Consider the following 55232-nt stretch of genomic DNA (forward strand, 5'->3'; position numbering starts at 1 on the left):
CGCTGGAGCTGAAGGACACCGGCGCGGTCGCGGGCATCTGCGGCATCTGGAATCCCGAAGGCTGGCCGGAACCGGAAATCGGCTGGGCGCTCTTTGCCGGGCACGAAGGCAAGGGGCTCGCGGTGGAGGCCGCGCTCCGCGCCCGCCGCTGGGCCTACGAGGACCTCGGCCTTCCGGCCCTGACCTCCAACATCGTTCCGGGCAATGCCCGTTCCGCTGCCCTGGCAGAACGCCTGGGCGCCGTGCTCGAACGCACATACGACAACGTCTACATGGGCCAGGAAGAACTCTGGCGCCATCCCGCACCTAAGGATGTCCTGCCATGATGGCCTCGTATTCCCTCAGCACCAACCGTCTCGTCCTCCGCACCCCGCGCGAGGAGGATTTCGAACATTGCGCCGCCTTCATGTCCTCCGAACGGTCGAAGTTCACCGGCGGCCCGACCGCCGACCGCTTCGACATCTGGCGCGGGTTCCTCGGCTCCATCGGTCACTGGGGCCTGCGCGGCTACGGCTTCTTCACCGTGCTGCACGACGACCAGCCGGTGGGCCGCGTCGGGCTGGTCAACCACATCATGTGGGACGAGCCGGAGCTGGGCTGGCACCTCTTCGAAGGGCACGAGGGCAAGGGCTTTGCCACCGAAGCCGCCGAGGCCGTGCGCCTCTGGGCCGCGGAAACCCACGGGCTGAACCACCTGATCTCCTACATCCACCCGGAAAACGCCGCGTCGCGCCGCGTGGCCGAGCGGATGGGCGCCACCCACGAACGCGACACCACGCTTCTGGGGCAGAACGCGCAGGTCTGGCGGCACAGGAAGATCGTGCCATGACACCCCGTGATCTCAACGCGAAGGCACCGTGCGAAAAGCACCGCCCCGGACCGGCCGCGCGCGCCGCGGCCCGGATGGGCGGCCGCGTGCCGGTCCTGGACACCAAAAGGCTGCAACTGCGCGGCCCGCGTGTCTACGACTTCGACGCCTACGCCGAGATCATGACCTCCGACCGCGCCATCTTCATGGACGGGCCCTACACCCGCGAAGAGGCCTGGGGCGATTTCACCAACTACGTCGCCTGCTGGATGCTGCACGGCCACGGTCTGTGGACCATCGACGCCGCAACCCAGCCGACCGCGGGCTTCGTGCTGCTGGGCTACGAATGGGAAGACCCGGAGCCGGAGCTGGGCATCTTCCTGACCGCCGCCGCCGAGGGTCAGGGTTTTGCGCTCGAGGCGCTCGAAGCGGCCCGCGACCATGCCTTCAACGACCTGAAGTGGGACAGCGTCGCCTCTTTCGTCGCCTCCGACAACGACCGGGCCAACCGCCTGATGAAGCGCTCCGGCGCCCGCCGCGATCCGGTGGTCGAGGCGCAGATCAGCGAAACCGACCTGCACGTCTGGCGCCACCAGAAGGAGGCCGTGTGATGCCCGGCCAGACCATTCCCGTGCTGGAGACGAAGCGCCTGCGCCTCTGCGCGCCCGAAGCGCAGGACTACCCGGACTTCAAGGCGACCTTCGCCTCCTACCGCTCGCGCTTCATGGGCGGGCCGCTCAACGCGTACGAGGCATGGATGCTTTACGCCGCCGAGATCGGCCACTGGGAAATCCGCGGCTACGGCATGTGGATGATCCACCTGAAGGACACCGGCGAAACCGTCGGCATGGCCGGCGGCTGGTTCCCCGCGAAATGGCCCGAGCGCGAGATCGCCTGGATCATCTGGCCCGACCGCTCCGGCAAGGGTTTTGCGCTGGAGGCGACCGACCGCGTCCGCCGCCACTTCTACCACGACCTTGGGTGGGAGACCGCCGTCTCCTACATCGACCCCAAGAACCTCGATTCCATCCGCCTTGCCGAACGGCTGGGCTGCTGGAAGGACCGCGAGGCCGCCACCATCGACGGCTCCGACGCGGTCTACCGCCACCCGACCCTGGACCAGCTCAAGGGCCAGACCGGACACGGCATCGCGATGGAAATCGCGCACTACCAGGACCCGCTCTTCAAACCGAAAGGCTTCGCCATTGACTGACGTTCAGGACGATACACAGCGCGCAGCGATGCTGCTGAAAGGCCACCGCGAGTCGATCGACCGGCTCGACGCGATCCTCGTCTACACGCTGGCCGAGCGGTTCAAGCACACCCAGGCCGTGGGCGTCCTCAAGGCGCAGCACGACCTTCCGCCCTCCGACCCCGCGCGCGAGGAAAAGCAGATCGCGCGGCTCGAAGACCTCGCAGTCCAGGCCGACCTCGACCCGGATTTCGCCAAGAAATTCCTGAATTTCATCATTCAGGAGGTGATCCGTCACCACAAGGAACACCAGAACTGAGGCCACAAGACACGGCCTTCAATCGCCATTCAGATCAAGGAGAAACAAAATGGCAGTCAAGATTCGTCTCGCCCGCGGCGGTTCCAAGAAGCGTCCCTTCTACCGCATCGTCGCCGCCGACTCGCGCATGCCGCGCGACGGCCGCTTCATCGAGAAGCTGGGCACCTACAACCCGCTCCTGCCGAAGGATTCGGAAGAGCGCGTGAAAATGGACCTGGAGCGCATCCAGTACTGGATGTCCCACGGCGCCCAGCCGACCGACCGCGTGTCGCGCTTCCTCGAAGCCGCAGGCGTGATCGAGAAGAAAGAGCGCGCCAACCTCAAGAAGGGCGAGCCGGGCAAGAAAGCCCAGGATCGCGCCGAAGAGCGTGCCGCCAAGGCAGCCGCCGCCGAAGAAGCGACCGCCGAGGAATAATCGGCCCGCATCTGCGGCACGGTCCCCGGACCTTGTCAGAAGCCCCCGCCCCACCGGCGGGGGCTTTTTCATGTCCGGGTTCATGTGCGGGGCACACCGGACCCCGCGGCCCGAAGCGCCTCAGCGCCGGATCGACCAGGTCAGCGCAACCTCGTGGCCCGAAGCCTCCAGCATCCCGCGCTTCGACGTCCAGCCCGCCGGGCAGATCACCATCCCGGCCCGCGCGCCCCGCGCCGCCAATGCCGCCTCGGCGGCCTGCAACAGGCGCAGCGCCTCGCCCGCGACACCCTCCGCGCCGATCGCCGCGAATGCCTCGTGGAAATAGTCGTCGATCATGCCGATGCCCTTCGGATCGTGCGCGGCGGGCAGGTGCAGCGGGGTGGCGGGATGCGCGATGGCATAGCCCGACACCCGGCCCCCGGCCTCCGTCACCAGCATGTCGCGGTCCGTCAGCGTCAGGCTCTTGCGCATCCACGATTCGAACCGCGCATCCGCCTCCGGGTGCGGCTCCCAGAACGGATCGACGGCGTAGAGGCATTCCCGGTTCACCGCGCTCTGCGCCACAAGGCCGGGAATGTCCTCTGCCCCGGCCAGCCGCACGGCACCCTCCGCCGCATCCATCCGCGCGCCGTAATACAGCGTCAGCGGCTCGTAGCCCGCCCCTTCCAGCGCCGCAGTCCAGGCACAGGGCAGCACGAACGAGGCCAGCAGCACCCTGGCCCCCGCCTCCCGCAGGTCGGCCTCCGCCGCTTCCAGCAGCGCCTCCGCCGTGCCCTCCGGGGCGTCCGGCGCCACGGCGCAATCCTCCATCAGAAGGCCGGGCATCCCGTCCTCCCCGGCATAGATCGGCGGCACCGGCAGCAGGATGGAATGCGCGACACCCGTGATGCGCCCCTCTTCCTCTGCCACGGTCCAGCCATGCCGGATCGGCGTCCCGCCCTGTGTCGCACCCTCGATGAAGCTGGCGACGGCCGTTCCCGCATCGGGCTTCAGCGCCCACAGCGCGGGGTCACAGGCCTGCCGCGCAGCCGCATCCTGCAACAGCAGCCCGGTGACGGACCCCACATCTTCGGGCGAAAACGGACGAACGACGGTCATGACGGGCACTCCTGCATTGAAACGCCACAAGCTAAGCCCGTTTTCCGCGCCTCTGCCAGCGGATGGACCGCCCCCGGCGGCTTCCCGCACACCCTGTGTCCGTCCCCTCTGGCCCCCGCCCGCGCGCCGTGGCACATGCTGCGCCATGTTCGGACTGATCCGCCTCCCCATCCTGTTGCTCATCGCCTTCGTTGCGGGCATCTTCTACGAACGCGCGCAGCAGGAAGAGTCCTGCGCGGCGATGGGCGGCAACTGGATGCGTGCGGGGCTTTGCGCCCTGCCATGAGGACGACGGACATGGACCAGACGATCTGCGTCGGCGCCATCGCGGGTGCCTTCGGTGTGCAGGGCGAGGCGCGCCTGAAAAGCTTCACCGCCGATCCCCGCGCCATCGAGGACTACGCCCCCCTCACCACCGAGGACGGGCGCAGCTTCGACCTTCAGATCACGCGCGAGATCGCCAACGGCTTTGCCGCCCGGCTCACCGGCGTCCGCACCAAGGAAGAGGCCGACGCGCTCAAGGGTGTCCGCCTCTACGCCCCGCGCGACCGGCTGCCCTCGCTCCCCGACGACGAATTCTACCACACCGACCTGATCGGCCTGTCGGTCTTCGACACCGGCGGGGTGGAACTGGGCAAGGTGAAGGCCGTCCTGAACCACGGCGCCACCGACCTGCTGGAGCTGCACACCGCAGGCAAGAGCGGCACGGTCCTGCTGCCGTTTACCCGCGCCTGCGTGCCCACCGTCGACCTGACGGCCGGCCGAATTGTCGCCGATCCGCCCGAGGGATTGCTCGACTGAGCGATTCTCCGGGCTGCGGTGACGGGGCCGAAATAAGGCAGCCGCCTTGCTTTCGCCACATTTTCTGTTTCAGTCCCGCACACAAAAGCTGCTAAAATGAGTGATCGCGCTACGTTCAGCGTCAATCAACTTAATTTACACCCTGCGTCACCCACTTCTTGCCACAGTTGTCGTCCATTTTTGGCCTCAATGGGGACGTATTTGATGGATCGTCGTTTTGATTAGCCAGAAGTTCAGAATGATCTTCTCCGGACTTGCCGCCGCGCCCGTATTGACGGTCGCACTGGCGTCGCTCCATGGGGACATGCGCGCCTTCCTGAGCGGGTCGGTGGCCATGACCGGCGTCGCCTCCGTCGCCGCGACGATCCGCTGGCGTCCATTGCGCCCCGGTCGCCGCAATTTCATCTCCCTCGGCAATCCCGGCCCGCTGCGCAGCACGCCGCGCGACCTGCCCTCTCCCAACCGCCAGCGCGAGGTCCTTGCCCGCGCGCTCTCGCCCGCAGAGGACGGCCCCGTCGACGACCGCCCCGTCTCCCGCGAAGAGGCGGTCTCGTGGATCCTGCACCGCTCGCTCTCCGCCTGGCACAGCGGCCACACGGACTCCGCGCTCACCGACCTGCCCGCGCCGCGCCTGCTGACGCTGTACCTGCTGGCGCGCCTGCTGACCTCCTCCCCGGGCGAGGCCGGCGAGATCGCGCAGCACTTCCGCCGTCCCGACGCGGTCCTCTCCATGCGAGACGAGGTCGACAACCTTGCCCGCATCCGCGCCGAGTGGGACCGCGACCAGCGCATCTGGATGGCGACCCACTGGCTCTGGACCCGCCAGGCGCAGGACACCCCGTCCGCCTCCCTCGCCGAGGCGCTGGAACAGCTTGGACCGCCCGACATCGACCTCTGGCACCGGGTGGTGACCGAACACGACCCGGACAATCCCGACCAGGCCACCGCCGCCTTCTGGTGCCTCAGGCAGCCCGCCTGCGACCGCGCCACCGTCGCCGCCTACCTCGCCCGCATCGTCCTCGACGGGCGGCTGGTCGCGGCCGCGCGCAGGGGCGACACGCAGGTCCTGACCGAAGTCCGCGGCACCATCGACCGCTGGAACGCCGGCGTCTACAAGACCGGCGACCTCGGCATCGACCCGCCGCAGACAGTGACCGACGCGGCCCCAAGGCTCCCCGACACCCTGCGCGACCTCGAACAGGCCACGGGCGACCGCTGGCCCGCGCCCGCCGGGGCCTTCACCCGCCGCGACGGCCGCCCGCCCCGGCCGCGCCCCGCATGGGACCTCGCGACCGGACAGCTCACCAGCGAACCGCAACGCGAAGACTACCTCGACGCCCCCGCCGCGCTCCTTCCGGTGCAAAACCCGTTCTGAGCGCTTGCCGCCCGCCGGTGGAACGGGATAAAGCCCGGCCATGTCCGACGCTCCCCGTTCCCATGGCCGCAAGACCATCCGCCCCAGCCTGAAGCCGCGCGACCTCATGACCGAGGCGCCCGCCCTGGCCCGCGCATGGCACGCGCAGGTCATCACGCTCTTCCCCGAGGCCTTCCCCGGCATCCTCGGGCTGTCGCTGACCGGCAAGGCGCTGCAGCAGGAACTCTGGCAGCTCCAGACCGTCCCGCTCCGCGCCTTCGGCGAGGGCAAGCACCGCAACGTCGACGACACGCCCGCGGGCGGCGGCGCCGGCATGGTGCTGCGTCCCGACGTGATGGGCGCCGCCATCGAACACGCCCGCAGCCAGCAGCACCCCGGCGCGCCGCTGATCTACCTCAGCCCGCGCGGCAAGCCCTTTACCCAGGCGATGGCCCGCGACATGGCGCAGCGGCCCGGCGTCACCCTGATCTGCGGACGGTTCGAGGGGCTCGACCAGCGGGTGATCGACCACTACCGCATCGCCGAGGTCTCGATCGGCGACTACGTCCTCACCGGCGGCGAACTGGCCGCGCAGGTCATGCTGGACGCCGCCGTGCGCCTGCTGCCCGGCGTCCTCGGCAACGCCGACTCGACGGAGGAAGAGAGCTTCTCCGACGGCCTCCTGGAGCATCCGCAGTACACCCGCCCCGCCGAATGGCAGGGCCGGACGATCCCCGACGTGCTCCTCTCCGGCCACCACGGAGAGATCGCGAAATGGCGCCGCCAGCAGTCCGAAGACCTCACCCGCGCCCGCCGCCCCGACCTCTGGAACGCCCTCAAGGCCCGCAAGGACGTCCCCTGAAGCGCCGCGAAGGGCCCCCTTGATCCCAGTGCCGGACAAGGATTTTCGCCCATGCGCCCGATCCGCCTTCTCACGCCCCTACCGCTTGGGAGCACACAGTCGAATGCCGCTTCACCATGATCGCCCCGAAGGCACTGACGCGGACCGGTTCCGAAATCGGTCATGAGCCGTCATTCACCGAGGTCAAGCCTTGATGCAACGCCGCTTTCGCAAACCGGCCATAGGTGGCATCGTGCACCATGATCTGGCCGGATAAGGGCGGCGGTGCGAACCAAGCTGCCATCGACTCAACGTCTTTTTTTGGCTTGAAGTCGGCGTCGGCGGAAACATGCCTCACCTCATCTACACTTGCGGTGATCCTACGTCCGTGTTCAAAGTTTGCAGGCGCTTACTGCGCGGCAATGATTTGGCGAGAATGAAAGAAGTGCGAAACTATTTAGATAAAATTTTCAATTGGATTTTTAGAGCAAAAAAACGGCACCATGCGTTTGCTGTCCTCCTCTTTACTCTTGGAATCGGATGTTTCGCTGCACCCGCCGTTTGGGTTCAAGTTGCGGTGATTATGTCTGAAACCCTCCAGACTTGTATAGACCAACGCCCCACCAGCAATGGCTTAAGCGCCACTGATATTGCCGGTTATTTATGCATTATTTCATCCGTCGCAGTATTTTCGTTCTTTGAACTAAGAGAACCCAGAATAGAGCAGAAAGATAGTTTCAATATAGCGCTACCTGAAGAATCCGCGTCGTTAAAGTTTGTTTTGGATCGTATGTTCTCGGCAAGAGGTAAGCCCGTGGAGTTTTTGGGCTTCACCAACACAAGGCTGCAAGCCAAGCCTAAGCCAGGACGTTACTCATTTTCCACGATCTACGATGCTGCAAAAGGCGTGGTTGCTGCAACCGATGTACCAGGTGAAGAACGACCAGAGATACTTGTTAGCGAGAACGAAACGAAAATTTCAATAAGGGCAAACTATGGCTAAGACATATCCTATCGAGAATCCGCCGGGTGGATCATTGACATGCTCTGACGATCAAATGGCCATTGTAGATGTCATTGGCGGTTCAGTGCACGCTCAGTGCGTGTCAGTTCCTGAAAAAATCATTAGTGGCCACGATGAAGCCAAAGCGGCACAGTGGACTTTCAGCCTCATCACTGGTCAAGATCAGAGATTTTATGGTATTGTCCCCCATTATGTGCGAGAGATATTTCAATTAGGTGAATACGTACACTCAGAACCATGGAATGTTGGCCGTTTGAAAGACTACGTATCGCACCCGTGGAATTACGTTTATCCGCCGGAGGGCGAAAAGGTCGTAACTTATTTCGTTGCACCAAAAGAACTCGCCAGAATAGTTGATGGGCTTCGCGGGTGGGATTCGCTTAGATATTAGGCGTCTAACTCTGATTGCTGACAATTGCTGTGACAGACTCCCTAACGTTTCTCTTCGAGAAGTAGTAGCTCTCAGCATCGGAGCTAACTAGCAAGTTGGATTCGATCCGGTAATGCGGCGCTGCGCACACACGCGCCCCCGAGGTGCGCCGTCGCTCTCGGTTCACAGCCGGCATTCGTGCTGTGCGCGCCTAAGGTCGGATGCGGTCTGCCACACCTTGACCATGAAATGCAGTAGTGCCCCTTCCGTTATGGAAATTCGGTCGAATAATGCCCTCCATCGGCACTCAGTTCACTCGGAACCCTCCGCCGCCTGAAAACGGTTAACGAAAGGGGCGGGGTATCACGGTCTTTGAACCTCGTTAAACTGTATTGACGAGCGGAACCGCCAGGATTGGCCGGGATTGGCGGGCGATCTGGCCCTTGGCGCAATGGTCCGCCCCCGCACGCCGGAATTTCGTCACAGGCTCGCGGCAACGTGAGCGCGATTATCCGGGAAACCGGGCCGTACAGCCGAAACATGCCCCGCCCGGCACCAAACCCACCCGAATCGCCCATCTGGCGCGTTAACGAAGGTTGCCAACCGGCCGGTTCGACCCCTCCAACCGGCCGGGACTCACCATAAGGAAGGGTTAACGCGCCCCGGTTAACCCTGCGGTCGGCGGGTTTGCGGGGGCTTGGGAAATTCCCTTGATTTGCAGGGGCCCCGCGCGTAGAAGGCCCCATCTCAGGCATCGGGGCGACTCGGATGCCTTTGGTATCGTGGCGGCCCCACCCGGGGCCCCACGCAAGCAAAGCAACAGCTGGCGGTGCAAATTCCTGTCTGGAATCAAGGCACTGACTGACATTTCCGCGGGCAAACCGCGTGTGAAAAAAGGAGAAGGTCAGATGGATCTGATCGCACAACTCGAAGCGGAGCAGATCGCTTCGCTGGGGAAAGAGATCCCCGACTTCAAGGCAGGCGACACCGTCCGCGTCGGCTACAAGGTTACCGAAGGCACCCGCACCCGCGTCCAGAACTACGAGGGCGTTGTCATTTCTCGTAAGAATGGCAAGGGGATAGCCGGTTCGTTCACCGTTCGCAAAATCTCCTTCGGTGAAGGTGTGGAGCGTGTGTTCCCGCTGTACTCCACCAACATCGAGTCCATCGAAGTCGTCCGCCGCGGCCGCGTCCGCCGCGCGAAGATGTACTACCTCCGCTCGCGCCGCGGCAAGTCGGCCCGCATCGCGGAAGTCACCAATTACAAAGCCCCGAAGGCTCAGGCGTAAGGAACGGATCGGATGAAAAAGGATCTTCACCCCGACTACCACATCGTCACCGTCAAGATGACCGACGGGACCGAATTCCAGACCCGCACCACCTGGGGCAAGGAAGGCGACACGCTCGTCCTCGACATCGACCCCACCGTGCACCCGGCATGGACCGGCGGCTCCTCGCGCCTGCTGGACCAGGGCGGCCGCGTGTCGAAGTTCAAGAAGAAGTACGAAGGCCTCGGCTTCTGATATTTCCGAAGCCCGGCAAGGGCTTATTCGCCGACAGGAACGCCGCCCTCAAGGGCGGCGTTTGCCTTTTCGGGGACCGGTTCCTGCAGCGGCATGACCGGGAACAGCATGGATATGCGGGTCCCTTCCTCCGAGCTTTCGATCCTCAAGCCGCCGTTTGCGGAGCGCACGAAACCGGCCACCATCGACAGGCCCAGCCCGGTGCCCATGCCCGGCGGCTTGGTGGTGAAGAACGGCTCCGCCACCAGCGGCAGCGCGTCCCTGGGAATGCCGCAGCCGGTGTCCACCACCGCGATCGAGACATAGCGCCCGGGCGGCAGCGCGTGCCCGTCCCCTGTCTTCAGCGGCTCCGTCAGCCGCTCCTCCGACGTGACGATCTCCACCACGCCGCTGCCTTCGATGGCATCCACCGAGTTCTTCACGAGGTTCAGCAGCGCGGTCGTCAGTTGCGTGTCGTCCAGCCGGACAGGCAAACGCCCGGGATGGCGCACGTGCAGCTTCTGTATGCGCTCCGGCACCAGCGTCTGGACGAGCGACACGATGCCGTCCACGGCGACGTTCGCATCGACCACCCGCGCCCGTGTCGGCGCTTTGCGGGCATAGACCAGAAGTTGCTGGACAACCGCCTCCGCCCGTTTCGCCGCGGCCTGCGCCTCTTCGACGACAGCGTCGCGTTCGTCCCGTTCCGCCAGCAGGTGGTAGAGTTCGAGGTTGCCCTGCACCACCGTCAGTATGTTGTTGAAATCATGCGCTACTCCGCCGGCGAGGCGGCCGATGGCGGACATCTTCTGATCCTGTGCCAGCCGTTCCGCCGTCTCTTCGAGCGCCAGCCGAGAGGCGCGCGAGAACAGCATCGCCAGCGCCGTATAGGCCAGGGCCACCACCACGACGATCAGCACCCCCGCCTTTGCGAATGGGCCCTCGAACTTGTCCATATGGCTGCCGACGACCAGCAGAAGGAAGACGCCGAACAGGGCGATCTGCGACCAGGCCAGCCAGAGGATCCGGTCGCCGCGCCGGATCTGGTAGACCATCGTCGACCCCATGAGGATCGCGCCAAGGGCGATCTTTTCCGGCGCCTCGTTCATCGCGAAGTACACCGGCAGCCACATGAAGGAGACGACGACGACAAGGTAGGACAGACCGGCAATCGTCAGGTGGCGCGGCTCTGCCGTCTTGCGGTGCACGACGATGTAGCGGCAATGCAGCGCGTGACCGATGAAGTATCCGGCACACCACACGGCAGGCAGCAGGTTGCCCTCGTAGAAGAACAACAGGACCGCGCCGAGAAACACGGCCACCAGCCGCGCGATCAGCTCTCGGCGGACGCCGTATTCGACGTCGTACAGAAGCTGCATGTTCCGGCGTGTGCCTGTCATCTGCACCCATCTACCCTGTTGGTCCGGACGCCCGGCGCCCACGCATCTCCGGGAGCAGCCGACAGCGGACCTGCCGAGCTGCGGCGCCGTCGCTTACAACCGGGGCTCAGTACATTTACGTTTCGTAATTCTATACGCTCAACAGGGCCTGCAAAGACCCAAGCTTGGTTAAGGCCGCGGCTTTTTGGTTGAAACGGTGCGCTATTGGCACCGCAGGGCGGGATCGTCCAGCAGCGTGAACAAGGCGGCGTCGTCGATGGCGTCCGGGGCATAGCTGGCCCGGTTGGCCGACACGAGGCGGTCCAACGCCCGACCCGAGGCCTTGCCCCAAACGCCGTCCGGCTCCACCGGCCCGCAGCCCCGCACCGCCAGCTCGGCCTGAAGACCAAAGACCAGAACGCGCAACGGCAGGTCGTCCGCCTCCGCCATGATGTGCTCACCGGGGCAGGAGGTGCTGGCATAGTGCAGATGGGGCCGGATATTGGCGGTCGGCACGCGGTAGGCCCTCTGCGCTTCCGACATCACCCGGATATAGGACAGACGTGCGACGTCGGTCAGGGTCTCGTGGTTGAAATCGCCAAGTGCGACAACTGCGAAATGCCCGGTGAAGTCCGCCTTTTCCGTGCCGCCATGCACCGTCGACTTGGTGGCCGGGGCGTAGCGCACGGGCCGTCCCTTCGCGATCTGGCCGGTCTTGTCGACTGCATAGTGGTAGGCGATCATTCCCAGCCCGGCATTGGCCACGTGATCGTGGTTGATGTTGCGCACCCTCTGGGAAATCGACTGCCGGTCACGCGCCGCCGACGCCTTGCGGAAGAGCGCCGCATCCGTCCCGGCGAACCCTTCGTGGTGGAAGGTGATGTGGGTGATGCGCGGTTGCGCATAGGGGCGCAGCGCCTTCTGGTCGATTTCGCTCAGCTCGACCGTGATCTCGCCGGGGACCTTCAGCGGCGCAGGCTCGGGCACCATCCCCTCGGCCCGGAGCGTCGCGGGACACAGGAGCAGGACGCTCAACACTGCGATCTTCGGTAGCTTCATCCGCGGCACCTCCCCTGCCATGTGGGAAGTAGTCTGCCCGCAAGCGGCGTCCCGCGCGACCGGGAAAATGCCGGCGGCAGGAACGTGCCGCCGCCGGCGTGGGTGCTGTTCGGGGCGAGGACGGACCGCGCCCCACGCTGTTACTTGAACTTGCGGATCTCGCCGGACTTCAGTCGCGTCATGTAGCTGTCCAACTCCCGCTTCACGATCGGCATCAGGAAGTAGAGGCCCGCGATATTCACCACCGCCATGGCAAAGATCGCCGCATCGGAGAAGTCGATCACCGGGCCGAGGTTTGCCGCCGCACCGATCACGACAAAGATGCAGAAGATCACCTTGAAGACGATCTCGGTGGTCTTGCCTTCGCCGAAGAGGAAGGTCCACGCCTTGAGGCCGTAATAGCTCCACGAGATCATGGTCGAGAAGGCGAACAGGATCACCGCAACCGCCAGCACGTAGGGGAACCACGAGAAGGCCGAGGAGAACGCCGCCGAGGTCAGGCTGACGCCCGAGGACCCGTCCAGCGTCTGGATCGACCCGCCTTCGGTCAGGATGTATAGGCCGGTCTCCGGGTCGCTGACAAGCTGGCCAGAGATGATGATGACCAGCGCCGTCATGGTGCAGATCACCACCGTGTCGATGAACGGTTCCAGCAGGGAGACGAAGCCTTCGGTGATCGGCTCCTTCGTCTTCACGGCAGAGTGCGCGATGGCCGCCGAACCGACGCCCGCCTCGTTCGAAAAGGCCGCCCGCTTGAAGCCCTGGATCAGCGCGCCGACAAGGCCGCCCGCCACGCCGAGACCGGTGAAGGCGCCCGCGAAGATCTGGCCGAACGCCCAGCCGATCTTGTCCGCATTCATCAGGATGATGACCAGCGCCGCCAGGACGTAGAGCACGCCCATGAATGGCACGACCTTTTCGGTGACCTGCGCAATGGACTTCAGGCCGCCGATGATCACCGCAAAGACGACACAGGCAAAGATCACGCCGGTGATCCAGCCCGGGTATTCTCCCACGATGCCGGCAATCTGCTGGTGCGCCTGGTTGGACTGGAACATGTTGCCGCCGCCGAGGCTGCCCAGGATGCAGAAGATCGCGAACAGCACCGCCAGCACCTTGCCGCCCGGCAGGCCGCGCTCTGCAAAGCCCTTGGTCAGGTAGTACATGGGTCCGCCCGATACGTGCCCGTCGGGGAACTCGTTTCGGTACTTCACGCCCAACGTACACTCGGTGAACTTGGAGGCCATGCCCATCAGACCGGCGAGGATCATCCAGAAGGTCGCGCCGGGCCCCCCGATGCCGACGGCCACCGCGACCCCCGCGATATTGCCAAGCCCGACGGTGCCGGACAGGGCGGTGGCGAGCGCCTGGAAGTGGCTGACCTCACCGGCATCGTTGGGGTCGGAGTAGTCGCCCTTCACCAGCGCGATGGAATGCGGGAAGGCGCGGAACTGGATCAGGCCGAAGTAGATGGTAAAGACCGTCGCCGCAATCACCAGCCAGGCCACGATCCACGGGAAGGTCGTTCCGGGAAACGGGCTGAAGATGAAGTTGACGAACCAGCCCGTGGCATTGGCGAAAGCGTCGTTCACCGCCTGGTCGAGCGTCTTTTCCGCTTCCTGTGCACCGGCCGTGACCACCGAGGTGAAAAGTGCGAATGCGGCCAGGGCCGCGCGTTGAAAATACGTTGTCATCCTGTGGTGTCCTGTTCTGTGCGCGTCAAGGGACGATGGTGCAGGGCACCGGCGAAGCCTGGACCAGATGGCCCGCAACCGATCCGAAGACCCGGCTGCCGAGGGTGGATCGTCCGTTGCGTCCGATGAAGACCTGGGCGACGTCCGGTGCATCGGCGATTTCGCAAAGGATCTCGGCGATGTGGCCGTAGCGCATGATGGTCTCGACCTTGGCGCCCTTTGCTTCTGCCGCACGCCTCGACGGCGTGATGATCGCACTTTCGGCGCGGGCGAGTTCCTCCTTGCGGCGCTGGCTGCGTTCCTCGATCTCCTGCGGGGTCAGGAAGGAATAGGGCGACCATTCCAGCACATAGGCGATCACGATGGTGCCACCCTGGGCAATGGCCCGCTCGGTCGCGAAATCCAGCGCACGCTGCGCCGTTTCGCTCCCGTCGAAGCCGACAACGAACTTCCCTGTCATATCCGTGTTATCCTTTTGTCTTTATTGTTGGTTCAGCCTGAGGGCCTTGAATAGATTAGCAGTCGCCTCACGGGCGAATGGGCCGAAATGCTGTACTGCACCGGCGAATCCGACTGATTTTCCCTGTTCTGCGCGGACTTTTTGCAAAAGCTCGCCCCGTGGTTCCCGTAGCGGCAACTGCGACTCATTGGACTGTTTTGCATTCAGTTATTCGAATGTATAAGGACGCAATCCAGATTCTCGAGGCAGGAGCGCACCGTGGAATTTCGCAAGATCACTGACGACATCGCCGTCTCGCCGCAGATCGCCGCCGCAGACGTCAAGGCCATCGCCGACGCCGGATACCGGTCGATCATCTGCAACCGCCCGGATGGCGAAGGCGCCGACCAGCCCACCTTCCACGAGATCGCCGCCGCCGCCGAGGCGGCCGGTCTCAAGGCCGTCCACCAGCCTGTCGTCAGCGGCAAGGTGACGGACGACACCGCCGCGGAGTTCGGCAAGCTGTTGAAGGAGCTGCCCGGGCCTGTCTTCGCCTACTGCCGCACCGGCACCCGCTCGGCGACGCTCTGGTCGCTGTCGCAGGCCAGAACCATGGAGCCGTCGGCGATCCTGGGCGCAGCAAAGAACGCGGGCTACGACATGGCGGGCGTGGTCCGCCGCATCGTCAACGGCGGCAAGACCCCCACCGATGAGGGCGACGCGAAATTCGACGTGGTGATCGTTGGCGGCGGCGCTGCCGGTATCTCGGTCGCGGCTTCGCTGATGACCCGCCGCGCCGGGCTCGACATCGCCATCATCGACCCGGCCGACATCCACTACTACCAGCCCGGCTGGACCATGGTCGGCGGCGGCGTGTTCGAGGCACAGACCACCGCGCGTACCATGGCCTCGCTCATTCCCAAGGGTGTGCACTGGATCAAGTCCGCCGTTGCCGCCTTCGAACCCGGGAACAACGCCGTGATCCTCGACGGCTGCCGAGTCGTGAAATACGACCGGCTGATCGTCTGCCCGGGGCTGAAGCTCGACTGGAACGGCGTCGAAGGGCTGGTGGATACGCTTGGCAAGAACGGCGTCACCTCCAACTACCGCTTCGACCTGGCGCCCTACACATGGGAGCTGGTGCAGGGGCTGAAGAAGGGCCGCGCGCTGTTCACCCAGCCGCCGATGCCGATCAAATGCGCGGGCGCGCCGCAGAAGGCGCTCTACCTGTCGGGCGACCACTGGTATCGCAACGGCGCGCTGAAGGACATCGACATCCAGTTCATGAACGCCGGCGGGGTGCTGTTCGGGGTGAAGGACTACGTGCCCGCACTGATGAACTACATCGAACGGTACGACGCCAAGCTGAACTTCTTCCACAACCTGATCCGCGTGGACGGCGCGGCGAAGCAGGCGACCTTCAGGGTGGCGAAACCGGACACCGAACCGGCAGAGGTCACCGTGGATTTCGACATGCTGCATGTCTGCCCGCCGCAGGTCGCCCCCGACTTCATCCGCGTGTCGCCGCTGGCCGATGCGGCGGGCTGGGTCGACGTGGACCAGTCGACATTGCGCCACAAGACCTTCGACAACGTCTGGTCGCTGGGGGACGTGATGAACGCGCCCAACGCCAAGACCGCCGCCGCCGCGCGCATCCAGGCCCCTATCGTGGCCGAGAACGTGGTCGCGGACATGCGCGGGCTGAACCCGCAGGCGCTCTACAACGGCTACGGCTCCTGCCCGCTGACCGTCGAGAAGGGCAAGATCGTGCTGGCGGAGTTCGGCTATGGCGGGACGATGCTGCCGTCCTTCCCGAAGTGGTTCATCGACGGCACCAAGCCGACCCGCGCGGCGTGGCTCCTGAAAGAGCAGATCCTGCCGCCGATCTATTGGAAGGCCATGTTGCGCGGCCGGGAATGGATGGCCCGGCCAGAGACCGTCTCTGCAGGGTAAAGTACGAAGGGCCGGGACATGTTTCCGGCCCTTTTCGCGCACCGCCGAGGCAAGTTTTCCATGCAAAGGTGCATTCGAACCTTTTCAAATTCTATTTTTCGAATATATAAGCGGTCAACAACCGGGGCGACTCGCATGTCTGCCCCCAGACCTACAGGACTATGCCAATGGCTTCCCCCATCCTGAACCGCTTCAAACAATACCTGCCGATCCTGCAGTGGGCGAAGACCTACGACCGCGACACCGCGACCTCTGACCTTGTCGCCGCCGTGATCGTAACGATCATGCTGATCCCGCAGTCGCTCGCCTATGCCCTTCTGGCCGGACTGCCGGCCGAGATGGGGCTTTACGCCTCCATCCTGCCGCTGGTGGCCTATGCGATCTTCGGCACCTCCCGCGCGCTGGCCGTCGGGCCGGTGGCCGTGGTCTCGCTGATGACCGCCGCCGCCGTGGGCAACCTCGGCCTGTCCGAACCGCTCGAGATCGCCGTCGCGGCGGGCACGCTGGCGTTCATCTCCGGCGTGATCCTCACCGTGCTCGGCGTCCTGCGCCTCGGGTTCCTCGCGAACTTCCTGTCGCATCCGGTCATCGCCGGGTTCATCACCGCGTCCGGCATCCTGATCGCTGTGTCGCAGCTCAAGCATATCTTCGGGATCAAGTTGTCCGGCGACAACCTGCCGGAACAGATCGCCACCTTCTTCGAGCACGTGGGCGATACCAACCTCATCACGCTGGCCATCGGTATCGCCGCGACTGCCTTCCTGTTCTGGGTCCGCAAGGGGCTGAAACCGCTGCTGATCCGGTCGGGCATGAAGCCACGGCTTGCCGACATCTCGGCCAAGGCCGGCCCGGTCGCCGCCGTCGTCGTGACAACGCTGATCGCCTGGGGCTTCGGCCTGGCGGAGCGTGGCGTGAAGGTCGTCGGGGACATCCCGATGGGGCTCCCGCCGCTGACCATGCCGTCGATCTCCCCCTCGCTCTGGAGCGAGCTGTTTGTCCCGGCGCTGCTGATCTCGATCATCGGCTTCGTGGAGTCCGTGTCTGTGGCCAAGACGCTGGCCGCGAAGCGCCGCCAGCGCATTTCCCCCGACCAGGAGCTGATCGGTCTGGGCACGTCGAATATCGCGGCTGCCGTGTCGGGCGGCTACCCGGTCACCGGCGGCTTCTCCCGCTCTGTCGTGAACTTCGACGCGGGCGCGGAAACCCCGGCGGCGGGCGCCTTTACCGCCGTGGGTATCGGCCTTGCGACGCTGCTGCTGACGCCGCTGATCTACTTCCTGCCCAACGCCACGCTGGCCGCGACCATCATCGTTGCCGTGCTGTCGCTGGTCGACTTCTCGATCCTCAAGACGGCCTGGGGATATTCGAAGGTGGACTTTGCCGCTGTCGCCGCGACGATCCTGCTGACCCTCGGTTTCGGGGTGGAAGCGGGTGTCTCGGCTGGCGTGCTTCTGTCCATCGGCCTGCATCTCTACAAGACATCGCGCCCGCATGTCGCCGAGGTCGGCCTTGTCCCGAACACCGAACACTTCCGCAACATCAAGCGGCACAAGGTCGAAACGAAGCCCCACCTCGTGACCCTGCGCGTCGACGAAAGCCTGTACTTCGCCAACGCCAGCTTCCTCGAAGACTACGTTCTGGGCCGCGTCACCTGCGACCAGCCGATCCGGGATGTCGTGCTGCAGATGACCGCCGTGAACGAGGTCGACCTGAGCGCACTGGAAACGCTGGAAGAGCTGAACCACCGGCTGAAGGACATGGGCATCCGCCTGCACCTGTCGGAGGTCAAGGGCCCGGTCATGGACCGCCTGAAACGGTCCCACCTGCTCGACCACCTGACCGGCAAGGTCTACCTGTCGCAGTTCAACGCGTGGCAGGCCCTCAGCCCGGCGCCGCAAGGCCCCGAAGCCGCGAAGTCTTCAGAGGCGGACGCGGCCTGACGGCGTCAGGATAAAGACCTTGTCGCCCTCGAAGGCGGCAGCGGTCAGCTTCCGCCCGTAACCGGCCCCTGTATCGAGGTTCAGCCGGTGCGGGCGGAAATCCGGCGTGTCCACCGGCGTGTGCCCGTGCACGATGAAGGCCCCGTGGTCCCGCTGATCCATCAGGAACTCCTGCCGGATCCAGACGAGGTCGTCCTCCACCTGATCCTCCAGGGCAACACCCGGACGGACACCTGCGTGAACGAAGTACAGCGGCCCGACGCGGTGGAAGGTTTTCAGCTCCTGCAGGAACCGGAGGTGTCCGTCGGGCAGCAGCGCACGCATCTCCTCCGCCAGTTCGCTTTGCCGCACACGTTCCGGCACGGTCAGACCGTAGGAGGCCGCCGTCTCGATCCCGCCGAGATTTGGGTGGAACCAGTGGTAGCCGACCAGCAAGTGCGGATCGTTGCGCGGTGCGGGCGGGGTGACGAACCATTCGAACAGTCGGTCGTGGTTGCCCTTGATGCACGTCCAGTTGCGCCCTGCGGCAAGCCCCTCGCAAAGGATGTCGATCACACCCTTCGAATCCGGCCCCCGGTCGACATAGTCGCCCAGAAACACGATGTTGGCGTCCTTGCCTCCATCTGCCTCGATGCGGGACAGGGCCTCTTCCAGCAGGGCCCGCTGACCGTGAATGTCGCCAATGGCGTAGATCGTTTCTGTCATGGACAGGGACCTAGCACCCTCCCCCGCCAGCCGCCAGAGCCTGCTCTGCGCCGCCTGCCACCGCGCCGCCACACCACCCCGAAAAACGCGCACAATCTGACGCTAGGTCAAAGATGTCTTGGGCTTCCAAGTTTTCGCGACGTAGCTTATGGCGGCGTGCCCCGGCCAATCTGTATTTCCGGTCGCGGGCATATCTATCAAGGAGTTTGAAGATGAATGGACTGTCGTTCTGGTTCTTTGTGCTTGCAGTTATTTCCGGTGCTCTCGGTATGGCCTGGGGCATCCAGATGTCCGCCTCGGGCGACCACAGCCTCTCTATCGCACACGCGCACCTGAACCTGATCGGTTGGGTGGGTTTCGCGATTTTCGGGATCTACTATCACCTCGTGCCCGCCGCCCATGGCAAGCTTGCATGGGTGCATTTCTTCGTGGCGCTGCTGGGCCTTGGCGCCATCGTGCCCGGTATCGTCCTGGCGGTGACATCCCAGGGTGAGGTACTGGCGAAGGTCGGATCGGTTCTGACCTTCCTGTCGATCCTGGTTTTCCTCGTCGTCGTCATCCGGTCGCGGACCACGACGGCCTGAACAACGCCCCCGAAAAGGAAAAGGCGGGGCTGACCCCCGCCTTTTCATGTCTGGTGCAGCTGTCCTGCCTCAGGACACGTCGAAGGACAACGGCTTGATCTGGCGGAACAGGCCCGTCTCGGCCAGCTTGGCGCGCGCCTCTGCCGGGACCGGCTCATCGACGTAGAGCAGCGCGATGGCCTCGCCCTTGGCCGCCGACCGGCCCAGCGTGAAGTTCGCGATGTTCACGCCCATGCCGCCCAGCGTCATGCCGAGCGCACCGATGATCCCCGGCACGTCCTCGTTCGTGGTATACAGCATGTGCGCACCCACCTCGGCGTCGATGTTGATGCCCTTGATCTGGATGAAGCGCGGCTTCCCGTCCGAGAAGACCGTGCCCGCGATCGACCGCTCGCGCTGTTCGGTCACGACGGTCACCTTGATGTAGCCTTCGAACGCACCGGTCTGCGCCTGGTTCGTGGTGGAGATCTTGATGCCGCGATCCTTGGCGATCAGCGGGGCCGAGACCATGTTCACGTCCGGGTTCACCGACTTCATGATGCCCGCGATCAGCGAACAGTTCAGCGCGGCGAGGTTCATCTCGGCGGCGTAACCGTCATAGAGGATGTTAATCGCCTTGATCGGCTCGTCGGTCATCTGGCCGATGAAGTTGCCGAGGTGGTCGGCCAGCTTGATCCACGGCCCCATGACCTTGGCCTCTTCGGCGGTCACGTTCGGCATGTTCAGCGCGTTGGTGACAGCGCCGGTCAGCAGGTAGTCGGCCATCTGCTCGGCGACCTGCAGGGCGACGTTCTCCTGCGCTTCGGTGGTCGATGCGCCGAGGTGCGGCGTGCAGACCACGTTGGGCAGATTGAAGAGCGGGTTCTCCTTCGCCGGCTCCTCGACGAAGACGTCAAAGCCTGCACCGGCGACGTGGCCGGATTTCAGCAGTTCGGCCAGCGCCTCTTCGTCCACCAGGCCGCCACGGGCACAGTTGATGATCCGCACGCCCTTCTTGGTCTTCAGGAGGTTTTCCTTCGACAGGATGTTGCGTGTCTGGTCGGTCAAGGGGACGTGCAGGGTGATGAAGTCCGCGCGCTTCAGCAGGTCGTCGAGGTTCTCGATCTTCTCCACCTGCATCTGCTTCGCCTTCTCTTCCGAAAGGAAGGGATCGTAGGCGATGACCTTCATCTTCAGGCCGCGTGCACGGTCGCAGACGATGCCGCCGATGTTGCCCGCGCCGATCACGCCCAGCGTCTTGCCGGTCAGCTCGACGCCCATGAACTTCGACTTCTCCCACTTGCCCGCGTGGGTCGAGGCAGAGGCCTCGGGGATCTGGCGGGCGACGGCGAACATCATGGCGATGGCGTGCTCGGCCGTGGTGATCATGTTGCCGAAGGGCGTGTTCATGACGATCACGCCGTGCTTCGACGCTGCGTCCTTGTCGACGTTGTCCGTGCCGATCCCGGCGCGGCCCACGACCTTCAGGTTGGTGGCCTTCTCGAGGATCGACGGCGTCACCTTGGTGGCCGAACGGATCGCGAGACCGTCGTAGTTGCCGATGATCTCGGCCAGCTTTTCCTTGTCCTTGCCCACTTCGGGCATGAAGTCGACGTCGATGCCGCGGTCACGGAAGATCTGGACGGCCGCGTCGGAGAGCTTGTCGGAGATGAGAACTTTGGGAGCCATTTCTCTGGTCCTTGCACTATGCTGTGAGGGAACGGACCCGGACGCCCCTGCGGGGTCCGGATCCTGTGCATTTGAGGAAAAAGGAGGTGTCGCTCAGGCCGTTTCGGTCTGCGCCGCGATTTCCGTCTCGAAGGCCCACTTGAGCCAGAGCGTCAGCTTCTCGACATCCGCGGCCTCGACCGTGGCACCGCACCAGACGCGCAGGCCCGCCGGGGCATCGCGGTAGGCACCGATGTCATAGGCGGCGTTGTAGTCGTCGAGCTTCTTGGCAATCGCCTTGGCGAAGGCCGCGCCGTCCTTGATCCGCGCATCGGTGAACTTCAGGCAGACGGAGGTGTTCGACCGCGTTGCCGGGTCGACGGCGAGGTTCTCGATCCAGTCGTGCTCGTCGCAGAAGTCCCACAGCACCTTGGCGTTGGCGTCGGCGCGGTTCCTGAGCCCCTGAAGACCACCGACCGAGCGCGCCCAGTCGAGCGCCACGAGGTAATCCTCGACCGCCAGCATGGAGGGCGTGTTGATCGTCTCGCCGACGAAGATGCCTTCGATCAGCTTGCCGCCCTTGGTCATGCGGAAGATCTTCGGCATCGGCCAAGCCGGGGTGTAGGATTCCAGCCGCTCGACGGCGCGGGGGCTGAGGACCAGCATGCCATGCGCTGCTTCGCCGCCCATCACCTTCTGCCAGGAGAAGGTGGTCACATCCAGCTTGTCCCACGGCAGGTCCTGCGCAAACGCGGCAGAGGTCGCGTCGCAGATGGTCAGCCCTTCGCGGTCGGCGGGGATCTTGTCGCCGTTGGGGACACGCACGCCGGAGGTGGTGCCGTTCCAGGTGAAGACGACGTCGGTGTCGAAATCGACCTCGGCGAAATCGACGATCTCACCGTAACCCGCGGTCTTCACCTCGGCGTCGATCTTGAGCTGCTTGACCACGTCGGTCACCCAGCCGGACCCGAAGGACTCCCAGGCAACCATGGTGGCCTTGCGGGCGCCCAGCAGCGACCACATCGCCATCTCGACGGCGCCGGTATCAGAGGCGGGAACGATGCCGATCTTGTAGTCGGCGGGGATGCCCAGGATCTCGCGCGTGCCTTCGATGGCCGCTTTCAGCTTCTCCTTGCCGATCTTCGCACGGTGCGAACGACCGAGGGCGGCATCGGAGAGCTTGTCGAGCGTGAACGTGGGGATCTTGGCGCAGGGGCCAGAAGAGAAACGCGGGTTTGCCGGCCGCGTGGCCGGATGGTCGTGTGCCATATCTGCTAACCTTCCAGATAGATGCCTCTCGTTGGGGAGAGGTGTCCCGCCGACGCGTCTATGCCCTTCCCGCAGGCTCGGCAAGTCGGATAATGCAGCCCGATGGTCGCATTTGATTTTCGCCGGGGCGGGTCTGGAGCGGATCGGAAACTTCGGACAGGCGCCGGACCGGCAAAGACGGTTAGAGCCGGTCGAGGCCCCCTTCGGCGAAGTCGGCGGCCAGCTCCGCGAACTCCGCGCGGGACAGCCCCTTGCCCGGCCGGTGCCACTGGTAGACCCAGTTGATGATCCCGAAGACCGTCATGGTCGCGGCACGCAGGCGGTCCCCTGTCAGGTCGGGGCGCTGATGCTGCAGGGCGCCGGACATCAGCCGAACGAGGGTCCGCTGGTGCGACAGCACCGGCTGCTGCAGGTCGTCGGGCAAGGTGTGCAGGGTTTCGAGTTGTAGCTTGTGTTCGGCATCGGCGTGTTCGAACGCTTCGAGCAGCGCGGCCATCAGCGCGCGCAGACCCTGTGGTGCCGCCTGTTCGGCCCGTTCGACGACATGGTCGTAATGGGTCTTCAGGATGTCCGACAGCATCGATTCCTTGCTGTCATAGTAGTGATAGAGGAGGGCCTTCGAGACGCCGCAGGCCTTCGCCGCGCCCGACATGGAGGCGCGGTCGAAGCCGTTCTTCGCAAAGTACTCCGCCGCGCCCTTGCGGATCGCGTCGCGCTTCTCGGCGTGGTCCCGGGCCAGTCCCCTCGCCACCCGCTCAGCCCTTGGGCCGGTTGTCGACGATGCGCACCGCCTTGCCCTGGCTGCGGGCCACGCCGCCGGGTTCGGCCAGGTCGACAAGGACCGAGACGCCGACCACCTGCTTGATCTTCAGCGACAGTTCCCGGCAGGCCGCGGCGCCCTGATCGGCGGCATGGGGGAAGCACTCCACCTTCACGCGCATCTCGTCCCTGTGCTCCACCCGGTTCAGTTCCAACTGGAAGTGCGGCGCGAGCGCCTTCACCGTCATCAGCTGCTCCTCGATCTGGGTGGGGAAGACGTTCACGCCGCGCAGGATGATCATGTCGTCGGACCGGCCCGTGACCTTCTCCATCCGGCGCATCGTCCGTGCGGTGCCCGGCAGGAGACGGGTCAGGTCGCGCGTGCGGTAGCGGACGATGGGGAAGGCCTCTTTCGTCAGGGAGGTGAAGACCAGTTCGCCCAGCTCGCCGTCGGGCAGGACCGCGCCGGTTTCGGGGTCGATGATCTCGGGATAGAAGTGGTCCTCCCAGATGTGCAGGCCATCCTTGGTCTCCACGCATTCGTTGGCGACACCCGGGCCCATGACCTCCGACAGGCCGTAGATGTCGACCGCGTGCATGTCGAAGGCGTCCTCGATCTCGCGCCGCATGGCGTTGGTCCAGGGCTCCGCCCCGAAGATGCCGACCTTCAGCGGCGACTTGCGCGGGTCGCGGCCCTGCTCGGCGTATTCGTCGATGATCGACAGCGCGTAGGAGGGCGTCACCGTGATGCCCGTCGCGCCGAAATCCTCGATCAGGCGGACCTGCCGCTGTGTCATGCCGCCCGAAATCGGCACCGTGGTCAGGCCCAGCTTGTCCGCGCCAAGGTGGATGCCGAGGCCCCCGGTGAACAGCCCGTAGCCGTAGGCGTTGTGCAGGATGTCACCGGCGCGCAGACCGGAGGCGCGCAGGCTGCGGGCCACCACCGTCGCCCATGTGTCGAGGTCCTTCTCGGTATAGCCCACGACCGTCGGCTGCCCGGTCGTGCCGGAGGACGCATGGATACGCTTCACCTGCGCGCGCGGGACGGCGAACATCCCGAAGGGGTAATTGTCGCGCAGGTCTGTCTTGACCGTGAAGGGGAACTTCCCGAGGTCTTCGAGGCTGGTCAGGTCGTCCGGATGCACACCCGCCGCGTCAAAGCTCGCCTTGTAATGCGGGACGTTGTCGTAGGCGTGGCGCAGCGACCATTTCAGCCGCTCCAGTTGCAGCGCTGCCAGTTCATCGCGAGAGGCCGTTTCGATCGCCTCGAGATCGCCGGGCCGTGGGGACAGGTCTTCCATCGTGTTATCCTTCCTGCGCTGCCGCCGCGCTGCCGGGCCGCATCAGATCGCTTCCAGCGCGAGAGCGATGCCCTGACCGACGCCGATGCACATCGTGCAGAGCGCGTGTTTCTCCATCCGGTCCTGCAGCGACTGCGCGGCGGTCAGCACAAGCCGCGCGCCCGACATGCCAAGCGGATGGCCGAGCGCTATGGCCCCGCCGTGCGGGTTCACATGCGGTGCGTCGTCGGGCAGGCCCAGGTGACGCGTGACGGCCAGGGCCTGGGCCGCGAATGCCTCGTTCAACTCGATCACATCGAAGGTCGAGATGTTCATGTTCAGCAAGCCCAGCAGCTTCTCGGTCGCGGGCGCGGGGCCGAAGCCCATGATCCGCGGCGCCACCCCTGCCGTCGCCGCCCCGAGGATGCGGGCGACAGGTGTCAGGCCGTGCTTCTCGGCGGCTTCGGGTGAGGCGATGACCAGCGCGCAGGCGCCGTCGTTGACACCCGAAGCGTTGCCCGCGGTGACCGAGCCGCCCTCGCGGAAGGGCGTTTTCAACGCGGCGAGCTTGTCCATCGTTGTCTGGCGCGGGTGTTCGTCCGTGTCGACGACGACCGGATCGCCCTTGCGCTGCGGGATGGTGACCGGGGTGATCTCCTTCGCCATCCGGCCCGATGCGATGGCGGCGGCAGCGCGCTCCTGCGAGCGAAAGGCAAAGGCGTCCTGGTCCGCGCGCGAGACGTTGAAGTCCTCGGCCACGTTCTCGGCCGTCTCGGGCATGGAGTCGGTGCCAAAGCCCTTCTGCATCGCCTTGTTGACGAACCTCCAGCCGATGGTCGTGTCGTAGACCGCGTTGCCGCGGGAGAAGGCGGCATCGGCCTTGGGCATGACGAAGGGCGCGCGGGACATACTCTCGACGCCGCCTGCCACGATGATCTCGGCCTCGCCGCACTTGATCTGTCGGGCGGCGAAGGCCACCGCGTCCAGACCGGAACCGCAGAGCCGGTTGATGGTGGTGCCGGGCACGCTTTCGCCCAGCCCGGCCAGCAGCGCGGCCATGCGGGCGACGTTGCGGTTGTCCTCGCCCGCCTGATTAGCGCACCCCATGATGACCTCGTCCACCGGCAGCCCTTCGGGCACGACGGCGCGGATCACGTGGGCCAGCATGTCGTCCGGGCGGACGGAGGCCAGGGCGCCGCCGTAGCGGCCGATGGGGGTGCGGGTGCCCTGGCAGAGCCATGCTTCACGCATTGGGTTTCTCCTCTGACGCGCGCGCGGCGCTTGTTTCTGATGGCTCTTCGAAGAGCGTGCCCTTGATGGTCCGCGACAGGCCACGCATCAGCGCGACAGTGCGCCCGTCCTCGCCGGTGACCGTAACGTCGTAGACGCCCGACCGTCCGGGCCGGGCCTGTTCCCGCGCCGTGGCAGTCAGACGCTCGTCGGCGCGGCCCGGGGACAGGAAGGTGATCTGGTTCTCCTGCGCCACCGTCACCTGGTTGTAGGTGTTGCAGGCGAAGGCGAAGGCGCTGTCGGCAAGGGTGAAGATGAACCCGCCATGGCAGATGCGGTAGCCGTTCAGGTGATGCGGCATGACCTGCATCGACAGCACCGCCTCTCCGGGCGCGATGCGCTCGATCCGCATGCCCATGCCCTGACTGGCGGCGTCGGTGGCCCACATGGCCTCCGCCGAACGCTCTGCGCGCTCCTGTGGTGTCATTGGCGATGTCCTCCCTGCCCGGAACGATGCACAAACCCGACCGGTCGGTCAAGTATGTTGATTTGTGGCGCGGCTTGACGCAGGGTGGCGCGAGGGTGGCGCACAGCCCCACCCTACAGGACGTCATCAGGGAGGAGAGGTCATGAACGGCATCGCACCGGAAAGCTACGTGGCAGGGAAGTGGATCGGACCGGGCACCGCGGCCAAGCCGATCATGAGCCCGGTCGACGGGTCGGAAATCGCCCGCGCCGGGGGGGCGGACCTGGACTTTGCGGCGATGCGGGCCTTCGCGCTGGACAAGGGCGGACCGGCCCTGCGCGCCATGACCTTCCACCAGCGCGCGAAGATGCTGAAGGCGCTCGCAGGCTACATCGGGTCCCGCAAGGAAGAGCTTTACGCCCTGAATCCCCTGACCGGCGCCACGCGCAAGGATGGCGCCGTGGACATCGAGGGCGGCATCATCACCATGACCGTCATCGCCGGGAAGGGCCGCCGCGAGATGCCGGACGGCCACGTCTACATTGACGGCGAGGTCGAGCGCATCTCACGCTCCGGCACCTTCCTCGCCCAGCACATTGCCGTGCCGCGGCAGGGGGTTGCGGTCCACATCAACGCGTTCAATTTCCCCGTCTGGGGGATGCTGGAAAAGCTCGCCCCCACTCTGCTGGCCGGGATGCCCGCCATCGTGAAACCGGCGACCCAGACCTGTTACCTGACCGAGGCCTGCTTTCGCATGATCGTCGAGTCGGGGCTGGTGCCTGAGGGGGCGGTGCAGCTGATCGTCGGGGGAACGGGCGACCTTCTGGATCGGCTCGGCCCGCAGGACGTGGTCAGCTTCACCGGCTCCGCGGACACCGCACTGACCCTCAGATCGAACCGCAACCTGCTGTCCCAGTCCGTGCGCTTCATGGCCGAGGCGGATTCGCTCAACGCCTCCGTCCTCGGGCCGGACGTTGTGCCGGGCAGCGAGGAGTTCGACCTGTTCGTGAAGCAGGCCGCCACGGAAATGACGGTCAAGGCCGGGCAGAAGTGCACCGCGATCCGGCGGATCATCGTGCCCGAGGCGCAGATGGATGCCGTGACGGAGGCGCTGGCCGAACGGCTGCGCGGCACGACCATCGGCGATCCGGCGGGCGATGCGCGCATGGGGGCGCTGGCCTCTGCCGCGCAACGGGCGGACGTGCTGGAGAAGGCGGCGATGCTCGCGTCCGAGGCGACGAACGTGCTGGAGGGCCTGACTGCACCGGACGGTCCCGGCTTTGTCGCGCCGATGCTGTTCCGCTGCGCCGACCCCGATGCGGGCCGCACGGTGCATGACGTGGAGGCGTTCGGCCCGGTCTCGACCGTCATGCCGTACCGCGACCTGCCCCATGCCGCCGCCCTTGCCAACCGTGGGAATGGGTCGCTTGTGGCGTCGCTGGTGACGGGCGATCCGCAGGTGGCGCGCGCCTTCACGCTGGACAGCGCGGCGTGGCACGGGCGGCTGTACATCACCGACCGAACCTCCATGAAGGAGGCGACCGGCCATGGCTCTCCGCTGCCGCACCTCGTGCATGGCGGGCCGGGCCGTGCCGGCGGGGGCGAGGAACTGGGCGGCGTGCGCGGCGTCCTGCACTACATGCAGCGGACCGCCGTGCAGGGGTCGCCCGACGTGCTGACCGCGGTGACCGGCCAGTGGGTGCCCGGCGCGCGCGAGATCGAGGGGCCCGCGCATCCCTTCCGCCGCACCTTCCGCTACATCGAGATCGGCGAGACCATCGTGACCGAACCGCGCGAGGTGACGCTGGAGGACATCGAGCATTTCGCCCATTTCACCGGCGACACCTTCTACGCCCACATGGACGAGGCCGCAGCACAGGCGAACCCCTTCTTCCCGGGCCGGGTGGCGCATGGCTACCTGCTGCTCAGCTTCGCGGCGGGCCTGTTCGTGATGCCCGATCCGGGGCCGGTCCTCGCCAATACCGGGCTGAACGGCCTGTCCTTCCAGAAGCCCGTCTCGCCCGGCGACCGGGTCCACGTGCGGCTGACCGCCAGGCGCAAGACGCAGCGCACCGACGCCTATGGCGAGGTCGCCTGGCACGTCACTCTCTACAATCAAGAGGCCGAGCAGGTGGCGGAATACGAGCTTTTGACCATGGTCGCCTACGAAATGCCCTGAGCGGGTTTTGCCTTTCCCCCCGGTTGGTTCTAATCGGGGGGCCATGGACCCGCTCAAACCCTTGATCGACAACCTGAACGCCGAAGGACGGCCGCGCATCTGGTCGCTTGTGATCACGGTGTTCGGCGACAGCGTGCAGCATCGCGGTGGCCGGATCGCCACCGCCCGGCTGAGCCGCCTGCTGGGCCGGATCGGGGTGGAAACGGGCGCGGTCAGGACCGCCTTGTCGCGCCTTTCGCAGGACGGCTGGGTCGAAGGGAAACGCAGCGGCCGCACCAGCAGCTACACCCTGACGGACCGCGGCCTGCAGGAGTTCGGCCCCGCCACCGCCCGGATCTATGCGCCGCCCCGGCAACGCCCGGTGGGCGAATGGGTCTTCGACTGGCCCGGCGTGGAGGGTGCGCTGCGGCTGGGACAGGGCAGTCTGCGCCCCGCCCCCGTGACCGACACGCCCGGCGGGCTGAGGATGACCGGCACGTTGACCGGCGATGCCGGAACGCAGGTGCGCGCGTCGCTGGACCCTTACCATGCCATTGCGCTGGAACGGATGGCCCAGGACCTGACGGCGCTATCCGGGATCGACGCCAGCCCCCTCGATGCGGCGGCGGCGCGGCTCTTGCTGGTGCACCGCTGGCGGCGGCTGGTGTTGCGCTGGCCCGAGGTTCCGGCAGAGCTGATGCCCGAGGACGCCGCCCCGCGCGACCTGCGGCGCGCCATGGCAGAGGCCTACAAGCATCTCGCCCCCGCAGCCGAGGCATGGCTCGACACCGCCGACGGCGAGATGCCGGCAATGCCCCCCGCCGGCCCGGATTTTTCTTTGCGCTTCGGCGGATTGCAAACCCCTTGATTTGCCGCCGCGAAGGCGCAACTCTTTGGGTATGAACAGCTTGACCCCTTTCCCCGACCGTGGGGGCGCCAACGAGGTGGTGGCCTTCCAGCGCGCGGAGCTGAACATCATCCTCTCGCTTTACGGCCGCATGGTCGCCGCCGGTGAATGGCGCGACTACGGCATATCGTCGTTGCGGGAGGTGGCCATCTTCTCGGTCTTCCGGCGCACGGCGGAGCACCCGCTTTACTGCATCGAAAAGCGTCCCAAGCTGCGCAGCAAGCAGGGCGAATACGCGGTGATCGGGATGGAGGGGCAGATCCTCAAGCGCGGGCACGACCTGAAGACCGTGCTGCGCGTGCTGGAACGAAAGCTGATCCGCGCCGTGGAGTGACCCCGGCGCGGCCTTTTCGCAATGGTGGTGTCAGGCGGTCCGCGCCAGCATCGAGCAGAGCAGCTCGAACATGATCGACACGCCGAGGAAGGCGGTCGCCCCCGACTGATCGAAGGGCGGCGAAACCTCCACCAGATCGGCGCCCACGATGTTCACACCTGCCAGTTCCCGGCAGACACGGAGCGCATCGAAGCTGTTCGGGCCGCCCACCTCGGGCGTGCCGGTGCCGGGCGCGAAGGTCGGGTCAACGAAATCGATGTCGTAGCTGACGTAGGTCGCCCCATCGCCCACGATATCGCGCGCCTCCTGCATCACGTCCGGGATGCCCCGGTCGAAGAACTCCTCGATCTCGACGATGCGGATGCCCTCGGCCCTGGCGAAATCGCGGTCTTCAGCATCGTACATCGTGCCCCGGATGCCGATCTGGATGACACGCTTCGGGTCCAGCAGCCCCTCTTCCACGGCGCGGCGGAACGGGGTGCCGTGGGTATACATCGTGCCGCCGAAATAGCTGTGGAACAGGTCGGTGTGGCTGTCGAAATGGATCATGCCCAGCGGACCGCTGCGGGCCAGCGCGCGCAGGACCGGCAGCGAGGTCAGGTGGTCGCCGCCCGCCGTCAGGGGCCGGATGTTCGCCGCGACAAGCGTGTCGTAGAAGGCGGTGATCCGGGCCATGCTGTCCTGGATATCGGCAGGGTTCGGCCCCACGTCCCCCAGATCGGCGCAGTTCACCGTCTCGAACGGACGCTGGCCCGTGACCTGGTGCTGCGCCCGGATCATGGTGGAGGCGTCGCGCAGCTGGCGCGGGCCGTGGCGCGGGCCGGGACGGTTGGTGGTGCCGCTGTCCCACGGCACGCCGACGATGCCTACGTCGACCTCGGCAAAGCGGGGATGCTCCGGCCCGACGTGGGGCAGCCGCATGAAGGTCGGCACACCGGCGAACCGCGGCAGGTCAAAGCCGGACACAGGGTGGAAGAACGGATCGGACGTCATGGGCAACCTTTCTTGCGGGCAGAGGGCATCGCGCCCGCTGCATCTTGTGACGACGCGGCCTCAGACCAGCCGGGCGTGACGGGTGACGGGACCGTCGCCCTGTGCCTCGATCCGGGCGACGGCCTTGGCTATGGGCTCATGGGCGGTGGCCATGTGGTGGGCGTTGGCGTGCAGCAGCGTTTCGGGATCGGCCACCCAGGCCACGTGGCCCTTCCAGAACATCAGATCGCCCCGCTGCGGCGGCGTGCCGGGCGGCAAGGTCTCTCCCAACTCGCGGGCCTGCATGTCGCTGTCGCCGGGACACGGGATGTTGCACATCCGGCAGCCCATCTGCACCAGCCCGGAACAGTCGATCCCGAAGGCGGAATTGCCACCCCAGAGGTAGGGCGTCCCGATCAGCCGCTCGGACACCGCGACCGGGTCGGTCTCGTACTGGCCGACAGGCACCATCTGCGTGCCCCTCACCCAGCGATTCACGCCGACATGGGGCGTATAGATCTGCGTGTTGAACCAGTTGTCCTCACGTTCCGTTGCCCGGACGAGGGAGCCCATCGACAGCATAATCGGCGTGCCCGGCTGCTTGACGTCGCGGCTTTCGATCCCGATGGCGCGTGCGGCAGAGACGCGATGCGTGGCCGGCGACTGGACAGCCCGGAGGTAGGAGCGGGAGATGTAGCCGACGTAGCCATCCGCCTCGGCAAAACCGAAGGCGTATTCGCTGTAGGTTTCACCGTGGGCTATGCGTTCGACGTCCAATACGCGGAAAAGCTCCCCGGTCAGAAGCTGGCGCTCCCGCTTGCCGCCGGGCGCGTTCAGCAGGTCGGCGGGACCCGGCCTGTTGATGGAGTGAAGCTCGCCCTCCGTGAAGGCAGTCGCCTTGACCTGACCTTCGAGCGAGACATGCGCCACCCGGCCGTTGGACCGGAGCAGGCGGCGGTCGGTGGGGGCGCTCACAGCCCCAGGACCTTCGGCAGCGCGGCAAGGATTGCGCGCGGCCCCTGTCCCAAGCCGCCCTTGGCACGCCCCGGCGCGGCAGAGGGCTGCCAGCTGTAGATGTCGAAATGGGCGTAACGCTGCGCGCCTTCGGTGAACCGGCGCAGGAATAGCGCCGCGGTGATGGATCCCGCGAACCCGCCTGACGGCGCGTTGTCCAGATCGGCGATGTCTGGCTCGATCATCGTCTCGTAGGGCGTGTGGAACGGCATCCGCCAGACGGGGTCCGCCGCGCCGCCCGCCGCTTCGGTCAACGCCTGCACGAAAGGTTCGTCGTCGCAGTAGAACGGCGCGAGGTCAGGGCCGACGGCCACCCGCGCGGCGCCGGTCAGCGTTGCCATGGAGAGCATCAGGTCCGGGCGTTCCTCTGCCCCCAGCGCCAGCGCATCCGCCAGCACCAGCCGCCCCTCGGCGTCGGTGTTGTTGATCTCGACCGTCTTGCCCAGGCGCGAGGTCAGCACATCGCCGGGCCGGAAACTGGGGGCGGAGACGGAGTTCTCGACCGCCGGGATCAGCAGGCGCAGCTGCACCTTCAATCCTAGAGCCATTATCATCTGCGCCAGACCGATGGTGTTGGCCGCACCGCCCATGTCCTTCTTCATCAGGCCCATGGAGGCGCCGGGCTTCAGGTTCAGGCCACCGGTGTCGAAGCAGACCCCCTTGCCGACCAGCGTCAGTTTCGGTCCCGCATCGCCCCAGCGGATATCGATCAGTCGCGGGGCCTGCACGCTGGCCCGGCCCACCGCGTTGATCATGGGGAAGTTCTGCTCCAGCAGCGCGTCGCCGGTCGTGACCTCTATGGATGCGCCGAAGCGGCCGGCAAGGTCGCGGGCGGCCTGCTCCAGCGCCTCCGGCCCCATGTCGGAGGCGGGCGTGTTCACGAGGTCGCGTGTCAGGTACTCTGCCTCGGCCAGCGTCTCGATGCGGGCCGCGTCGACACCTTCCGGCGCAACAAGGTGCCGGTCGGCGGGCGTGGCGGTCTTGTAGCGGTCAAAGCGGTAGGCGGACAGCAGCCAGCCCAACGCCTCCGTCTCCGGGCTGTCGAGCATGCCGCTCGCGATCCGGTAGGCGCCGGGTGCCAGCTGCGGGATCACCCCCGCCAGCGGGAAGCGGTGTCGTGCCCGCTGCGCCGCCGTGCCGTACCCGGCCAGCGCCATGGCGGGTGCGCCGTCTTCGCCCGGAACCATCAGGGCACTGCTCAAGGCCCCGGTGAAGCCGCTGGCGCCGACCCAGGCCGCAACCCGGTCCGGCTGCGACCCGGTCCAGCCGTCGAGCGCGTCCGGCTCGACGATGTGCAGCGGAATGGCGTCGGAACTGGTGGCGAAACGGGGGGACATGGGGGCTCCTGTCGAGGGGGTCGTCGGGAGCCAAGACTAGTGACGGGGGCGTGGGCTGCAAGCGGGATTCAGGGCGTGGGCGGAGGCAGGCTCAGATCGAGAACTCGTTGATGTCCCAAAGCTGCGTCAGTGACCGTTCGCCGGTCCTTGCCAGCCGGGCGAGGGTTGCGGCCTCAGCCACGATGTCGCCGAACTCGATGCAGGTCATCACGTCGTGCGCCACACGGCTGAGCGAAGTCATCCCGATCTGCTGGGCAATCGCCGACAGCGAGCGCAATGTCTTGTGCATGTCCTGGCGGGGCCCCGAAACGGCCATGTCCTGGACCTGGCACAGCCTTTGCGCCAGTTCCTCCATCGCGCGGCAAATCACGTCCTCGGCCTGATGCAGCCCAAGATCCGTACAGAGGGTCCTGATCTGCGCCGGGTCCATGTCCGGGTATTCCACCGGCGACAGGTATGTCACCTGTTTCACGTCTCACCCCATTCCTAGGCCCCCACAGCCAAGGCCAAAATGCCCCGCGACCCTTCCCAAAAGGTTATTCCCCAAGGCTGTTTTCCCTCGCATTTCCCTCGAATTCTGCCTAGTCCATTGGGGAAACGGACGATGCGACGGAGAGGGACATGGAATTCACGCGCCCGCTGCCCGCGTACCTTGTGACGCGGTACCACGGTTGGAAAGCGACGACCTATGCGGAGAACCACGCCTGGTACAGACGTCTCGCGGACGAGGGCCAGCGCCCCCGCGCGATGGTGATCTCCTGCTGCGATTCGCGGGTGCACGTGACGTCGATCTTCGGCGCCGACCAGGGCGAATTCTTCATCCACCGCAACATCGCCAACCTCGTCCCGACATACGAGCCTGACGGCAACCACCACGGCACCTCGGCCGCGGTGGAATACGCGGTCACGGCGCTCAAGGTCGCGCATGTGATCGTGCTGGGCCATTCGAACTGCGGCGGCGTTCAGGGCTGCCTCGACATGTGCCAGGGCCGCGCGCCGGAACTGGAGGAGACCTCGTCCTTCGTCGGGCGCTGGATGGACATCCTCAAGCCGGGTTTCGAGGCGGTGAAGGACGATCCCGACATGCCCCGCGCGCTCGAGCACGAGGCGGTTCGGGTGTCGCTGAGAAACCTGATGACCTTCCCCTTCGTGAAGGAGGCGGTCGAAAAGGGCACGCTGTCGCTGCACGGTCTCTGGACCGACATCGGCGAGGGCGGACTGATGCACATCGACCGCAAGAGCGGCCAGTTCACCGTGGTCTGAACTTCGGGGGGCGCCTGCGAACGGCAGCGCGCCCTCAGTTCATCGCGCGGCGCAATTCCCCCGAATGACCGCCGCGGTGCGCCTTCACGCAGGGCCGCCCGATCCGGGCCGCGATGCGCGCCATCGGAATGCCAAGGTCGGTGCCCGTGCACAGCCCTTCGCCGTGGTCGTTCAGCACGACGAGATGCCCCTCGCGGAACGTGAGGCTGTAGCCCTTGACAGCCAGTCTTTCGGCGATCTCGGCCCAACTGTCCGACTGTTCGAGGATGGGGGATAGAAAAAGGCGCAGCATCGCGCGCGTTTCGCAGTCGAGAGGAGCGGGAAGTCCCGGCAATTTCTGGGCATCCTGCCACCCGGCCTGCGCGTCCGGTTGGTGTTGCATTGAAAGTGCTCCTTGCCTGTCCGGAAACGCTGGAACCCAAATGCGTCGAAATTGTGGCGAACCGGCTGCCTCTTGTGGCGCATTGGCATCAATTTGGAAACTGTCGCTTAATTGGCCACAGAACTGCGGCACCACGGGCAACAATACCCTGATGATCGCTGTCGGCCGCTCGGCATGTCCGGTTTAGCAGGCAGTCGCTGCGGCCCGCCGTCAGAGAGAGATGAGAGAGACGGTTGGCAAGCCGCAGCGCGAACAGGGCGGGCGCAGGGCGCCCCTTTGTCACGCGGGGCGCTTGCCCGCATCGGCGATGTCGCGAGAAAGGGACCGTGGGCTGCCTCCGGAGAGAGAGGAGAGAGGCGGGCAGCGTACTTCGGTCGGTTGCCGTTCTGGCAAGGCATCTCATCGCGTGCAGACAATGTATACCATTGTCGACGAACTCCGCCTATCACCGGTTGGGCTAGCTGGCGGGGCGTCCGGTTAGCACTTCGATACAATTGGACAGGAGTTGCTTGGCGTGGGCACCTGACGGTTGCAGCGCTTTGCGGGCGGCTAACCCTTGGCCTTCACTTGCGCTCCCAGGATACGGAAACGGCGCGCGACCAAGGGCAGGTCGCGCGCCGCAGTGATTCACTCGATTCGGAAAGGCGGTCAGCCCTTCTTCAGGCACCGCTGGCCAAGAACCTCGGCGATCTGCACGGCGTTCAGCGCCGCGCCCTTCCGCAGGTTGTCCGAGACGCACCACAGGTTCAGACCATTGTCGATGGTCGAGTCCTGCCGGATGCGGGAGATGAACGTGGCGAAGTCACCCACGCATTCCTTCGGCGTGACGTAGCCGCCGTCCTCGCGCTTGTCGATCACCATGATCCCGGGCGCCTCGCGCAGGATGTCGCGCGCCTCATCCTCGTCGAGGAATTCCTCGAACTCGATGTTGATCGCTTCCGAATGCCCGACGAACACCGGCACGCGCACGCAGGTCGCGGTCAGCTTGATGCTCGGATCGATGATCTTCTTCGTCTCCACGACCATCTTCCACTCTTCCTTGGTGGAGCCGTCTTCCATGAAGACGTCGATGTGCGGGATCACGTTGAAGGCGATCTCTTTCGGGTACTTCTTCGGCGGCACCTCGGACACCGGGTTGTAGACCGCCTTGGTCTGATCCCAGAGTTCGTCCATGCCTTCCTTGCCCGAGCCGGACACCGACTGGTAGGTCGACACCACGACGCGCTTGATCTTCGCGCGGTCGTGCAGCGGTTTCAGCGCCACGACCATCTGCGCGGTCGAGCAGTTCGGGTTCGCGATGATGTTCTTCTTGGAATAGCCCATCACGGCGTCGGCGTTCACTTCCGGCACGATCAGCGGCACGTCCGGATCGTAGCGGTAGAGCGAGGAGTTATCGATCACCACGCAGCCCGCCGCGGCGGCCTTCGGCGCGAATTCCTTGGTCGGGCCGGAGCCCACGGCGAACAGGGCGATGTCCCAACCGGTGAAGTCGAACGTCGCGAGGTCCTGGGTCTTGAGTGTCTTGTCGCCAAAGCTGACTTCGGTCCCGAGTGACCGGCGCGAAGCCAGCACGGCGATCTCGTCGACGGGGAATTCCCGTTCGGCGAGGATGTTCAGCATTTCGCGGCCCACGTTGCCCGTGGCGCCCGCGACGACGATGCGGTAACCCATTTGGCCCTCCTTAAAGGTCAGGGTCGCACGGGACCCCTGCCCCGCACGACTGCTGGCGCGGTGCATACCGCAGGCAGCACATGGGCGAAAGGCCGTATATTAACGCTCCCCCCGAACCGGGCGACATTCGGCGATATCCGCGTCGAATGTGATGCCCGCGACAATCGAAAGGCGAGCGGGTTAAACCCGCCTTAACCCGAGACATGCTTATCGTCCTGATGTTCCCGATGCGTACGCGAAGTGCGGACGGGCCACGCGAACTGGGAGAGAGGTCTGGACATGTTCTTCAGGATCGTCACCGGCATGACCCGCCCCCAGAAACGGGCGGCGTTCATCTCGCTCGACGCACTGGTCATTCTGTTTGCGTTCGGGATGTCTGTCCTGCTCACCGCGCATGGACGGATCGGGATGGCGGAGGCGGCCCCGGTGGCGCTGGTCCTCGTGACAAGCGGGGCGATCCTCGGATGGGTGCTGGGCCTGACGCGCATGAAACTGGATGCGTTCGAGATGCGCGGCCCGGGGCGGACCGCCGCATATGCCGCCGTCCTGGGTCTGCTCGGCTATGCAATTGCGCCGAGCGCGCTGCCCGCCCTTCCCGTCGGGGCACATGTCCACTTCACGCTGCTTGTCCTGGTGCTGTCCGTCGGCTGGCGCATCGCCCTGCGATACGCGATCCGTCAGGTCTACCTGCATGGTGCGGATTCCGTCCGGGTCCTGATCTACGGCGCCGGGGCGACGGGGCAGCAGCTGGTGGCCGCGCTCCGGCACCATGACGCCATCCGACCCGTGGCCTTCATCGACGACAACCCGACCCTCCAGAGCCAGGTGATCGCCGGGCTACGCGTCCATGCGGCGTCCAGCATCCCGAAGCTCGTGGCAGAGCAACGGATCAGCCGCGTCGTGCTCGCCATGCCCTCCATGAGCCAGCCCGCCATGGCCCGCATCCGCCTACAATTGCGCAACATCGGCTGCGAGGCGCATGCCCTGCCGTCCTTTGCGGCGCTGGTTGGCGAAGGCGCCCTGCGGGCGGAGGCGGAGCCGGTGTGCATCCAGAAACTCCTGGGCCGCAACCGGCTCGAAAAGGAGCTGCCGGGTGTCATCGACGCCTACGCGGGCCGCCGCATCCTGATCAGTGGCGCAGGCGGCTCCATCGGCGCCGAGCTGTGCCGCCAGCTTGCGGCCTGCGGCCCCGAATGTGTCGTGCTGGTCGATCACTCGGAACTGGCGCTCTACACCATCCACAAGGAACTCAGCGACCTGGCGCCCGAGGTGACGGTCGTGCCGCTGCTCCAATCCGTCCTGAACGAGCGCGCCATGCTGCGCGCCATGCTGACCCACCGAGTCGACGTGGTCTTGCACGCTGCCGCCTACAAGCACCTCCCCCTGGTCGAGGACAACGTCATCGCCGGGCTGGAAAACAACGTCCTCGGCACCAAGGCTCTGGCCGAGGCAGCGCGGCAGGCGGGGGTGGATCGCTTCATCCTCGTCTCCAGCGACAAGGCCGTGCGCCCCACGAACGTCATGGGCGCGTCGAAGCGGCTGGCGGAACTGGTGGTACAGGATCTCGCCTCGCGCAGGTCCGGCACCCGCTTTGCCATGGTGCGCTTCGGGAACGTGCTCGGCTCCAGCGGCTCGGTCATCCCCCTGTTTGAAGAGCAGATCGGCCGCGGCGGCCCCGTCACGCTGACCGACCCCAACGTCACCCGCTATTTCATGACCATATCGGAGGCGGCGCGACTGGTCCTCCTGACCGGCTCCTTCGCACGGGGCGGCGACGTCTTCGTGCTGGACATGGGCGCGCCGGTGCCGATCCGGAAGATCGCCGAGCAGATGATCGAGGGGGCGGGTTACACCATCCGGACGGACGACACCCCCGACGGCGACATCGAGATCCGGGTGACGGGCCTGCGCCGCGGCGAGAAGCTGCACGAGGAGCTGCTGATCTCCTCCGACATGCTGACCACGCCGCACCCCAAGATCCTGCGCGCGCAGGAGATGTGCCTGTCGGAGTTCGAGGTGGCCAACGCCCTGCGCGACCTGCGGCAGGCGATCGACGCGCTCGACGAGGATGCCGCCCGCGCCGTCATCGCGAAATGGGTCGAGAGCTCGGATACAGGCCGCGTCGCAAAGCAGAGCGTCTAGGCGGCCTGTCCCGTCCGCGACACTGCCCTATCCGGGAGAAGTGCCCTGCCCGAACCGTCTTTCAGCGGCCCGGAATCTCGCCGCGACGGGTCTTGGGCGTCCAGGCGTCAATGATCCCGACCGCCTCTTCCGCCGTCTCGACGAAGCGGAACAGGTCGAGATCCTGGGCAGAAATGGTCCCGGCCTCGGCCAGCGCCTCCCAGTTGATGATCTTTTCCCAGAAAGCCCGCCCGAACAGCAGGAAGGGCACCGGGGTCATGCGCCCGGTCTGGATCAAAGTCAGCGCCTCGAACAACTCGTCCAGCGTCCCGAACCCGCCCGGGAACACGCAGACCGCCCGCGCGCGCATCAGGAAGTGCATCTTGCGGATCGCGAAGTAGTGGAAGTTGAAAGCCAGGTCCGGCGTCACGTAGCTGTTCGGCGCCTGTTCGAACGGCAGCACGATGTTCAGCCCGATGGAAACGCCGCCTTCGTCCGCCGCGCCCCGGTTGCCCGCCTCCATCACGCCCGGGCCGCCGCCCGTGGCCACGACCCAGTCGCGGTTGCCGGTCGCCAGCGCCTTTTTCGTCATCAGTCGGGCAAAGCTGCGCGCCTCATCGTAGAAATGCGACAGTTCCGCCAGCGTCTGCGTGCGGGCGGTGTCCTTCTCGGACGGGGCGGGAATGCGCGCGCCGCCGAACAGCACCACGGTGGAGTCGATCTGATGCTCGTCCATCAGCATCTCGTACTTCAGCAGTTCCAACTGAAGCCGGACCGGGCGCAGTTCGTCCTTGGCGAGGAAGTCCTCGTCCGCGAAAGCCAGACGGTAGCTGGGCGAGGTCGATTGCGGCGTCTGCGGGACGTGGCGGGCGGTGTCCAGGTCGGTGCCCGCATCGCGGAGCGAACTGCGGCGGTCGTCGGTCATGCGCTATGCTCTCCTTGGCCCCGGCACCCGTTGCGGCAGGGTGGCGTCGGTCCGTGTTGTGCCTTTCTGTCCAGACCTATAGCGTCCGCCCGGAAAGAACCAGACGAGGTGAGCCATGGAGTGGCGCAGGGAAATCGAAGCCGCCGCAAGCCGCATCGCGGGCCACGTCGTCAGGACCCCCGTGATCGATACGGACGCGCTGTGGTCCCGGTCCATCGCGCTCAAGCTGGAGCAGATGCAGCATACCGGCAGCTTCAAGGCGCGTGGCGCGTTCAACACCCTCTCTGCCGTCGAGGTGCCCGAGGCGGGCGTGGTCGCGGCGTCCGGGGGCAACCACGGGGCAGCGGTGGCCTACGCGGCGCAGCGCCTCGGCCATGCCGCGCGCATCTTCGTGCCCGAGATGGCGGGCCCCTCCAAGATTGCCCTGATCGAACGCACCGGCGCGGACCTGACGGTGGTCCCGGGCGAATATGCCGATGCGCTGGCGCGGGCGCAGGCCTATGGCGACCAGACCGGCGCGATGTCCGTGCACGCCTATGACGCGCCGCTGACGGTGGCCGGACAGGGCACCCTGATGCGCGAGTGGGAGGCGCAGGGCCTGAACGCCGACACGGTGCTGATCGCGGTCGGCGGCGGCGGGCTGATCGCCGGGGCGATGGCCTGGCTGCAGGGCGCCAAGCGGATCATCGCGGTGGAGCCTGCGAACTGCAACGCCCTCGGCGCCGCGCTCAGGGAAGGTGGCCCGACCGATGTGCCGGTCTCCGGCGTGGCGGCGAACGCCCTCGGCGCGCGGCGGATCGGCGAGATCTGCTACGACTTGGCGGAGGCGCAGGGCATCCTGACCGTGACCGTCAGCGACGAGGCGATCACCGAAGCGCAGACCGCGCTCTGGCGGGCGCATCGGCTGCTGGTCGAACCCGCCGGCGCCTGTGCTTTGGCGGCGCTCAGGTCCGGTGCCTTCACCCCTGCCGAGAACGAACGCGTGGCCGTCCTGCTGTGCGGCGGGAACATCTCGCCCGATCCGCTGGGGTGACGCGCCGGACAGGGCCGTTTGTCTGTGTGGATTGCCGCCCCGTCACATCGCAGCTATAGGGGCGCAAACCCGCGAGGAGATCACACATGTCGAACGCACAGCTCGAAACCGCCATCGAAGCCGCCTGGGAGAACCGGGCCGATATCACGCCCATGACCGGCGGCGAGACCCGCGAAGCCATCGAGGACACGCTGAACGCCCTCGACAGCGGCAGGCTGCGGGTGGCGGAGAAACAGGCGGACGGGTCGTGGCATGTGAACCAGTGGGCCAAGAAGGCCGTGCTGCTGGGTTTCCGCATCAAGGACATGGAAAGCCACGACAACGGTCCGCAGGGCGGCGGCTGGTGGGACAAGGTCGACAGCAAGTTCAAGGGCTGGGGCGACAACCAGTGGAAGGCCGCGGGCTTCCGCGCCGTGCCGAACTGCGTCGTCCGCAAGTCGGCCTACATCGCGCCGGGCGTGGTGCTGATGCCGTCCTTCGTGAACCTCGGCGCCTACGTCGACGAGGGCACGATGGTCGACACATGGGCGACCGTGGGATCCTGCGCACAGATCGGCAAGGGTGTGCACCTGTCGGGTGGCGTGGGCATCGGCGGCGTGCTGGAACCGATGCAGGCCGGGCCGACCATCATCGAGGACAACTGCTTCATCGGCGCGCGCTCCGAGGTCGTGGAGGGCTGCATCGTGCGCGAGGGCTCGGTCCTGGGAATGGGTGTCTTCATCGGCAAGTCGACCAAGATCGTCGACCGCGAGACCGGCGAAGTGATGTACGGCGAGGTGCCGCCCTACTCCGTCGTCGTGGCCGGTTCGATGCCGTCGAAGAACGGGATCAACCTGTATTGCGCGGTGATCGTGAAGCGGGTGGATGCGCAGACCCGCTCCAAGACCGGCATCAACGAGCTGCTGCGCGACTGACGCCAGCGCCCTTTCGGGCCTGAGATCCGGCGCGGTGTCCTCATGGCACCGCGCCTTTTTCGTGGCTGCAGGTGAATTCCGCGCAAGGCTGGCGCTGCCGAAAGGGCTGCTGAAGGGACCCGCGACGCGGCGCGGTGCTTGACAATTTCGCCGCGGCGTCTCATCCGCGCAGCATGAACAAGTCACCACGCACCCAACAGGTCTTCACGCTTCTGGTCGAGGTCGGCCGCAAGTCCGGCGACGGTCTGCCCGACAAGGCCACCGGCGCCGCATTGATGTGCTACGCCTCCGGCGTGGACGAGGCCGAGGCCGTGCGCGAAACGGTGGCCATCCTCAAGCAGGCGGACATGGCGCCGCTCGACGTGACGGGCTACGGCACCCGCGAAGAGCGCGAGGCACAGGGCCACGAGATCGAGGAAGACGAGGCCGAACTGATGCAGCGCGCGCTTGAGGAAAACGCCGTCATCGTGGCGCAGGTCTCTCCGTTCTTCGACTGACGCGCGCCCCGAGGGATCAGGCCGCCCGCGCCTCGGCGAGGGTGATCGCCTCGAACGGGCGCAGCACCTTCAGACCGGCGCGTGCATGTTCCGGCAAAAGGTTCGCGGGCACATCTGCCAGGAGCGAGCGGGCAAGGTGATCCCTGCGGCGCCTCAGCCGTCCGACATACAACGTCTCTATCTCGGCCCCGGCGGAGATCACCGGCTCATGTCCCGGCAGCAGGAGCTGGTGGTAACAGACCATCTGCACCGCAGGTTCAGTCACGGCGGCAAATCCGTTCACCAGCGCCAGCGCCGGGATCAGCACCGCCTCGCGGCCGAAGATGTACTCCACTTCCGACCCGCCGATCACCAGCCGCTGATAGGGGGCCACCACCACGTCCCGCTGCAGGCCGAAGTAGGGCGCGCGCAGCCGGACCGGCTGGAACATCCCGAGCGCGGGCACCCGGCGTGACAGGCGGGCCAATACCGGCACGATTCCGTTGTCGCGGGTCACGACCGTGTCACCGCACTCCAGCGCGCTGACCGGCCGGTATCCGGTGGGCGTCAGAACCGGCGTCTGTCCGACCAGCGACGGCATGGGGCCGACCGGCTCGATCGCGTCAGAGACGGCGAAGAACAGGACATCCTCGTCCATCTCGACCAGCTGCGGTCGGCGGACCAGCGTGTAGATGTCTTCCAGCAGCATCGGCGGCGGGGCCGGCGTGGCCCGCTGGACCACGATGTCGGTCTCGGGGCGTTCGAGGCTGATACGACCCGTCCGCGCCTCGCTGTCCCAGCTGAAGGTCACGCGCAGCACGTCGTGACGGGCGTCGGAACTGTGCTGGAGGACGGTGTGAAAGACCTCCTCGCCCTGACTCATGACAAGGACGATCCCGCCGCCCGGCACGGCGCGCACCGAGAAGGCACCGCGCCACGGGTGCGCGCGTTCATAGGACAGGAGGGTCTGCGGGCGATCTTCCGGCGAGATGCGCGTTTCGATCAGGATCGACCCGCGCGGCATCAGGATGTTGCGGCTTGCGGCGGTCTGACCGAAACGTTCAGGGCAGACCCATGCGCGCCCCTGGCCGGACACGGCGATCCAGCTCATGCGGCCACTCCCTGCGCAGCGGTACGCGGAATGCCGGCGCAGGCCTGCGGCGCCCGCGCGACCTGACGGGCGGAAAGAACAACGGTGATCGGCACCCCGGAAAGAGCGACCATGCCTGCCTCGATCTCTGCCAGACAGACATATCGCGGAAACGACCGGACCGGGGTCCGGAGGAAACGGGATACTGCGCGCCTGCCAAAGCTATTTTTGTTTCTTTTGCGGAAACTTAACACGGCAACCGCAACGGCGCGAACCTATTCTTGCGGTCAGTTCGGACGGGGAAGGTGGCGGCTGATGCAAACACGCCACATTTGCCAAGCCTGAAAGGGCGCGGTAGCCAAGTGCCGATACCGAAACGAGGACCCCCGCCATGACCGATCCCGTCGACCTGACCGCCCGCCTTGTCCGCTGCCCCTCGGTCACGCCCGAGGAGGGCGGCGCGCTGGTCCTGCTCGAGGAAATGTTGTCCGGCGCGGGGTTCGAGTGCACGCGGGTGGACCGTGGCGGGATCTCCAACCTCTATGCGCGGTGGGGCGCGAAGGGGGCGGCGAAGACCTTCGGCTTCAACGGCCACACCGACGTCGTCCCGATCGGGCGGCGCGAGGACTGGCAGCACGATCCCTTCGGGGCCGAGATCGAGGGCGGCATGATGTACGGACGCGGCACGACGGATATGAAGTCGGGCGTCGCGGCCTTCGCTGCGGCGGCCATGGATTTCGTCGCCGCGACACCGCCGGACGGCGCCGTGGTGCTGGCGATCACCGGCGACGAGGAAGGCGACTCCGTCGATGGGACCACCGCGCTTCTGGACTGGATGGAGGTCGAGGGCGAGAAGATGACCGTCTGCCTCGTCGGCGAACCCACCTGTCCGGACCATATGGGCCAGATGATCAAGATCGGGCGGCGCGGGTCGATGTCGGCCTGGTTCACGGTGGAGGGCACGCAGGGCCATTCCGCCTATCCGCACCGCGCGCTGAACCCGCTTCCGGCCATGGCGCGGCTGATGGACCGTCTGGCCTCGCACGAGCTGGACACCGGCACCGACCACTTCGACCCTTCCACGCTGGCGGTGGTGACCATCGACACCGGCAACCCGGCGACCAACGTGATCCCGGCGAAGTGCTCTGCCTGCGTGAACATCCGGTTCAACGACATGCACAGCGGCGCGTCCCTCTCGAACTGGTTGCGCGCTCAGGCGGCAGAGGTCGACGCCACCTTCGGCACCAACACGGAGGTGAAGATCAAGATCTCGGGCGAGAGCTTCCTGACCCCGCCGGGCGACCTGTCCGACCTCGTGTCGCGGGCGGTCGAGGCAGAGACGGGCGTGACGCCGGAGCTTTCGACCACGGGCGGCACCTCCGACGCGCGGTTCGTCAAGAACCACTGCCCGGTGGTGGAACTCGGTTTGGTGGGCCAGACCATGCATGCCGTGGACGAACGCGTCTCGGTCGAGCAGATCGGGCAGTTGAAGGCGATCTACACGCGCATCCTGCAGGACTATTTCGCATGACCCTTAAGGTGGAGCAGACCGCCGACCTGACCGAACCGCACGCCATCCGGCGGCGGGTGTTCATCGAGGAGCAGGGCTTTACCGAAGCGGAGGAATGGGACGAACTCGACCGCGTCTCCGTGCATCTGGTGGTGCGGGACGGCGGCGCGCCGGTTGCATCCGCGCGGCTGATACAGGATGGCGGGACGGGCAAGATCGGGCGCATCTGCGTGCTGGAGAGCCACCGGGGCCGTGGTCTGGGCGCGGCGCTGGTCACACACGGCGTGGCGCATTTCCGCAATGTCCCCGGTGTCACGCGGGTCTACCTGAGCGCGCAGGACCATGCGATCCCCTTCTACGAACGGCTTGGATTCGGCGCCTACGGCGAGACCTACCTCGACGGCACGGTGCCCCACCGGGACATGGAACTGCGGTTTTGACATTGCGCCGGACACGTCCGGGATGCCCGCGCCCCACCCTTGTCATCATGGTGAAGGCGCCGCGGCCCGGACGGGTCAAGACACGCCTCGGGCGCGAGATCGGTCACGTCGCGGCGGCATGGTGGTTCCGGCATCAGGTGCGGCGCTTGCTCTGGCGCGTGGACGATCCCCGGTGGCGGATCGTGCTGTCCGTGTCCCCTGACCGCGAAGGGATGCACAGCCGCGTGTGGCCGGGTCATCTGCCGCGGATGCCGCAGGGCAAGGGCGATCTCGGCGCGCGCATGGCCCGCGCGCTGCGGGCCTGCGACGGGCCTGTCTGCCTGATCGGGGCCGACATCCCTGCCGTGGATCGCGTGACCTTGGCGCGCAGCTTTGCCCTTCTGGGGCGCCACGACGCGGTGTTCGGCCCGGCGGAGGACGGTGGTTTCTGGCTGATCGGCGTGCGCCATCCGCGCCGCCTGCCGTATGGTTTTTTCCGCGATGTGCGCTGGTCTACCGAACATGCCCTCTCCGACGCGAAGGCCACCCTGCCCGGCTGGCGCATCGCCCGGGGCGACCTGCTGAAGGACGTGGACAGCGCCGCGGACCTCCGCACCTAGCCCCCAAACCCGTGCCACAGGGCATTTTTCGCCCAAACAGGCAGGTCGCGCCGGCATTTCGCCGTTTCCGGCATGACGGCGTCATGGGTGCGTGCTACCTCCGTGCCATGACAACCTTGCCCACCAAGCAGGAGATCCTCGACTGGATTTCCGAGAACCCGGCCCTCACCGCCAAGCGCGACATCGCGAAGGCCTTCGGCATCAAGGGTGCCGCGCGCATCGACCTCAAGCGCCTGCTGAAGGAGCTTGAGTCCGACGGCCATCTGGAGAAGCGGAAGAAGACCTACCGCGACCCGGACCGCCTGCCGCCCGTGACCGTCCTTCAGGTCAAGGCGCCCGACGCCAACGGCGACCTCTTTGCGCAGCCGCTGGAGTGGCACGGCGAGGGGGTGGAGCCGACCGTGCTGCTGGTGAGCCGCCCGGGCGATCCCGCGCTGGGGGAAGGCGACCGCATCCTCGCCCGCCTGCAGGTGGTGCACGAGGCCGACCACAACTACGAGGCGCGGCTGATCCGGCGCATCGGCGCATCGCCCCGCAAGGTCGTGGGGCTGTTCCGCAAGACCGCCGAAGGCGGCCGCATCCTGCCTATCGACAAGGGCAACGACAAGGAATGGATGGTCGCACCCGACGCCACGGGCGGCGCAAAGGACGGCGAACTGGTGGAGGCCGAGCAGGCCGGGCCGAAGGGCCGCATGGGTCTGCCCAAGGCGCGCATCACGCTGCGCCTTGGCGATCCGTCGGAACCCAGGGCGGTGTCCCTGATCGCCATCCACCAGCACGGCATCCCCGACGACTTCCCGCAGGAGGTGCTGGACGAGGCCGATGCGATGAAGCCCGCCGGCCTGTCGGGTCGCGAGGATCTGCGCGATCTGCCGCTGATCACCATCGACCCGTCCGACGCGCGCGACCACGACGACGCCGTCTATGCCGTGGCCGACGACGATCCGAAGAACGAGGGTGGCTTCCTGATCTGGGTGGCCATCGCCGATGTCGCCTACTACGTGCGCCCCGGCTCCGAACTGGACCGGGAGGCGAAGAAGCGCGGCAATTCCTCGTATTTCCCGGACCGTGTCGTGCCGATGCTGCCGGACCGGCTGTCAGGCGACCTGTGTTCGCTGCACGAAGGGGTGCCGCGTGCGTGCATCGCGGTGCGCATGAAGATCGACGCAGAGGGCAACAAGCTGGGCCAGAAGTTCGTGCGCGGCCTGATGCGCTCGCCCGCATCGCTGACCTACCAGGAGGTGCAGGCGGCCATCGACGGCGAACCGAACGACAAGACCGGCCCGCTGCTGGATGACGTGCTGAAACCGCTTTATGCCGCCTATGCCGCGCTGAAATCCGCACGGGAACGGCGCCAGCCGCTCGACCTCGACCTCCCGGAACGCAAGGTGATGCTGAGCGAAGAAGGCAAGGTCACCTCTGTCGCCTTCACCGACCGGCTGGACGCGCACAAGCTGATTGAGGAGATGATGGTCCTGGCCAACGTCGCCGCCGCCGAGACGCTGAACGCCAAGGACATGCCGCTCCTGTTCCGGGTGCACGAGGAGCCGTCGCAGGACAAGCTGGAGTCGCTGCGCGACACCGCCGAATCCGCAGGGCTGACGCTGGCCAAGGGGCAGGTGCTGAAGACCCGCCACCTGAACCAGCTGCTGCACCAGGCCGCCGGCAAGGACGAGGCCGAGCTGATCAACATGGCGACACTGCGCAGCATGACGCAGGCCTACTACAGCCCGAAGAACTTCGGTCACTTCGGGCTCGCGCTGCAGAACTACGCGCATTTCACCTCGCCCATCCGGCGCTATTCCGACCTGATCGTGCACCGCGCCCTGATCGCCGCGCACAAATGGGGCGACGACGGCCTGACCGCGCAGGAGGTCGAGCGGCTGGAACAGACAGCGCAGCACATCTCGGACACGGAACGGCGGTCGATGATGGCGGAGCGGGACACCAACGACCGCTACCTCGCCGCCTACCTGTCCGACCGTCTGGGGGCAGAGTTCGCCGGGCGCGTGTCTGGCATCGCCAAGTTCGGGATCTTCGTGAAGCTGGACGAGACCGGCGCCGACGGGCTGGTGCCGATCTCGACCCTCGGCAACGAATACTTCCACTTCGACCGCGAGGCCGGGACGTTGATGGGCGCCGACACCGGACGGGTGATCGCGCTCGGGATGCGGGCGAAGGTCAAGCTGGTGGAGGCCGCGCCGGTCACCGGCGGCATCGCCTTCGAGTTGCTGGAACTGGACGACGACGCCTACGAAAGCAGCGCGGGCGGCCGTTTCGGGCGTGGCGGTGCGCGGCGGGGCCGTTCCGGACCGTCGCCGCGCCGCAAGCTCGCCAAGGCCAAGGCCCGCGACAAGAAGGTCAAGCGCAAGGTCACGCGGCAGCGGAAATAGGCGTCCTGAACCGTTCCGGGTAAAGCTGCGCGCGGCCCCGGGCCACGTAGGCCATCAGGCTGTCCCGCGCCCGCAGGCCCTGCCGCGCGGGTGTGTCGCCCGGCAGCTTGTCCAGCGCCGAGAGCACCGGTACGACCGCGGCATCCGCCGCCGTGGGACGTCTGCCGAACAGCCACGGCCCGTCGCCCAACCGCTGTTGCAGCACGTCGAGGTCGGCGGCCGTGGCCTGCGCCGCATGGGCGTCGCTGAACCTGCCGATGCCCTGATTGCGCAGCGACTTGCGGATGCCCTTCCGCACCAGTCCCGGCACCACGAGCCGCAGCGGTCTGGGCATGCCGCCGAAAACAGCCGGTTCCAGCACCGCCCAGCCGTCGTCGCGCACCCATCTGTCGTGCACCAGGAACAGGCGCAGGTGCTCCTCCACCATTCGGATGATCGCGTGCGCCTGCGCGCGCTGCCCCGCGTCGAGGCCGGGGAAGAGGTCGGCACCCTGCGCCTCCAGCCACGCGAGGATCAAGTTGCTGTCGGGCACCGGGGCGTCCGGCGTGCGCAGGATCGGCAATTTTCCGTAACCCGTGTCAGGAGGCATCGTCAGCCACTCCGGCTCCCACGGCTGACCCGAAAGGTCGAGCAGGATCATGGCCTTGAGGCAGAAGGGGCTCAGGCTCGGTTCGCCGAAGCCGGCGGGGAAGGTCATCAGTTTCAGCATCGGCTTACCCGTTTCAGTTGCGTGCCCGGTCCACGCTATGGCAGGCTCATGCCAGTTTCTGACAACTGCCTGACGCATTGTTCCGACATGTCCCGCACCCATCGCCTGTTCCAGTTGATGTCCGCCCTGCGCCGCCTGCCGTCGCCGGTCACCGCCGCACGCCTGGCGGAGGAAACGGGTGTCTCTCCCCGGACGCTCTATCGCGACATCGACACGCTGCGCGAACTGGGGGCAGTGATCGACGGCGAGGCGGGGTTCGGCTACCGGCTGATCGAGGACGCGCACCTGCCGCCCCTGGGCTTCGACGACGAGGAACTGGAGGCGCTGATCCTCGGGTTGCGGGAGGTCGCCGCCGTCGCTGACCCGGCGCTGGCGGAGTCGGCGGAATCGGCCCTGGCCAAGCTGCGCGCGCGCCTGCCCGAGCGGCAGGCACACCGCCTGCGCCATGCGGTGCTGAACGCCCACAGATTCGCCCCGCCGCCCCGCCCGACCATCGACGCGCGCGCGCTGCGCCGCGCCTGCTGGGACGAAGAGCAGGTGTCCTTCGACTACACCGACAAGAACGGTGCCCCGACCCGGCGCGAAGTGAAGCCCTTGGCCGTCATGCTTTTCGACAACAGCCACTGTCTGCTCGCATGGTGTTGTCTTCGCAGGGATTTTCGCGCCTTCCGGCTGGACCGGATGCTGGATCTGCAACGGACGGGGCGGTCGTTCCGGCCCGAAAGAGTGCCCCTTTTGCGCGACTACAACGACACGGCTGACGCGAGGATTCGCGCATCTTCGGGATGGGACCTTCGCAAGTCACCCGATCCGGGTTACAGTTGCGACAAAACAAACGAGCGGTAGACAATCAGATGTTCAGGATGGCCTGTATCGGGCTGGGGATCGCAATCCTCGGCACTGGTCCCGTGTACGCGGAGACTCTCCAGACGTCGCTGCGCCCCAAGGCGCGCGGCACTCTTGTCGTGAGCCACGTCGAAGAGGTGGTCAGCCGGGCCAGCGGCCTTGGCGACAGCCTGCGCGACACCTTGCTGGCGCCCAGACGGTCCACCCGCCCGGCCATCCGCCCGGCGGCCCTGAAACCGCGCAGCGCCGCGGTGGCCGTCGCCCCTGTCACCACCCAAAGCGTGAGCCCCGCCAAGGCCGCCGCCTTTGCCCGCTGGATCGACGGGTTCCGCCCCCGCGCCCTGTCGCAGGGCGTCAGCGCCCGGACCTTCGACGCGGCGTTCCGTGGCGTGACCTTCGACCCGAAGGTAGTGGAGCGCGACTCCTCTCAGGCGGAGTTCGCCAAGGCCATCTGGGACTACCTCGACAGCGCCGCCTCCGACTCGCGCGTGAACAACGGTCGGTCCGCACTGGCCCAGCACCGTGCCCTGCTCGACCGGATCGAGGCGCACTACGGTGTCGACAAGGAGATCGTGCTGGCCGTCTGGGGCATGGAAACCGCCTACGGCAGCTATCGCGGCTCCAACCATATCATCCAGTCCATGGCGAGCCTTGCCTTCGATGGGCGGCGGCGGTCGTTCTTCGAGACCCAGCTTGTCGCCGCCCTGCAGATCCTCGAACAGGGCGACACCACGCCCGACCGGATGACCGGGTCATGGGCCGGGGCGATGGGGCACACGCAGTTCATGCCCACATCCTTCCAGTCGCTCGCCGTGGACTTCACCGGCGACGGGCGCCGCGACATCTGGGGCGACGATCCGTCGGACGCGCTGGCCTCCACCGCCAACTATCTGAAAAAGAACGGATGGATCGCCGGTCAGCCGTGGGGCGCCGAAGTCGTGCTACCGCGCGGGTTCGATTACGATCAGGTCAACGTTGAGCGCATGCCCTCCGCCTGGGCGCGGCTTGGGGTCATGGGCACCGATGGCAAGCCGGTCCCCGATTACGGCGCGGCGACGATCCTGCTGCCCGCGGGACACAAGGGCGCAGCTTTCCTCGTCTTCAAGAACTTCCGCGTGATCAAGCGCTACAACGCCGCCGACGCCTATGCGATGGGGGTCGGCCACCTTGCCGACCGCATCATGGGCGGCGAGAAATTCCAGGGCTCGTGGCCCCGCGACGACCGCCCGCTGACCAGCACCGAGCGCAAGGAGCTTCAGACCCGGCTGACACAGGCCGGGTATGACACGCAGGGCGTGGACGGGCGCATCGGGCCGATGACGCTGCAGGCGATCCGCGGCTACCAGCGCCGCGCCGGGCTTGTGCCGGACGGCTACGCCTCCATGGAACTGCTGAAGAAACTGCGCTGAGGGACGGGGCTGCGGCCCCCTCCGCCATCAGCGGGGATCAGGGCAGGCCCTGCTCCGCACACGGTCCGTTGCGGAAACAAGTGGTGATGCGGTCGAGGTCCTCGCGCGACGGATTGGCAAACAGCCGCGTGCCGCAGGGATCGGCAAAGGCGACATGCCGGTTCGGTTCGCGCTTCAGGAAAACCAGGTACTCCTGACCGCTTTGCGGCTGCGCGCACCACGGGCCGTAGCACTGGACGATCAGCGTGACATTGCCTTGGAACGGCTTGGTGAACCCGTCGCTGTCGAGGGTCTTGCCCACAAGCTGCGCGCGGATCGGCGTTTCCGGCGGCGCGGCGTTCGGGTCGGACTGCGGCGCTTCGGGCAGCTGGCTTTCGTCGAAGTCCAGCCGTCCCACCGCAGCGCCCCAGCGGTCCGGGGAGGCATCGACCTCCTTGTAGGTGCGCACCACGTCAGGCTTGAGGCAGGACAGGGCCTGCGCTTGCGTCGCACAGAGGGCAAGAGCTACGGCCAGCCAGCGCATCACAGACGGTCCCTGAAGGCAGCGATGACCCTTTCGTAGACCGGCCGCTTGAACGGCACAATCTGGGCCACGACCTCGTCAGCGGGCAGCCAGCACCATTCGGAGAACTCCTGGTGGTCGTCTGCGTCCAGCCGGATCTGGTCGTCGGTGCCGTGGAAGCGCAGCAGGAACCACTTCTGCTCCTGCCCCTTGTAGCGGCCCTTCCAGATGCGCGGCACGATGTCGTGCGGCAGGTCGTAGGCGATCCAGCCCTCCGTCTCTGCCTCTACCGTCACGAGGTCCGGCGTCACGCCCGTCTCTTCGGTCAACTCGCGGAGCGCGGCTGCGCGCGGATCCTCGCCCTTGTCGATCCCGCCCTGCGGCATCTGCCAGGCGGGTTCCTCGCTGTCGAAGCGCTGACCGACAAAGGCATGGCCGTCCGCATTGACGAGCATCACGCCGACGTTGCGGCGGTAGGGCAGCCTGGCGATGTCTTCGGGCGTCATGGCGGGTGTCTTGGTTACTTGCATGGTCGTCGTGAAAAGGGCGGGATCCGATCCCGCCCTTGTCCCTTCTTACTGATCGGTGGGCGCCAGCTTCGACAGGCCCTTCAGGATGTCGATGGCATAGGCGAGCTGGTAGTCGTCCTCGCGCAGTTTCGCGGCGGCCTCCGCCTTGGCGCGGTCCTCCTCGATCTGCTGGATCTCTTCCTCCGTCAGGGAGTCGTTGTCGAGACGGCCACGCAGGTCGGCCTCGGAGCGGGAGAAGACATTGGTTGCCTCTTCGTCCTCCTCCGTGGCGTCGGGTTCGCGGCGCGGCTGTTCGACCACGATGTCCGGCGACACGCCCAGTGCCTGGATCGAGCGGCCGGACGGTGTGTAGTAGCGCGCCGTGGTCAGGCGCATCGCACCGTCGCCCCGAAGCGGCATGACCGTCTGGACGGAACCCTTGCCGAAGGACTTCGTGCCCACGACGATGGCGCGGTGGTGGTCCTGCAGGGCGCCGGCGACGATCTCGGACGCGGAGGCGGAACCGCCGTTGATCAGCACCACCAGCGGCTTGCCTTCGGCAAGGTCGCCCGGGGTGGCGTTGTAACGGTCGCCATCGGCCGGATCGCGGCCACGGGTCGACACGATCTCGCCCTTCTCGAGGAAGGCGTCAGAGACGCGGATCGCCTGTGTCAGCAGGCCGCCCGGGTTGTTGCGCAGGTCGAGGACGACGCCGTTCACGTTGTCCATGCCGCCCAGCGTCTCCACCTGTTCGGCCAGGCCCTCGGCGAGGTTCGGGTAGGTCTGGTCGTTGAAGGTGGTCACGCGCAGCACGACCGTGTCGCTTTCGGTGCGGGCGCGGACGGCGGTCAGCTTGATGGTGTCGCGGATGATCGAGACGTCGAAGGGCTCTTCCTCGCCCTCGCGGACCACGGTGATCACGATCTCGGAGCCGACCGGGCCGCGCATCAGGTCCACCGCCTGGTCGAGCGTCAGGCCCAGCACGCTTTCGCCGTCGACGTGGGTGATGAAGTCACCGGCCTCGATGCCGGCTTCCATCGCCGGGGTGCCGTCGATCGGGGACACGACCTTGACGAAACCCTCTTCCTGCGTGACCTCGATGCCGAGGCCGCCGAATTCGCCGCGGGTCTGGACGCGCATGTCCGCGGCATCGTCTGGCGGCAGGTAGCTGCTGTGCGGATCGAGCGAGGTCAACATGCCGTTGATCGCCGCCTCGATCAGCTCGGAGGGTTCGACCTCCTCCACGTATTGCGCGCGGATGCGTTCGAAGATGTCGCCAAAGAGGTCGAGCTGCTCATAGACGGTGGCGGATTTGCCTTGTTCCTGCGCCACCAGCGGGCCGACGAACTGCGTCGTCGCGACCACGGAGGCCAGGGTGCCCGCCACTGCGGCCATCACGAATTTCTGCATATCTCATCCCTTGTCGATTGCGAACCACAGCTGTGGATCATTGGGCGCGTCGCCCTCTCTGACCTCTATATAGAGCGTTTCCGTACGCCCTGCGCCAGCCCCTTCACCCGGAGTTGACGCATTTGTGGCCCCACCCATGAGGCCGATCGGACTGCCCGCTGGCAGCACCTCTCCTATCTCGCCGTAGACGAGGTCCAACCCGGCGAAAACAAAGAGAATATCGGGTGACGGCTCGAGGATCGTCACCAGCCCGTAGTCCAGTAACGGGCCGTTGTAGCGGATGGTGGCGGCGGTCGGCGTGGTCACAAGCGCGCCGGGACGGGTGGCGATCAGGATGCCCGGACGGGTCACTCCGGCGGCGTCCGGATCGCCCGCCTCGCGCAGCAGCGTGCCCCTCACGGGCAGCGGAAGCGTGCCGCGCAGGTCCTCGATATCCGGGAGCGGCGCGCCCTCTTCCTCCCCCTCCGCGATCTGGCTGAGACCGGAGGCGAAGCCCTGCAGCGTCTCGGTGGCGGAGATCAGGATGGCGGTGCGCACCGGGTCCTCGGTGAAGCGCTTGGGCAGGTCGGTGCGGTCGGCGATGGCCTGGCTGAGGTCGGTGCGCGCTTCCTGCACACCTTTCAGCCCTTCGGCCAGCGTGTGTGCCGCGTTCTGCTGGAGGTCGCGCAGGGCGGTGACCTCTTCGAGATCGGCGCGCAGGTCGGCGGCCTGCGCGGCCAGCCCCGGCGTCACTGCGGCGACCAGCATGCCCGACCGTGCGGTTCCCAAAGGCCCCATCGGATGCAACAGAGCACCCGGCGACGCCCGCCCGCCCATCGCGGTAAGTGCGCCCAATAGCTGGGAAATTTCCTGGTTCTGCGCCTCAAGCTTGCGCTCCAGCTCGGTCTGCCGGATGGCGGCGGCGCGCAGCCCTTCGCGCATCGCGGCAAGTCCGTCCTCGTAGGCGCGGATGGTGTCGGTCAGGGCAGAGACCCGGTCCTGCGCGTCCTCGGCGCGGTCGAGCTGGACGGAGGCCGCCTCCAGCGCCTCGGCCGCGCGGCGCGCATCCTCGCCCGCGTCCTGCGCGGCAAGCGGCGTGGCGGCCAGGGTCAGAAGGAGCGCGAGGCGTTTCACCGGATCAGACTTTCCCCTGTCATTTCATCGGGTTGCGGCAGGCCCATCAGCGCCAGCAGCGTCGGCGCCACATCTGCCAGCCGCCCATCCGCCAGCGATGCGCCCTCCGGCCCGCCGAACAGGATCACCGGCACGAGGTTCGTCGTATGCGCCGTATGCGGCCCGCCGGTTTCCGGATCGACCATCGTCTCGCAGTTGCCGTGGTCGGCGATCACCAGCAGCGCGCCGCCGGTTTGCTCAAGCTTCTCAACCACTTGTCCAAGGCCATGGTCCACCGCCTCGCAAGCCTTGATGGCCGCGTCCAGATCGCCGGTATGGCCGACCATATCGGGGTTGGCGTAGTTCACGACGATCAGGTCATAGCCTTTGCCGATGGCTTCAAGGAACTTCTCCGTGACCTCGCCCGCGCTCATTTCCGGCTGCATGTCATAGGTCGCGACCTTGGGCGACTTCGGCATGAAGCGGTCTTCGTGCGGCTCCGGGGTTTCCTTGCCGCCGTTCAGGAAGAAGGTCACATGCGGGTATTTTTCCGTCTCGGCGAGGCGGAACTGCGTCTTGTCGTGCTTGGCCACCCATTCGCCCAAAGTGTTGACGATCTCGCGCTTCGGAAAGGCTGTGGTCATGTATTTGCCGTGCGCCTCGGAGTATTCGACCATGCCGAGACAGGCGGAAAGCGCAGGCTTCTCTCGTTCGAACCCGTCGAAGTCCGGCGCGGCTATGGCGGCGAGGATCTCGCGCGCGCGGTCGGCGCGGAAGTTCAGGAAGAACAGCCCGTCGCCTTCGCCAAACCCTTGATATCCTTCGATGACGGAGGGCTTGATGAACTCGTCGCCCTGGCCCCGCTCCGCGTAACCGGCCTTGATCGCGGCCTCCGGCGTGGGGTGCGTGCCGCCGCTCGGGAAGGCATCGGTGTTGCTGTCGGCATAGGCGGTCATGGCGCGGTAGGCCGCCTCCACCCGTTCCCAGCGGTTGTCGCGGTCCATGGCGTAGTAGCGTCCGATCACCGTGGCAAAGCGCACCGGGCCGGTGTTGTCCTCGGGGATGTCCAGCTCTTCACGAAGGTTAGC

57 protein-coding genes (2 of these 57 running past the window's edge) are annotated in these 55232 nt (G+C 66.3%); 31 read left to right on the forward strand and 26 right to left on the reverse strand.

Features of this window, described 5'->3' with window-relative positions; all coding sequences use genetic code 11:
- The 6 genes in view from ACU0DV_RS12595 to rpsP are tightly spaced (at most 49 nt apart) and all read left to right on the forward strand, a layout consistent with a single transcriptional unit that may run on beyond the window.
- Positions 1 to 326 carry the 3' portion of a GNAT family N-acetyltransferase gene (locus ACU0DV_RS12595; protein WP_283981474.1) on the forward strand. It extends 205 nt beyond the left edge of the window, so only the last 326 of its 531 coding nucleotides appear in the window; its start codon lies beyond the left edge, outside the window; its stop codon occupies positions 324 to 326.
- Positions 323 to 829, forward strand: a complete 507-nt coding sequence (locus ACU0DV_RS12600) for a GNAT family N-acetyltransferase (RefSeq protein ID WP_446269782.1) — start codon at positions 323 to 325, stop codon at positions 827 to 829. Before ACU0DV_RS12595 ends, ACU0DV_RS12600 begins: the two co-directional genes overlap by 4 nt.
- On the forward strand, positions 826 to 1419 hold the full coding sequence (locus ACU0DV_RS12605; RefSeq protein ID WP_100928427.1) for a GNAT family N-acetyltransferase: 594 nt from the start codon (positions 826 to 828) through the stop codon (positions 1417 to 1419). Before ACU0DV_RS12600 ends, ACU0DV_RS12605 begins: the two co-directional genes overlap by 4 nt.
- On the forward strand, positions 1419 to 2021 hold the full coding sequence (locus tag ACU0DV_RS12610; RefSeq protein WP_100928428.1) for a GNAT family N-acetyltransferase: 603 nt from the start codon (positions 1419 to 1421) through the stop codon (positions 2019 to 2021). Before ACU0DV_RS12605 ends, ACU0DV_RS12610 begins: the two co-directional genes overlap by 1 nt.
- Positions 2014 to 2319, forward strand: a complete 306-nt coding sequence (locus ACU0DV_RS12615) for a chorismate mutase (protein WP_100928429.1) — start codon at positions 2014 to 2016, stop codon at positions 2317 to 2319. Before ACU0DV_RS12610 ends, ACU0DV_RS12615 begins: the two co-directional genes overlap by 8 nt.
- A gap of 49 nt (positions 2320 to 2368) precedes the next feature.
- Positions 2369 to 2734, forward strand: a complete 366-nt coding sequence (gene rpsP, locus ACU0DV_RS12620) for a 30S ribosomal protein S16 (protein WP_100928430.1) — start codon at positions 2369 to 2371, stop codon at positions 2732 to 2734.
- A 120-nt stretch (positions 2735 to 2854) separates the two neighbouring features.
- On the opposite strand, the gene ACU0DV_RS12625 is transcribed toward rpsP, so the two are convergent.
- Positions 2855 to 3832, reverse strand: coding sequence for a hypothetical protein (locus ACU0DV_RS12625; protein WP_446241532.1), 978 nt, complete (start codon positions 3830 to 3832; stop codon positions 2855 to 2857).
- Positions 3833 to 3977: 145 nt separating this feature from the next.
- Here ACU0DV_RS12625 and ACU0DV_RS12630 point away from each other — a divergent pair, with 145 nt between their 5' ends.
- From ACU0DV_RS12630 to rpmE, 8 genes are all read left to right on the forward strand, one after another.
- On the forward strand, positions 3978 to 4118 hold the full coding sequence (locus ACU0DV_RS12630) for a hypothetical protein (RefSeq protein WP_198521849.1): 141 nt from the start codon (positions 3978 to 3980) through the stop codon (positions 4116 to 4118).
- A gap of 11 nt (positions 4119 to 4129) precedes the next feature.
- On the forward strand, positions 4130 to 4633 hold the full coding sequence (gene rimM, locus ACU0DV_RS12635; protein WP_446241533.1) for a ribosome maturation factor RimM: 504 nt from the start codon (positions 4130 to 4132) through the stop codon (positions 4631 to 4633).
- Positions 4634 to 4871: 238 nt separating this feature from the next.
- A complete protein-coding gene (locus ACU0DV_RS12640) occupies positions 4872 to 6008 on the forward strand; it encodes a hypothetical protein (RefSeq protein WP_446241534.1) in 1137 nt (378 codons plus the stop codon).
- A 40-nt stretch (positions 6009 to 6048) separates the two neighbouring features.
- On the forward strand, positions 6049 to 6849 hold the full coding sequence (trmD, locus tag ACU0DV_RS12645; protein ID WP_100928435.1) for a tRNA (guanosine(37)-N1)-methyltransferase TrmD: 801 nt from the start codon (positions 6049 to 6051) through the stop codon (positions 6847 to 6849).
- A 328-nt stretch (positions 6850 to 7177) separates the two neighbouring features.
- The gene (locus tag ACU0DV_RS12650) at positions 7178 to 7831 is read left to right on the forward strand and encodes a hypothetical protein (RefSeq protein WP_157814949.1); all 654 of its coding nucleotides are present in this window, start codon (positions 7178 to 7180) and stop codon (positions 7829 to 7831) included.
- Entirely contained in the window at positions 7824 to 8243 is a 420-nt protein-coding gene (locus tag ACU0DV_RS12655) for a hypothetical protein (protein WP_157814950.1), read from the forward strand. The genes ACU0DV_RS12650 and ACU0DV_RS12655 overlap by 8 nt, the downstream gene beginning before the upstream one ends.
- An 887-nt stretch (positions 8244 to 9130) precedes the next feature.
- Entirely contained in the window at positions 9131 to 9511 is a 381-nt protein-coding gene (gene rplS, locus ACU0DV_RS12660; RefSeq protein WP_005863529.1) for a 50S ribosomal protein L19, read from the forward strand.
- Positions 9512 to 9523: 12 nt separating this feature from the next.
- Positions 9524 to 9745 carry a 50S ribosomal protein L31 gene (rpmE, locus tag ACU0DV_RS12665; RefSeq protein WP_005863531.1) on the forward strand — a complete coding sequence of 74 codons (222 nt, stop codon included), beginning with the start codon at positions 9524 to 9526 and terminating at the stop codon, positions 9743 to 9745.
- A gap of 23 nt (positions 9746 to 9768) precedes the next feature.
- Here rpmE and ACU0DV_RS12670 read toward each other — a convergent pair whose 3' ends face one another.
- The 4 genes from ACU0DV_RS12670 to ACU0DV_RS12685 all read right to left on the reverse strand — a co-directional run bounded on the left by ACU0DV_RS12670 (position 9769) and on the right by ACU0DV_RS12685 (position 14316).
- On the reverse strand, positions 9769 to 11124 hold the full coding sequence (locus tag ACU0DV_RS12670) for an ATP-binding protein (protein WP_283981480.1): 1356 nt from the start codon (positions 11122 to 11124) through the stop codon (positions 9769 to 9771).
- Between the two features lie 201 nt (positions 11125 to 11325).
- Positions 11326 to 12162 (reverse strand): N-acetylmuramoyl-L-alanine amidase, encoded by an 837-nt coding sequence (locus ACU0DV_RS12675; protein WP_446241535.1) that lies wholly within the window; start codon positions 12160 to 12162, stop codon positions 11326 to 11328.
- Positions 12163 to 12302: 140 nt separating this feature from the next.
- Entirely contained in the window at positions 12303 to 13856 is a 1554-nt protein-coding gene (locus ACU0DV_RS12680; protein ID WP_370313756.1) for an alanine/glycine:cation symporter family protein, read from the reverse strand.
- Positions 13857 to 13881: 25 nt separating this feature from the next.
- The gene (locus tag ACU0DV_RS12685; protein WP_100928439.1) at positions 13882 to 14316 is read right to left on the reverse strand and encodes a universal stress protein; all 435 of its coding nucleotides are present in this window, start codon (positions 14314 to 14316) and stop codon (positions 13882 to 13884) included.
- A gap of 258 nt (positions 14317 to 14574) precedes the next feature.
- Between ACU0DV_RS12685 and ACU0DV_RS12690 the strand changes: the two genes are divergently transcribed.
- Both ACU0DV_RS12690 and ACU0DV_RS12695 read left to right on the forward strand, forming a co-directional pair.
- The gene (locus tag ACU0DV_RS12690) at positions 14575 to 16248 is read left to right on the forward strand and encodes a TIGR01244 family sulfur transferase (protein WP_446241536.1); all 1674 of its coding nucleotides are present in this window, start codon (positions 14575 to 14577) and stop codon (positions 16246 to 16248) included.
- A 167-nt stretch (positions 16249 to 16415) separates the two neighbouring features.
- Positions 16416 to 18188: a SulP family inorganic anion transporter gene (locus ACU0DV_RS12695; protein WP_446241537.1), complete on the forward strand. Its 1773-nt coding sequence runs from the start codon at positions 16416 to 16418 to the stop codon at positions 18186 to 18188.
- Here ACU0DV_RS12695 and ACU0DV_RS12700 read toward each other — a convergent pair.
- Positions 18168 to 18893: a metallophosphoesterase family protein gene (locus ACU0DV_RS12700; protein WP_283981483.1), complete on the reverse strand. Its 726-nt coding sequence runs from the start codon at positions 18891 to 18893 to the stop codon at positions 18168 to 18170. The genes ACU0DV_RS12695 and ACU0DV_RS12700 overlap by 21 nt on opposite strands.
- Before the next feature lie 212 nt (positions 18894 to 19105).
- Between ACU0DV_RS12700 and ACU0DV_RS12705 the strand changes: the two genes are divergently transcribed.
- Positions 19106 to 19477 carry a hypothetical protein gene (locus tag ACU0DV_RS12705; RefSeq protein WP_446241538.1) on the forward strand — a complete coding sequence of 124 codons (372 nt, stop codon included), beginning with the start codon at positions 19106 to 19108 and terminating at the stop codon, positions 19475 to 19477.
- Positions 19478 to 19546: 69 nt separating this feature from the next.
- Here ACU0DV_RS12705 and serA read toward each other — a convergent pair whose 3' ends face one another.
- The 6 genes from serA to paaI all read right to left on the reverse strand — a co-directional run bounded on the left by serA (position 19547) and on the right by paaI (position 26149).
- Entirely contained in the window at positions 19547 to 21145 is a 1599-nt protein-coding gene (gene serA / locus ACU0DV_RS12710) for a phosphoglycerate dehydrogenase (RefSeq protein WP_446241539.1), read from the reverse strand.
- A gap of 93 nt (positions 21146 to 21238) precedes the next feature.
- A complete protein-coding gene (locus ACU0DV_RS12715) occupies positions 21239 to 22393 on the reverse strand; it encodes a phosphoserine transaminase (protein WP_283981485.1) in 1155 nt (384 codons plus the stop codon).
- 181 nt (positions 22394 to 22574) lie between these two features.
- Positions 22575 to 23144: a TetR/AcrR family transcriptional regulator gene (locus ACU0DV_RS12720; RefSeq protein ID WP_446241540.1), complete on the reverse strand. Its 570-nt coding sequence runs from the start codon at positions 23142 to 23144 to the stop codon at positions 22575 to 22577.
- Positions 23145 to 23148: 4 nt separating this feature from the next.
- Positions 23149 to 24453 (reverse strand): phenylacetate--CoA ligase PaaK, encoded by a 1305-nt coding sequence (gene paaK, locus ACU0DV_RS12725; RefSeq protein ID WP_446241541.1) that lies wholly within the window; start codon positions 24451 to 24453, stop codon positions 23149 to 23151.
- 42 nt (positions 24454 to 24495) lie between these two features.
- Complete coding sequence (gene pcaF / locus ACU0DV_RS12730; protein WP_283981488.1) at positions 24496 to 25683, reverse strand: 3-oxoadipyl-CoA thiolase; 1188 nt, start codon at positions 25681 to 25683, stop codon at positions 24496 to 24498.
- Positions 25676 to 26149 carry a hydroxyphenylacetyl-CoA thioesterase PaaI gene (gene paaI / locus ACU0DV_RS12735; protein ID WP_100928449.1) on the reverse strand — a complete coding sequence of 158 codons (474 nt, stop codon included), beginning with the start codon at positions 26147 to 26149 and terminating at the stop codon, positions 25676 to 25678. The genes pcaF and paaI overlap by 8 nt, the downstream gene beginning before the upstream one ends.
- Before the next feature lie 142 nt (positions 26150 to 26291).
- On the opposite strand from paaI, the gene paaZ reads away from it, so the two are divergent.
- From paaZ to ACU0DV_RS12750, 3 genes are read left to right on the forward strand one after another with little or no spacing between them, the layout of a single operon-like run.
- Complete coding sequence (gene paaZ / locus ACU0DV_RS12740) at positions 26292 to 28307, forward strand: phenylacetic acid degradation bifunctional protein PaaZ (RefSeq protein WP_446241542.1); 2016 nt, start codon at positions 26292 to 26294, stop codon at positions 28305 to 28307.
- A 43-nt stretch (positions 28308 to 28350) separates the two neighbouring features.
- Complete coding sequence (locus tag ACU0DV_RS12745; protein WP_446241543.1) at positions 28351 to 29154, forward strand: PaaX family transcriptional regulator C-terminal domain-containing protein; 804 nt, start codon at positions 28351 to 28353, stop codon at positions 29152 to 29154.
- 31 nt (positions 29155 to 29185) lie between these two features.
- Positions 29186 to 29527, forward strand: coding sequence for a DUF2794 domain-containing protein (locus ACU0DV_RS12750; protein WP_283981491.1), 342 nt, complete (start codon positions 29186 to 29188; stop codon positions 29525 to 29527).
- 30 nt (positions 29528 to 29557) lie between these two features.
- Here the strand turns inward: ACU0DV_RS12750 and speB are convergent, their stop codons facing one another.
- The 4 genes from speB to ACU0DV_RS12770 form a co-directional block, all read right to left on the reverse strand.
- Positions 29558 to 30520, reverse strand: a complete 963-nt coding sequence (gene speB, locus ACU0DV_RS12755; protein WP_446241544.1) for an agmatinase — start codon at positions 30518 to 30520, stop codon at positions 29558 to 29560.
- A gap of 60 nt (positions 30521 to 30580) precedes the next feature.
- Positions 30581 to 31474: a C40 family peptidase gene (locus ACU0DV_RS12760; RefSeq protein WP_446241545.1), complete on the reverse strand. Its 894-nt coding sequence runs from the start codon at positions 31472 to 31474 to the stop codon at positions 30581 to 30583.
- Positions 31471 to 32850: a leucyl aminopeptidase family protein gene (locus ACU0DV_RS12765; RefSeq protein WP_446241546.1), complete on the reverse strand. Its 1380-nt coding sequence runs from the start codon at positions 32848 to 32850 to the stop codon at positions 31471 to 31473. Before ACU0DV_RS12765 ends, ACU0DV_RS12760 begins: the two co-directional genes overlap by 4 nt.
- A 91-nt stretch (positions 32851 to 32941) precedes the next feature.
- The gene (locus ACU0DV_RS12770; protein ID WP_254698392.1) at positions 32942 to 33322 is read right to left on the reverse strand and encodes a hypothetical protein; all 381 of its coding nucleotides are present in this window, start codon (positions 33320 to 33322) and stop codon (positions 32942 to 32944) included.
- Positions 33323 to 33471: 149 nt separating this feature from the next.
- On the opposite strand from ACU0DV_RS12770, the gene ACU0DV_RS12775 reads away from it, so the two are divergent.
- Complete coding sequence (locus tag ACU0DV_RS12775; protein WP_100928457.1) at positions 33472 to 34113, forward strand: carbonic anhydrase; 642 nt, start codon at positions 33472 to 33474, stop codon at positions 34111 to 34113.
- 34 nt (positions 34114 to 34147) lie between these two features.
- Here ACU0DV_RS12775 and ACU0DV_RS12780 read toward each other — a convergent pair whose 3' ends face one another.
- Together ACU0DV_RS12780 and ACU0DV_RS12785 are read right to left on the reverse strand one after the other, a co-directional pair.
- Positions 34148 to 34495, reverse strand: coding sequence for a hypothetical protein (locus ACU0DV_RS12780; RefSeq protein WP_283981496.1), 348 nt, complete (start codon positions 34493 to 34495; stop codon positions 34148 to 34150).
- Positions 34496 to 35143: 648 nt separating this feature from the next.
- Positions 35144 to 36166, reverse strand: a complete 1023-nt coding sequence (locus ACU0DV_RS12785) for an aspartate-semialdehyde dehydrogenase (RefSeq protein ID WP_283981498.1) — start codon at positions 36164 to 36166, stop codon at positions 35144 to 35146.
- A 279-nt stretch (positions 36167 to 36445) separates the two neighbouring features.
- On the opposite strand from ACU0DV_RS12785, the gene ACU0DV_RS12790 reads away from it, so the two are divergent.
- Complete coding sequence (locus tag ACU0DV_RS12790) at positions 36446 to 38308, forward strand: polysaccharide biosynthesis protein (RefSeq protein ID WP_446241547.1); 1863 nt, start codon at positions 36446 to 36448, stop codon at positions 38306 to 38308.
- 61 nt (positions 38309 to 38369) lie between these two features.
- Here the strand turns inward: ACU0DV_RS12790 and ACU0DV_RS12795 are convergent, their stop codons facing one another.
- Complete coding sequence (locus ACU0DV_RS12795) at positions 38370 to 39212, reverse strand: LOG family protein (RefSeq protein ID WP_446241548.1); 843 nt, start codon at positions 39210 to 39212, stop codon at positions 38370 to 38372.
- Between the two features lie 115 nt (positions 39213 to 39327).
- Between ACU0DV_RS12795 and ACU0DV_RS12800 the strand changes: the two genes are divergently transcribed.
- From ACU0DV_RS12800 to ACU0DV_RS12810, 3 genes are all read left to right on the forward strand, one after another.
- Positions 39328 to 40245: a threonine/serine dehydratase gene (locus ACU0DV_RS12800; protein WP_100928461.1), complete on the forward strand. Its 918-nt coding sequence runs from the start codon at positions 39328 to 39330 to the stop codon at positions 40243 to 40245.
- 86 nt (positions 40246 to 40331) lie between these two features.
- Positions 40332 to 41159 carry a 2,3,4,5-tetrahydropyridine-2,6-dicarboxylate N-succinyltransferase gene (dapD, locus tag ACU0DV_RS12805; RefSeq protein WP_100928462.1) on the forward strand — a complete coding sequence of 276 codons (828 nt, stop codon included), beginning with the start codon at positions 40332 to 40334 and terminating at the stop codon, positions 41157 to 41159.
- A gap of 173 nt (positions 41160 to 41332) precedes the next feature.
- Positions 41333 to 41656 (forward strand): hypothetical protein, encoded by a 324-nt coding sequence (locus ACU0DV_RS12810; protein WP_100930892.1) that lies wholly within the window; start codon positions 41333 to 41335, stop codon positions 41654 to 41656.
- Between the two features lie 16 nt (positions 41657 to 41672).
- Here ACU0DV_RS12810 and ACU0DV_RS12815 read toward each other — a convergent pair whose 3' ends face one another.
- Positions 41673 to 42746, reverse strand: a complete 1074-nt coding sequence (locus tag ACU0DV_RS12815; protein WP_100928463.1) for a Hint domain-containing protein — start codon at positions 42744 to 42746, stop codon at positions 41673 to 41675.
- 370 nt (positions 42747 to 43116) lie between these two features.
- Between ACU0DV_RS12815 and dapE the strand changes: the two genes are divergently transcribed.
- The 4 genes from dapE to rnr all read left to right on the forward strand — a co-directional run bounded on the left by dapE (position 43117) and on the right by rnr (position 47667).
- Complete coding sequence (gene dapE, locus ACU0DV_RS12820; protein ID WP_446241550.1) at positions 43117 to 44256, forward strand: succinyl-diaminopimelate desuccinylase; 1140 nt, start codon at positions 43117 to 43119, stop codon at positions 44254 to 44256.
- Positions 44253 to 44675 (forward strand): GNAT family N-acetyltransferase, encoded by a 423-nt coding sequence (locus ACU0DV_RS12825; protein WP_446241551.1) that lies wholly within the window; start codon positions 44253 to 44255, stop codon positions 44673 to 44675. Before dapE ends, ACU0DV_RS12825 begins: the two co-directional genes overlap by 4 nt.
- A 47-nt stretch (positions 44676 to 44722) precedes the next feature.
- Positions 44723 to 45274, forward strand: a complete 552-nt coding sequence (locus ACU0DV_RS12830; RefSeq protein ID WP_446241682.1) for a TIGR04282 family arsenosugar biosynthesis glycosyltransferase — start codon at positions 44723 to 44725, stop codon at positions 45272 to 45274.
- Between the two features lie 107 nt (positions 45275 to 45381).
- Complete coding sequence (rnr, locus tag ACU0DV_RS12835) at positions 45382 to 47667, forward strand: ribonuclease R (protein WP_446241683.1); 2286 nt, start codon at positions 45382 to 45384, stop codon at positions 47665 to 47667.
- Here rnr and ACU0DV_RS12840 read toward each other — a convergent pair.
- Entirely contained in the window at positions 47648 to 48376 is a 729-nt protein-coding gene (locus ACU0DV_RS12840) for a glutathione S-transferase family protein (RefSeq protein WP_446241552.1), read from the reverse strand. The two genes, rnr and ACU0DV_RS12840, sit on opposite strands and share 20 nt — an antisense overlap.
- Positions 48377 to 48463: 87 nt before the next feature.
- On the opposite strand from ACU0DV_RS12840, the gene ACU0DV_RS12845 reads away from it, so the two are divergent.
- Both ACU0DV_RS12845 and ACU0DV_RS12850 read left to right on the forward strand, forming a co-directional pair.
- Entirely contained in the window at positions 48464 to 49222 is a 759-nt protein-coding gene (locus ACU0DV_RS12845) for a helix-turn-helix transcriptional regulator (protein ID WP_100928468.1), read from the forward strand.
- An 8-nt stretch (positions 49223 to 49230) separates the two neighbouring features.
- Entirely contained in the window at positions 49231 to 50631 is a 1401-nt protein-coding gene (locus tag ACU0DV_RS12850; RefSeq protein WP_446241553.1) for a lytic murein transglycosylase, read from the forward strand.
- A 37-nt stretch (positions 50632 to 50668) separates the two neighbouring features.
- On the opposite strand, the gene ACU0DV_RS12855 is transcribed toward ACU0DV_RS12850, so the two are convergent.
- From ACU0DV_RS12855 to gpmI, 5 genes are all read right to left on the reverse strand, one after another.
- Positions 50669 to 51154, reverse strand: coding sequence for a hypothetical protein (locus ACU0DV_RS12855; RefSeq protein WP_100928470.1), 486 nt, complete (start codon positions 51152 to 51154; stop codon positions 50669 to 50671).
- Entirely contained in the window at positions 51154 to 51639 is a 486-nt protein-coding gene (locus tag ACU0DV_RS12860) for an RNA pyrophosphohydrolase (RefSeq protein WP_283981511.1), read from the reverse strand. Before ACU0DV_RS12860 ends, ACU0DV_RS12855 begins: the two co-directional genes overlap by 1 nt.
- A gap of 69 nt (positions 51640 to 51708) precedes the next feature.
- Positions 51709 to 53052, reverse strand: a complete 1344-nt coding sequence (locus tag ACU0DV_RS12865; RefSeq protein WP_100928472.1) for a S41 family peptidase — start codon at positions 53050 to 53052, stop codon at positions 51709 to 51711.
- Between the two features lie 3 nt (positions 53053 to 53055).
- Complete coding sequence (locus tag ACU0DV_RS12870) at positions 53056 to 54165, reverse strand: murein hydrolase activator EnvC family protein (protein WP_446241554.1); 1110 nt, start codon at positions 54163 to 54165, stop codon at positions 53056 to 53058.
- On the reverse strand, positions 54162 to 55232 hold the 3' portion of the coding sequence (gpmI, locus tag ACU0DV_RS12875; protein WP_446241555.1) for a 2,3-bisphosphoglycerate-independent phosphoglycerate mutase. It continues 483 nt past the right edge of the window; only the last 1071 of its 1554 coding nucleotides appear in the window; its start codon lies beyond the right edge, outside the window — the gene reads right to left on this strand; its stop codon occupies positions 54162 to 54164. The genes ACU0DV_RS12870 and gpmI overlap by 4 nt, the downstream gene beginning before the upstream one ends.

This window comes from Sagittula sp., from assembly GCF_052825245.1.

Coding starts and splice junctions, on each gene's coding strand:
- ACU0DV_RS12600 (WP_446269782.1), top strand. CDS start 323: ATGATGGCCTCGTATTCCCTCAGCACCAACCGTCTCGTCCTCCGCACC.
- ACU0DV_RS12605 (WP_100928427.1), top strand. CDS start 826: ATGACACCCCGTGATCTCAACGCGAAGGCACCGTGCGAAAAGCACCGC.
- ACU0DV_RS12610 (WP_100928428.1), top strand. CDS start 1,419: ATGCCCGGCCAGACCATTCCCGTGCTGGAGACGAAGCGCCTGCGCCTC.
- rpsP (WP_100928430.1), top strand. CDS start 2,369: ATGGCAGTCAAGATTCGTCTCGCCCGCGGCGGTTCCAAGAAGCGTCCC.
- ACU0DV_RS12625 (WP_446241532.1), bottom strand. CDS start 3,832: ATGACCGTCGTTCGTCCGTTTTCGCCCGAAGATGTGGGGTCCGTCACC.
- ACU0DV_RS12630 (WP_198521849.1), top strand. CDS start 3,978: ATGTTCGGACTGATCCGCCTCCCCATCCTGTTGCTCATCGCCTTCGTT.
- rimM (WP_446241533.1), top strand. CDS start 4,130: ATGGACCAGACGATCTGCGTCGGCGCCATCGCGGGTGCCTTCGGTGTG.
- ACU0DV_RS12640 (WP_446241534.1), top strand. CDS start 4,872: ATGATCTTCTCCGGACTTGCCGCCGCGCCCGTATTGACGGTCGCACTG.
- trmD (WP_100928435.1), top strand. CDS start 6,049: ATGTCCGACGCTCCCCGTTCCCATGGCCGCAAGACCATCCGCCCCAGC.
- ACU0DV_RS12650 (WP_157814949.1), top strand. CDS start 7,178: ATGCCTCACCTCATCTACACTTGCGGTGATCCTACGTCCGTGTTCAAA.
- ACU0DV_RS12655 (WP_157814950.1), top strand. CDS start 7,824: ATGGCTAAGACATATCCTATCGAGAATCCGCCGGGTGGATCATTGACA.
- rplS (WP_005863529.1), top strand. CDS start 9,131: ATGGATCTGATCGCACAACTCGAAGCGGAGCAGATCGCTTCGCTGGGG.
- rpmE (WP_005863531.1), top strand. CDS start 9,524: ATGAAAAAGGATCTTCACCCCGACTACCACATCGTCACCGTCAAGATG.
- ACU0DV_RS12670 (WP_283981480.1), bottom strand. CDS start 11,124: ATGACAGGCACACGCCGGAACATGCAGCTTCTGTACGACGTCGAATAC.
- ACU0DV_RS12675 (WP_446241535.1), bottom strand. CDS start 12,162: ATGAAGCTACCGAAGATCGCAGTGTTGAGCGTCCTGCTCCTGTGTCCC.
- ACU0DV_RS12680 (WP_370313756.1), bottom strand. CDS start 13,856: ATGACAACGTATTTTCAACGCGCGGCCCTGGCCGCATTCGCACTTTTC.
- ACU0DV_RS12685 (WP_100928439.1), bottom strand. CDS start 14,316: ATGACAGGGAAGTTCGTTGTCGGCTTCGACGGGAGCGAAACGGCGCAG.
- ACU0DV_RS12695 (WP_446241537.1), top strand. CDS start 16,416: ATGGCTTCCCCCATCCTGAACCGCTTCAAACAATACCTGCCGATCCTG.
- ACU0DV_RS12700 (WP_283981483.1), bottom strand. CDS start 18,893: ATGACAGAAACGATCTACGCCATTGGCGACATTCACGGTCAGCGGGCC.
- ACU0DV_RS12705 (WP_446241538.1), top strand. CDS start 19,106: ATGAATGGACTGTCGTTCTGGTTCTTTGTGCTTGCAGTTATTTCCGGT.
- serA (WP_446241539.1), bottom strand. CDS start 21,145: ATGGCTCCCAAAGTTCTCATCTCCGACAAGCTCTCCGACGCGGCCGTC.
- ACU0DV_RS12715 (WP_283981485.1), bottom strand. CDS start 22,393: ATGGCACACGACCATCCGGCCACGCGGCCGGCAAACCCGCGTTTCTCT.
- paaK (WP_446241541.1), bottom strand. CDS start 24,453: ATGGAAGACCTGTCCCCACGGCCCGGCGATCTCGAGGCGATCGAAACG.
- pcaF (WP_283981488.1), bottom strand. CDS start 25,683: ATGCGTGAAGCATGGCTCTGCCAGGGCACCCGCACCCCCATCGGCCGC.
- paaI (WP_100928449.1), bottom strand. CDS start 26,149: ATGACACCACAGGAGCGCGCAGAGCGTTCGGCGGAGGCCATGTGGGCC.
- paaZ (WP_446241542.1), top strand. CDS start 26,292: ATGAACGGCATCGCACCGGAAAGCTACGTGGCAGGGAAGTGGATCGGA.
- ACU0DV_RS12745 (WP_446241543.1), top strand. CDS start 28,351: ATGGACCCGCTCAAACCCTTGATCGACAACCTGAACGCCGAAGGACGG.
- ACU0DV_RS12750 (WP_283981491.1), top strand. CDS start 29,186: ATGAACAGCTTGACCCCTTTCCCCGACCGTGGGGGCGCCAACGAGGTG.
- speB (WP_446241544.1), bottom strand. CDS start 30,520: ATGACGTCCGATCCGTTCTTCCACCCTGTGTCCGGCTTTGACCTGCCG.
- ACU0DV_RS12765 (WP_446241546.1), bottom strand. CDS start 32,850: ATGTCCCCCCGTTTCGCCACCAGTTCCGACGCCATTCCGCTGCACATC.
- ACU0DV_RS12775 (WP_100928457.1), top strand. CDS start 33,472: ATGGAATTCACGCGCCCGCTGCCCGCGTACCTTGTGACGCGGTACCAC.
- ACU0DV_RS12780 (WP_283981496.1), bottom strand. CDS start 34,495: ATGCAACACCAACCGGACGCGCAGGCCGGGTGGCAGGATGCCCAGAAA.
- ACU0DV_RS12785 (WP_283981498.1), bottom strand. CDS start 36,166: ATGGGTTACCGCATCGTCGTCGCGGGCGCCACGGGCAACGTGGGCCGC.
- ACU0DV_RS12790 (WP_446241547.1), top strand. CDS start 36,446: ATGTTCTTCAGGATCGTCACCGGCATGACCCGCCCCCAGAAACGGGCG.
- ACU0DV_RS12795 (WP_446241548.1), bottom strand. CDS start 39,212: ATGACCGACGACCGCCGCAGTTCGCTCCGCGATGCGGGCACCGACCTG.
- ACU0DV_RS12800 (WP_100928461.1), top strand. CDS start 39,328: ATGGAGTGGCGCAGGGAAATCGAAGCCGCCGCAAGCCGCATCGCGGGC.
- dapD (WP_100928462.1), top strand. CDS start 40,332: ATGTCGAACGCACAGCTCGAAACCGCCATCGAAGCCGCCTGGGAGAAC.
- ACU0DV_RS12810 (WP_100930892.1), top strand. CDS start 41,333: ATGAACAAGTCACCACGCACCCAACAGGTCTTCACGCTTCTGGTCGAG.
- ACU0DV_RS12815 (WP_100928463.1), bottom strand. CDS start 42,746: ATGAGCTGGATCGCCGTGTCCGGCCAGGGGCGCGCATGGGTCTGCCCT.
- dapE (WP_446241550.1), top strand. CDS start 43,117: ATGACCGATCCCGTCGACCTGACCGCCCGCCTTGTCCGCTGCCCCTCG.
- ACU0DV_RS12825 (WP_446241551.1), top strand. CDS start 44,253: ATGACCCTTAAGGTGGAGCAGACCGCCGACCTGACCGAACCGCACGCC.
- ACU0DV_RS12830 (WP_446241682.1), top strand. CDS start 44,723: ATGGTGAAGGCGCCGCGGCCCGGACGGGTCAAGACACGCCTCGGGCGC.
- rnr (WP_446241683.1), top strand. CDS start 45,382: ATGACAACCTTGCCCACCAAGCAGGAGATCCTCGACTGGATTTCCGAG.
- ACU0DV_RS12840 (WP_446241552.1), bottom strand. CDS start 48,376: ATGCTGAAACTGATGACCTTCCCCGCCGGCTTCGGCGAACCGAGCCTG.
- ACU0DV_RS12845 (WP_100928468.1), top strand. CDS start 48,464: ATGTCCCGCACCCATCGCCTGTTCCAGTTGATGTCCGCCCTGCGCCGC.
- ACU0DV_RS12850 (WP_446241553.1), top strand. CDS start 49,231: ATGTTCAGGATGGCCTGTATCGGGCTGGGGATCGCAATCCTCGGCACT.
- ACU0DV_RS12855 (WP_100928470.1), bottom strand. CDS start 51,154: ATGCGCTGGCTGGCCGTAGCTCTTGCCCTCTGTGCGACGCAAGCGCAG.
- ACU0DV_RS12860 (WP_283981511.1), bottom strand. CDS start 51,639: ATGACGCCCGAAGACATCGCCAGGCTGCCCTACCGCCGCAACGTCGGC.
- ACU0DV_RS12865 (WP_100928472.1), bottom strand. CDS start 53,052: ATGCAGAAATTCGTGATGGCCGCAGTGGCGGGCACCCTGGCCTCCGTG.